This is a genomic window from Algoriphagus vanfongensis DSM 17529 (assembly GCF_000429465.1).
GTDB classification, from domain to species: Bacteria; Bacteroidota; Bacteroidia; order Cytophagales; family Cyclobacteriaceae; genus Algoriphagus; species Algoriphagus vanfongensis.
Genome location: NZ_AUBX01000001.1, coordinates 1 through 57,671 on the forward strand (window position 1 = coordinate 1; position 57,671 = coordinate 57,671).

The following is a 57,671-nucleotide window of genomic DNA, read 5'->3' on the forward strand; positions in this document are numbered from 1 at the left end:
ATCTTCCATCCAAATGGAGATGAAAGTTCATCGCGCTTTCATCTCCCCATAATGTTTCTCTTCTTTTCTGTCAATTACCCCTGTAGAAACTTCCCCACACATGAGGAATCTTATCCACAAGACTACCAATTAATTATAACTCCATCTCAGTTAAAGAGATCCATACCCTTTAATTTTTTCAATTGTTCTTCATCAGTCAGATCAAGTCTGAGGGGTGTCATAGATACCAAATTATTTCTAATCGCATAGCGGTCAGTTCCCTCTTCCGGATTTTCGAGAGGAACCACTGTAAACCAAAAATGTTTTCTCCCCATAGGATCTTCGGAAGGCTTGACCAAGCCGTCATATTGCCGGACAGACTGCCTTGTCCATACGATACCTTTGGGTTCATACGGCAAATTTACATTGACCAATTTAGGTCCCTTCTCAGAGATCAGATAGTCTATAGCTTTCCATATATATGGTCTCATTTTAGAAAAATCATATTCTCCTGATTGGGTCGGCGTACTAAAAGCTATTCCTTTGATTCCCAATAATGCAGCTTGCTTGGCGCCTGCCAAGGTTCCAGAGTGCCACATCGAATTCCCAAGGTTTGGTCCGAGATTGATACCGGACAATACAACATCAACTTTTTCCCAGTGAAAACTCCCCAAAGAAACACAATCCGCAGGAGTGCCATTTACACGGTATGCATCAAAATCTCCGATATGAGTTTTCTTATAGGAAAGTGGTCGAGTTGCAGTTACAGCATGCCCCATGGATGATTGCTCCACGTCTGGAGCCACAATTCTAACATCGCCAAATTCTGACGCTACTTCTGCCAATTCCAAAATACCTGGGCTATAAACCCCGTCATCATTAGTAATCAAAATCTTCATAGTTCTATCGTTTAGTCACCCTTTTTGTATGCAAATAGCACGCAGGACTTTTATTACATATGAAAATGAAGATTATCTTATTTTACAATCCTTCGGCGGGCGATGAAGATTTCCCATTAGAAAAAGTAACTACATCCTTGGAAATGCAGGGCGCTTGTGTGATCTCACAGAATATTAAAGAAGCTGGATTTGAAAAGGCACTAAATCTTATTTTTGATCTGATCATCATCGCAGGAGGAGATGGCACAGTAGAGACTATTCTCCCTGCACTTCGAACCACTGACATCCCAATAGTAATTTTACCCTGGGGTACTGCCAATAATATCGCCGGAAGTCTTAGTACAACTTCTGAATACAAAAGCCTTGTCAAAAATTTTAAACAACAGAACTTCCAAAAGTTAACTATTGGAAAATATGAGTACTCCAACAAAGAAGGTTTGTTTATAGAAGGTATCGGTTGGGGATTATTTACTGAACTGCTTTTACAAAAAGCCCGGAATGATAAAAACCTAGATGAATCCTTTTCCAAAGTAGATTTCGGGATAAACAATCTTATAAAACTTCCCGATGAAATCGCGGAAAACGAATACAAAATAGAATTGGACGGTAAGGATAAATCTGGCAAATACCTGTGGGTTGAAATACTGAATATTAAACGCTTGGGACCAAAACTTATTCTAGCACCAGATGCAGATCACAGTGATCTATACTTGGATGTAATGTTGGTGGATAAAAGTCAAAAAGCTGAATTGCGAAAATATCTCCAGGATCAAAAAAAAGAACGTTTTCCCAGCCCTTTCAAGACAGTAAAGGCCAAAATCATAAAAATCCAATCATCACAGCCATTCCATGTCGATGACACACTGCACAATTACAAGGAGTTAAAAGGAGTGACTCATCAGATCAAGATAAGTCTTACTCAACTACGACTCAAAATCCTCAAAAACTAGCTAGTCGAGTAAAATACGGATAACGAATTCAACCACATTAACAAGCATTTAAAAAGGTCAAATGAAAAATCACTCACTTTCTAACTTCTAGTTTACGTGACACAGACACTAATCAAGGGGTAGTAGTAAGCTACCTATTATGCTTGCAATTCTTGTAGGAACACATATATCAATTCCGTAGGAGAACATGATATCATTAGCAGTTTATAAAAACTGAATGTATTAAGCCATTTGAACATCTATGGATTGCTTCAAAACTTTAACATTCACTGCTCCAGTCATGCATATTAATACTCTCTGTCGTTGATAAGAAATTTCCCTAGAACATATTGAACAACCGCATAGCTTATCTTTTTTAAACAAACCTTTCAGCAAGAATAGTCAAACAAAATTAATAGCACGTGCCAATGGCATTTAGATTGCCTACACATAGTAAATAAAAACCACAACAAGATGACTATTCAAAAAATTAAGCGAGCTGACCTCATAGGAAAATCGATAGTAGATACGCAAGAGTCGATTGAGAATTTTGATTCAATAAGCCCCAATGAGCCTAATCTAAGAAACAGCAATGAAGATGTGGATCAAATTCAACTCATCAAGGAAAAACTAGATTTTAGAGAAGAAGAATCGGATATATGAGGAATCGAATAAAATGATCAGGACAATATGGCCTTTGGGTTAGAGAAAATAATACCGATAGCCATTTTAAAGAAGTAGAAGACAAAGAAAAATGATCAATAAAACCACAAAGAAAGCCATCTTGAAGGCCTTGGAGACAGGGGAAAGTCTAAAAATGCGTTTGGGAAAAAAAACCCGCTTCAAAATCGAACGTAGGCTTCCATTTTTATTGGTTTATAGGTACAAAGCCAAAGAATCATCCCCTATCACCACATTGGTAGCTAGCGAGAGTTCCTATCTCATCACCGACAGAAATACCGATTACAACAGCGACGCCGCTATTCTGGTCAAGGAATTCGCCAAAAAAATATCATCCGAATATCGAAGCGTAATGGTGATGGAAGTCTGGATGGGTAAAGCTGAAAGCAAAAACTTTGTTATTAAAGCTCCAAAAGACAAGGCTCCGAATACTGTAAAATCTCTAAAGAAAGGATTAAAAGACATTGCCGCCAGCTATTCGCTTTCTGTTAAACTGGAAGAGACAAAAATAAGGCATCCTGAGGACATCAATGATTTTCTTACCCTTAAGCAATGCCAAGAGTCCGGTATATATCTTATAGGATTAGAAATCCCACCATTTTTTAGGAATGAAAACACAAATGAATTCTATTACCTCCTCTACAAAGAGTTTAAACGTGCATTTTCTGGAGTTCTGAGAAAATCCATATTTGAATTTCTGCGGGTTCAGACGTCTTTTGATATAGAAAATTACCAAAAATTGGGGAGTTTTTCCATTGATAAGGCTGTCTGGGAAGTTGATAAACAACTTTCAGATATCGAGAAAAAATTCCAGTTCCTGCTTCTTATCTCTCCCATCAATACCCTAGAGGCAAAGGAAGAATTTATTAAAAAGAAACATCAAATCAATCCTAAATTTCTGTACCGGCACCTGCCTGTTGATCCAGACCGATTAAAAGAAGCTCTTTTTAGCGTTAAGATTCACGAGATTGAAGATCCTACATTGGCTTTCCTATACACTGAAAAGCGGGAAGAGTTGGAAAAGCAAATTACCATGTTAAAAGAAAGAGGAAGTAAAAACTTCATGTACAGCAGTATCCGCTTATACAGTTCACCAGGAATTAATCTCTATGAAACAGCTAAATATCTGCTAAAGTCATTACCTGCTGATAATTATGAAGATATGGAATGGTTTGACTGCTATGATTTAGCCAAGATTTGTCAAATGGAAATCGGAAAGTATAAAGAACTCTATCCTGGAGTTAACGCGACGGTTTCTGTGAAACATGATATTGTAGGCATGCTTGTTTCTAAAGGCCAGTTATATATCGGAGAGAGTTTCAAGGTTCCAAAACGCCGGGTTCAAGCCTTGGTTCATCACGAAGTTAGCACCCATATTTTAACTTTCTATAATGGCAAAATGCAACCCTTTGGTCAGATGAGCAGTGGTTTCGCCGATTACGATGAACTACAGGAAGGCTTGGCTGTTTTGTCAGAATATTTAGTTGGAGGCCTTACATATAACAGATTGAGAATATTAGCAGCAAGAGTTATTGCAGGTAGGGCTTTGATAGAAGGGCAAACTTTCTCCGAGACTTACAGGGTGCTCACAGTTGAGTACAATGTCCCTCCTGAAACTTCCTTTCAGATTACCGCAAGGACATATCAGGGAGGAGGGTGCACAAAGGATATTATTTATCTAAGAGGTCTAATAAAACTCCTCGACTATTTAAAAGGAGGTGGAGAATTAGAACCACTTTATGTGGGAAAAATCGGATTTAAACACATCCCCTTGATCCGGGAATTAAAAATCAGAGGTATCATCCATCCCTCTCCTCTAGTCCCCTCTTTTTTGAAAACAAGTATAGCCCAGGAAAGGCTGGAAAAATTAAAAAATGGTCTTGACCTCCCACAATTAGTGAACTAAAACCAACATAACTTATGAAAATTGGATTTATTGTCAATCAAATAGAAACAGAAACTGCGGGGTATAGTACAACCCTCCTGTCTTCCACAGCAATTCATAGAGGTCATGAAGCATATATTATAGGCATAGGGCAATTATGCTATCTCAAAGATGGCAAAATGGGCGCTAAAGCAGTTAAGGCTCCTGAAAGAAAATTTCGCAGTCTGCAGAAATATATTGAGGCCATCAAAAGCGCAGAAGCAGAGAAAGTTTTCATCACATCGGACGACTTGGATGTACTTTTCCTGAGAAACGATCCCTGCGAAGAAATTGGCGATCGCGCATGGGCACAAACAGCCGGAATGGTCTTTGGGCAGATTGCAGTGGCAAATGGTGTACTTGTACTAAACGACCCATATTCTTTGATGACTTCATTCAACAAAATGTATTTCCAGCATTTTCCAGAAAAGGTAAGACCAAGAACCATAATCAGTAGAGATGCAAATGAGATAAAGGAGTTTTATGTACAAGAGAAAAAGAAAATCATCTTAAAACCACTTCAAGGATCAGGAGGTAAAGACGTATTTTTAGTTGATGACGATAAAAATCTAAACCAAATCGTTGAAACAATTAACCGCAATGGATTTGTAATTGCCCAAGAATATCTCCCCGCTGCGAAAAACGGCGATATAAGAGTAATATTAATGAATGGAAAAGTACTTACAGTAAAGGGAAAGCATGCTGCAATAAATCGGGTTAATGAAAATGATATCCGTAGCAACTTGCACACAGGCGGCCAAGCACTTCATACAGAATTTAATGAAGATGTAAGGAGACTTTGTGAAATTGTTGGTCCAAAGTTGGTTCAGGACGGAATGTTTCTAGTAGGCATTGATATCGTAGGTGATAAAATCATGGAAATAAACTTGGATAGTCCCGGAGGAATAGTTGCTATGCATAAGTTAGAAGGAGTAGATTTCTGCGGTGAAATCATTGCTGCAATAGAACGAAAAGTAAATTTCCAAAAACATTATCAAGGAACCCTCCCTAACGCATTTTTATCGACCTTAGACATTTAATAGCTATTGGAATATAGCTTATTACAAATAGAAAATTCCTTACGTTCATGCTAAAGATTCATGTGGATTTCACAATGAAAAAACCATCGGATCCCTGCTTTTGGTATAAGGGCAAAAACACCCTAAATTCATCATCTGCAATAATTTTCTCTCCATCTAACTTTGCCAATAGCTGCCCTGGCTTTACATGTGAAAAATTTTCAAATCCAGGTTCCATAGTGAACTCTTGATCGCTCTTCAAATCTAGTCGATAGATAACTTCAAATTCTTCCTGTATCGGTGAAGATTTTTTCAGTAAATGATAGTAGTAATCGTAATCTATGTCAGTTCTTTTCAGCATTCCAGTATGTATTAACGCTATCCATATAGCAGCTTCATGAAAATCCACAGATTTAGAATCATCATGCTGACCTGCTTCCATTGTAAAGCCTATGTGCCCCCTCTGTGTTAGAAAATGGTCAAAATGACCAGGGATAAATTGTTCAATCCCTTTTACAAGTGGAAGGGGAATTTCTTTAGCAAATTCAAAATTCGCTTCTTTTTTATTAACACTAACGTAAGGGATTGTGACAGAAGAAGTAGTATGTAGATCCATAAAGAAGATTTCTTTCTGAATGGAATCTTTCTCTAATTTCTCGATGATTAAAACCAGTTCATGAAACTCTATCCCCTCCTGAAAATCAATATTTTCTTCTTTTTTCAATACCTCTGCTAACTCAGGGGTGCATACCCGGTTGAGATCCTGATCAATCATACGGACGTTATGAGCGAGTGCAGTTAAGTTACCGACAACTCCTAAAATTTTACCTTTCATTTTTGGCTTTTCTTTGATGAGCTTTGAAATAACTCGCTCAACTGCTAGTACCCCACTTGGTTCATTTCCATGAACAGCGCCACTCACCAGAAAAAAAGGACCTGAAGTTTGATCCAGTTGGTCTTCTGGGTACTCTCCGATGATTCTTTTCAATCTACTAGGATCTATTTTTTGATAATTCGTCATAAGTTTCAGCTTTGTTTTCAACTAAGAATTCAAAACTCGTTCCCACTACCAATTTCTTGTTGAATTGTTTCATTCGGCTAATGCCCGAGTTGTTCATCAAAAATTCAATGCTATAGTGGGTAACACAAAGTATCACATTGTTGTCATTTTGTTACATTTTGTGCAATGATCTTTCAATGTTAATAGAAGCGCGAGTATCCTGAATTTTAAGCTTCAAAAATTTTAATAGAGCCAAACAAGGGCAAACAATCGCTTAATATAACGTTTACCATATAGAGCATAGTTAATCATCAATCCAATGACATATCCTTTTCTACCTCTTTGACAAAATTCTACGCAATAGGTAATTTGAATGGGACTGATTTTTGATCTAGTCCTAGTAGATAACGTTTCCATATCTATTTGAAATCAGTTATACTGAAATGTTAGTAGAGCTTTCTTTTGGCCTGTCAAGCGGCGAATAAATAAGCAAGAACTTGACAGGAGTTGAGTGATGAATCTAACAAGGGGGATATTGAATGGTGAAGAGGGGGTAGTACATATCCTCATGAAACCTATACTTTCTTTAGAATTAGTGACTTAAAAATGGATAAGAACCACTCGGCGTTTAACATTGGAAACATGAATTGAAAACAAAAACTGCTAAAGTATCCATTTAGTAATGACAGTTTACAAAATGAGATAATCTAGAGAGTGATATACGACGAATACGCAAATAAAGAGAATTAAACCAACGACCTAAATAATGATGCCTCCTATGATCGACTGTCTGAATTCTTTAGAAATGAAGAATGAAGAAGTTGTAAGGAGGCACCATTATTTATGCTATTGGCAAATTCTCCACTCCTATGCCATTTGATGTGATAATTCTTCCACACATCTCCGACACGACACCATACACTTGATACTCTCGGGAGAATTGTGTTTTTCACATTCTACAGCACAAATCTTACATGCTTCTACGCAAGTAAACATCAATCGCCCCCTGTCCAACCTGACTGATTCACATGCGTCGAGACAATCAGCGCATGCGCCAATGCAAATCTCAACTAGCTCAATTGTTTTTTCCATTCCTGAAACATCCTTTATGGAAGCGACCAATTGAAAACAGTCTTTAATACATTGCTCTAATGCGTTACAGCAATCGCTTTTTATTGGGGTTGACGATGACATGGTTCTTATTGGGTTTATTAAAATTAACTACCAAATGAGAGACCATAACTAATTTAACTTTTTTATAAAGTTCCAATTTATGTTTAGAACACAAATTTATTATGGAATAGTGCCTCAACCATCTTAATAAGACAACTTTTGATTACTGCGGAAAGGCCAATAGAATATCACGTTAAGAACAAAACGAACTATCTGTATTGCTTTCCATACACAAAACGTTACGTTTATTCCACAAATTGGAAATTACCAAATGGTAATGCTGACCCATTCGCAATATTTTTGATTTAAATTATTTCAAAAAATTTCAACAGGGAGAAAAGCAGACAAGATATTCTTGAAAAATTTTTCTAACCATCTTATCATTGAAACTTTTTAGGAACTACTACTTCATCTCTCGAGATATTGATGAGAGCCAATCACATCATCAAATTTATTATAATCCCAAGCAATAACAGAACACGTTAGTTAGAGACCAATTGGCATCTGTATTGGTTATTTCAATTAGCTTTCACAAAACAGACCAAGTATGAAATCAATATGGAATGGTACGTTAAGTTTTGGATTGGTCAATATTCCCATAAAAATGTATTCCGCATCAGAGTCCCGAAGAATCGATTTGGATATGTTGGATTCAAAGGACCATGCCAGAATTCGCTACCAGCGTGTCAATGAAACCTCAGGTAAGGAGGTAGAATGGAAAGATATTGTAAAGGGCTTTAAGATAGATGACAAATATGTCGTGCTGGAGGAAGAGGATTTCGAACTGGCAAATGCAAAAAAAAGCAAGGTAGTAGAAATTGAAGCCTTCGTAAATGAAGTCGATGTTGCGGACATGCTTTTCAAAAAGCCCTATTTCCTCGAACCCCAAAAAGAAGGAGGCAAAGCTTATAACCTGCTCCGGGATGCTCTTAAAAAGACCGAAAAACTGGGATTGGCCACTTTTGTCATGCGGCAGAAAGAAAACCTGTGCCTAATCGGAGTCTATAAAAATGCCTTGGTACTTCACGTGATCCGTTTTGCAGATGAAGTCAGGAATCCAAGCGAGCTGAAAATATCCACCTCCAAAGTAACCAAAAAAGAAGTGGAGATGGCCGAATCACTCATCGAACAATATACGGAGCCATTTGATCTGGGTAAATACAAAGATCAATACAATGAACAGCTGATGAAAGTGATTAAGGCAAAATCAAAAGGCAAAAAAGCAAAAGTGAAGAAGTTTGAACCGGAAAACACAGCAGCTAAGGATTTGATGGCCCAACTCAAGGCCAGTTTGGAAAAACGTAAAAAAGCATCCTGATGTCCCTCAAAGACTACAATAAAAAGCGGGATTTTTCCCGGACAAGTGAGCCTCACGGAGAAGTAGCCTCAGAAATCGGAAAGCTGCGCTTTGTAGTGCAGCGCCATGATGCCAGCCATTTACACTTTGATCTGAGATTGGAAATGGATGGGGTATTGAAAAGCTGGGCTGTGCCAAAGGGTCCCTCAATGAATGCAAAAGACAAACGCCTGGCTGTGGAAACAGAGGATCATCCTCTAAAATATCTGGATTTTCAGGGCAGTATACCCAAAGGAAACTATGGAGCAGGTGAAATGACTATCTGGGATAACGGAACCTACGCCCCTATTTCAGATAAAAAGAACACTGCTTCCTCCATGTACAAGTCTGGAAACCTCAAACTTACTTTTTACGGCAGCAAACTTCGTGGGGATTTTGCCCTGGTCAAAACTAACCTGAAAGATAAGCAGCCACAATGGCTTTTGATCAAAAAAAAAGATGAGTTTGCCACTGATCTGGACTATGATGCAAACCTCCATCTGGAGGAACTAAAAACCAAACCTGAAAAGAAACCACATTCAATTTCTTTAAAAAACCAAGTTTCTCCCATGCTGGCCTCCACCAGTAAGGAACTGAAATTTCCCAGCTCAAAGAATTGGCTGTATGAAATCAAATGGGATGGATATCGAATGATCTGCAATCATTCTTCCAAGAGTACCATCCTTTATTCCCGTAGTGGCGTGGACTATACTTCCTCCTATCCGGCTTTGGTAACCAGCCTTTCCCAACTTCCCCATAGTGCAATTTTAGACGGGGAAGTGGTCAGTTTGGATAAAGACGGTACTTCCCGGTTTCAGTGGCTACAGCATTATGCTGAGGAACCAAAAGGAGAGCTGACCTATATGGTCTTTGATCTGCTTTTTCTGGATGGCCACAGTATTTTGCACCTGAAATTACAGGAACGTAAAGAATTGCTGAAAGAATTGGTACATGATCTACCTGGCGTTAAGTTCAGTGAACATGTCATCGGAAACGGAAAGGCATTTTTTGAAAAAGTGCGTGAAAAAGGCTTGGAAGGCATTATGGGTAAAAAAATGGATTCTTTCTATTATCCTGGCTTACGCTCAGAAGATTGGGTAAAATTTAAAACGCAGGAAAGTCTGGAATGCATCATCTGTGGATATACCCATTCGGAAAACAGACCTTTCGGCTCACTGATTTTAGGCCTTCAAGTCAACGGAGAACTTACTTATGTGGGTAATTGCGGTACAGGGTTTTCCATTGCCGAGCAAAAAAAACTGGAGCAACAGTTCAAAAAAATCACAGTGTCCAAATCCCCATTTCCATCTAAAATACACCTTGGAGGCAGAAAGGCCAAATGGCTAAAACCAGTGATGGTCGCTGAAGTCTCTTTTGCCGAGTGGACTGAACAGAAAAGACTCCGACAGCCCGTCTTTAAAGGACTAAGATACGATAAAATTCCCCAATCACTGAGTGTGGATTCACCATCCAATCCGGAATTAAAAAACAGTGATCCTGAAAACTCCCTGGATCTTGACGGGATTCAAGTGCAGCTCAGTAATCTGGAAAAACCGCTTTGGTCCAAGGAGGGCATAACAAAATATGATCTGATAGATTACTATCTCAACATCGCAGCATACATCTTACCTTATCTCAAAGATCGTCCACAGAATCTCCACCGCCACCCAAACGGAATAGATCAAGATGGCTTTTATCAAAAAGATACTCCGGATGGATACCCGGATTGGATCAAAACCACTTCCATTTACTCGGAATCCAGTGAAAGGGATATTGATTATATGCTCTGCCAAAATGAGGCTACTCTGATCTATATGGCAAACCTTGGCTGCATAGAGCTCAATCCTTGGAACGCAAGGACTGATTCTCTGGACAAGCCGGATTACATCGTGATAGACCTGGATCCTTCAGACAAAAACGAATTCAAAGAAGTCGTAGAAGTTGCCCAGGCATTTCATGAGCTATTCGAGGAGTTGAAAATTGAAGGCTACTGTAAAACTTCAGGAGCCAGTGGGTTGCATATTTACGTGCCCCTAGAATCCAAATATCTCTTTCAAGAAGGACGTGACTTTTGTAAACTCCTATGTACAATCATACAGGAGAAACTACCAAAGCTTACCACTATGGAGCGTTCTCTCAAAGCCAGAAAAGGGAGAATCTATTTGGATTATTTACAAAACAGGCCTGGTCAGACTTTAGCCTCTGTTTATTCGGTGAGGCCAAAGCCAGGAGCTCCTGTCTCCACTCCCTTGCTTTGGAAAGAAGTCAATGGAAACTTGGATAAAAACGATTTTACCATTTTTACGGTTCGCGAGCGGCTAAAAACACACAAGGATCTCTTTAGCCCTATTTTAGGTAAGGGAATTAGAATAGAAAAGGTATTGGAGCAATTAGATAGTTAATTCACATCTGTGCTTTTCAAGGCTTTCTCTTCCCTGTTTTCACCCATATTCAAATTAAGCTTCATCCCATTTTCATTTCTCAGATATAAAGTCCGTGTAGGAAAGGCAATGGATATATCCAGCTCGTCAAATTTCTGATAGATCTGAAAGTTGAAATCCTGCTGTATATCAATGTAGGTGTTAAAATCTGCATCATTGATAATATAGACTATTTCAAAATCAAGGCTAGAATCCCCAAATGCCTTGAAGTGCGCCCGGTCAAAGTCAACACGCTTTTCAGACTGCACAATATCTTTAAGAATTTTCGGGATCTTTTTTACCAGATCCACCGGTGTTTCATAGGTCACTCCTACCGAGAAAACTATCCTACGGCGCTGCATTTTCTTGTAGTTATGGATTCGGGAACTGGTCATATCGCTATTTGCCATCACCAATTGCTCTCCCGAAAGCGTCTTAATTCTGGTAGTTTTGATCCCGATTTTGTCAACTATCCCATTTTTGTCCCCTATCACCAAGAAGTCCCCGACTTCGAAGGGTCTGTCAAAAAAGATAACGAAATAGTTAAACAGATCTCCGATGATATTCTGTGCCGCCAGAGCAATGGCGATTCCACCTATTCCCATTCCAGCTATGATTGCGGACACATCATAGCCCAGGTTTCCCAGCATAAAGATGAGGCCTGTAATCCATATCAATACATTGATAATCAGGATCACGCCACCCATCTGTTTTACTTTCTCTTCTCCTCCCTCCTGCCTTCTTATATAAGTCTGCAGCAGCATGAGTATGATACTGGACACCAGCCGGATCGCATAGTACGTGATGATCACCACATACACTACTTCCAATATAGACAGAATTTTATCCGGCCATGCAAGTGTCTTCAGTCCGGCATATATAATGGTAAAATAGACCACAGGCAGGACATAATTCCCTATACTTTCTACTATGAAATCGTCTATGATAGTTGATGATTTGGAAACCAGCTTACTGATTCGCTTCAAGATGAGGCGTTTGAAAAGTTTTACGAGTAAAAGTCCCAAGACAATTACTCCAAGCATAATCAGGTATTCTTTACCTGTATTTCCATAAAATTCCTGGGTAAGTAAATCTTGCATGATAAATAATAGGTTTAGTTGTGAAAAGAGAGACTGCTAGTGTCGTGTCAACGTTTAAATGAGGGACTATACGGCAGTGGGGTTAGCAGGAGATCAAGGCACAAAACAAAGAGCATAGCCGAAGCTATTTGAGCTCTTCTGTAACGCATTGACACCGTAAAAGACACCCCGTATACATTGTCGGTTTAGGCTTTCCACGTCACTAGAAACAGCAGAGCCTGGTTTTTGGCTCCATAGGCTATGTAGGCTAGCAATGGAATCAACCATTTATCATTTAAGGTATTCTCTACCAAAATTGTTCCGATAGGTACTGACGGCGTCACACAGAATAGTATTAGCTTCCATTCAACAGGGAAACCACACATTGCCAGGCCTAAATCACATACTAACCGCACAAAAGTTGGGTAGCTTAAACCACGGTAATGGGAATATTTGTTCTCATCCAATAATGATGATTTCACTTAAAAGCCCATCTTGATTGCAAAACAACTCATATAAATCCACAGAGTTTATTTCTTGAATTTGGCTTAAGGATTGAACTTGATGTTAAGAACTTAACTGCAATAACATCATGAATCTTCAATCTAAATCACATTTATTACTTGCGATAGTTGTTACGCTATTATGCTCATGCAAAGAGAGAGTATCCAAGGAAGAAAAGGAGAAACTTTCAATACAAAGCGCTGATACTGTTCAAACGGCTATAGGTGAACTGATCCTCCCCTCACCTTATTCATCAGAGGTAACTACCAACCGCAGTAATGTAATAGGTTGGCCAGAGGATAAAAAGCCACTTGTGCCTGAAGGCTTTACAGTGACGGCATTTGCCAAGGACTTGGATAATCCCAGAGCCACATACATTGGTCCCAATAACGATATTTTTGTAGTAGAGAGTAACAGTAACAAGAGTGCAGACCGCATTACTGTTTTTCAGGATAAGAATCAAGACGGGGAATATGAGGTCCGCGAAATTTTCAAAGAGGGGTTGAATAAGCCCTATGGAATGCTCATCATCAATAATACGTTTTATATAGCCAATACCGACGGGCTATACAAATATCCCTATAAAGCAGGACAGGTAAAATTAGAGGGAGAAGGTGAAAAAATCGTTGAGCTGCCAGCAGGTGGTTATAACAATCACTGGACGAGAAACCTGATTGCGAATGAGGACAATTCAAAAATTTACATTTCAGTAGGTTCTGCCAGCAACAATGCAGAGCATGGAATGGAGGAAGAATTCCGCCGGGCGGGAATCCTCGAAATTAATCCGGATGGTTCGGGTGAGATAATCTATGCCAGTGGCTTAAGAAATCCAGTTGGAATGTCATGGAACCCCGTCACTGGTGAACTCTGGACTGCGGTAAACGAGCGAGATGCACTAGGGAATGATCTGGTGCCGGATTATATCACCAGTGTACAAAAAGACGGATTCTACGGCTGGCCTTATTCCTACTTTGGAAAGATAACAGATCCTAGAATGGAGGGAAAAGGAATGGATAAAGTGGAAAAGGCAATTATCCCCGATGTTCCAGTAGGTAGTCATACAGCCTCACTTGGATTAACCTTTTATATGGGAGAGACTTTTCCTCAAAAATATAGAAACGGTGCCTTTGTGGGCCAACATGGCTCTTGGAACAGAAAAGAACTGTCCGGTTACAAAGTTCTGTTTGTCCCGTTTAACAATGGAAAGCCAGCCGGAAAACCTGAGGACTTCATGACCGGATTTATAGCAGATGAACAAAAAGCCGATGTCTACGGAAGACCTGTAGATGTTACGGTCATGCCCGATGGTTCACTACTTGTAAATGATGACAGCGGAAATATCCTCTGGCAAGTAAAGGCCGACTAAAATAAACTGGGTTTCTAAATCGTGAAATTTCTAAGATTAAAAAAGCTAGTTATTACGCAACTAGAGCAACACATACCACTCGATATAATTATTCATTAAATTAACTACAAGGCGTTCTTCTCGATAGTACAATTAGAAATAAATCCCTAAAATCAAAAGACACTAATACTTACAATTATTTTGATGAAACGCTAGCACATGAACCAAGCACAAATGATATATCAGATGTGAAAATCCTCACATTCATTAAACATCAACCACTTTCAAGCGTTGATGGAACACAATTTGAATAATATTCTATATAAAACTAACAACTAACCAATAACACCATGAACACCACATTAAATCCACAAAACAGAGTCTCAAAAATAGTAGACTGCAAAGTAAAAACAGCTAGAGACGAAAACGTAGGATCCATCAAAGATCTTATGATCAATACTTCATCCAAGAAAATCGATTATGTCATTCTCAAAGTAGACGAAGGCTTTCTAAATTTAGGATCTAAACTCTTGGCCATGCCTTTTGAATCGTTTGATTTTCATCCAAATCAAGATGATGTAATCATCGTGAAAGAATCGAAAGAAACATTGGAAGACTCCCCCGGATTCGACGAAGACGATTGGCCATCGGGACCCCAAGCTGAATTTCTTCATACCCTTAGGAGTTACTATAGCCAAGAACCTAGAAGTCTTTATGGAAGATATGACGACCAAAATAGGACTTTCTACACTGAAGAGGAAGTTTTTCACGAAAATGCCAATCGAATAAAGGATGCTTCATATGGAGATGGATTTCTAGAGAAAGATCGTAGAAGCAATCGATAATCAGATTTCAGAACAGGTGGAGATCCGATATTAAAAAAATAATCAACTAAAATTAAGAAGCTAACCTCCGCAGGTTAGCTTTTTTTATAGAAAAAATAATTCATCAATAATTTATTGACATAATGGAATCAACAAGGGAAAACAACTAGTCACAATTTTCTCACCCAATTTAAGTCAAAATAATATCAAGCCAATGACTTACCGGTCCAATAATACTACGACAAAGAGGCAAATCTGGATATCCCGACAGCTATTTAAAATGTGTAACCCTAACGCCACGATTTGGAACAAAACATATCCAATGATTTTATTTAATTTAGAAAGTTAACCATTGAAATCAGAAACCTAAAATAAGAAAAAGTCTTATGATTATCCCAGGAACTTCATGCTCATTTCAACCCTATTTTTGATTGATTCGAATTCATCTCAGGCTGTCGATTGTCTAAAACATGCAGAAAAAATCAACTACTCCATTGTAAACTTGAAGGATCAATATTTTCTTTCCGCGCAGCCACTAATGAATATAATACATCTCATTCTGCTAAATTAAATTTCAAGAAACCTCTACAGATTCCTTCACAAATGTAAAGAAACCGATGAGCAACTTTTATTTCGACTTATCAAAACTATCTCGGGCTATATGATAAATAGCCCCGTACTCTTTAAGATTTTGAGAACCCAACTCAAAAGGCATTAATTTTTCATAGTTTATATAAGCTTTGTAATTCAGCAGGGTAAAATATCATCTAAAATAGATCTCCAAAAATAAATAATGCATTTATGAAATTAATCAGCCCTAGAATACACGCCTACTTAGACTATGTAATAGCCACAATCTTGATATTATTCCATTGGATTTTTGGATATGAATTGAAGGAGGTGGACTCCTGGGTTCCGATGATTTCAGGTCTATTCTATATAACTTACAGTATTCTTACTAGGTTTAGAAATGAACACTTTGGGATTATAAGCTTACAGACGCACTTGATCTTAGATTTACTTTTGGGTATTTTCCTTATAGTTACACCTTGGCTTGGAGAGTTTTCAGAAAATCCTCCATTTATACAATCAATTTTAGGAGTAATTATAATGATCATTGCTGGAATGACTAAGGAAAAAAAGTACAAAGAAGCTGGAAATGAAATATTAGAGTGAATCGTACTTGTACTTTTGCTCCAATTATTAGTTAGAAGCTCAGGACACATTACGAAGTGTTACTTTTTTATCACAGTCAATTAGATAGAAAAAAGTACTTGTATGATTTGAAGAAATTATGCCTGTCATAGAAACGACCTTATTCTGTTCCCCAACCAGAGTTCTTATAAAATTTCTTTGTAACACTCCATTTTCTTGAATATGGAATCCTCATTGTTCTTACTAAGTAAGCAAAATGGTCAAGCTCCATTTATTCTAACAAAAAAATATAGCTATGGATAACCAAACTTCAACTACAGCAGACATTCTAATTAAAAAGTTAATAGACTGGAAAGTCAAATTCATTTTTGGAATAATCGGGGATCGGATTAATCCAATAGTGGAAGCTCTGAGAAAAAACCAAGATAAAATACGTTTTATAACTGTCCGCCATGAGGAATCTGCATCATTGATGGCCAGTGGATATGCGAAATATACAGGAAAGCTTGGGGTCTGTATGGCTACTTCAGGCCCAGGAGCTATTCATTTAATGAATGGGCTTTACGATGCTTACAAAGATCATGTACCTGTATTAGCAATAACAGGGTCTCCAGTTTCTGAATTAGAGGGAACAGACTATATCCAAGAAATAAATATCCATTCACTGATGCAAGAGGTAACGGTATATGATCAAGAAGTCACAAGCCCCCAACAAGCAGAAACATTGGTTGATCTTGCTATAAGATCTGCCCTCAATACTCGTGGTGTCGCCCATCTTAATTTTGCAAAAGACAATCAGGAAGAGAAAGTACATGATGATGAAAATGCTACTGAACAGGGTGAAAAAACTTATAGAACCATGGAGTTTACTCCCGCAATGCAAATACCTTCAGACAAAGATTTGGAAAAAGCTTCGCTATTAATCAACAACTCTGAAAAAATAGGAATCCTGGCGGGTATGGGCGCTTTAGACGCCAGAAAAGAAGTTCTAGAGCTTGCAGCCAAAATTGGCGCTCCAGTGACCAAAGCCTTACTAGGCAAGGCTGTGATCCCAGATGAATCTCCATTTTGCACTGGCGGAATAGGCCATTTAGGTACACTTCCATCTAAAGAATGGATGCAGGAATGTGAGCTTTTGTTGATATTGGGCAGTAACATGCCATACCTTGACTATTATCCAAAAACTGCAAGCGCTATCCAGATTGACCACAACCCTAAAAGAATAGGATTACGATATCCAGCCTCGCTAGGATTAGTAGGAGATGTTAAGTCCACTCTAAAAATTTTACTTCCTGCAATTTCTGAAAAAAAAGACAGGAGTTTTCTAGAAAAATTTCAAAAGGAGATGGATAAGTGGAATCGCTCGCTGAAAGAAGTGGAAGAAGGTCAAAGTGTTTTAATTCGCCCCCAATTCTTGGTAGCTGAAGTAAGCCGACTTTTGGAGCCTGATGCAATTGTATCGATTGACACAGGAGCTCATACAATTTTCACAGCGCGACACTGGAACATCAAAGAAAATCAAAAAATGGCAGTTTCCGGAAATTTGGCCACAATGGCTCCAGGCTTGCCCTATGTCATTGCAGCCAAACTTGCTTTCCCAAACAGACAAACTGTAGCTTTTGTAGGTGACGGCGGATTTTCTATGCTCATGGCAGAGATAGTTACCGCTGTTCGCTATAACCTGGCTATTAAAGTAATTATATTCAAAAATAACGAGCTTAGTCAAGATGTATATGAACAAAGGGCTTCAGGTACAGAAATTTACGGAGGGGATCTAACTCCTATAGACTTTGCCAAAGTTTCTGAAGCCTGTGGAGCAGAAGGTTATAGTTGTCGTGATAAATCAGAATTACGAACTGTTTTAAAAAAAGCACTTGTTACCAATAGGCCTGCTGTTATCGAAGTATTAATTGACCCCGATCAAGCCCCTTCTGCTCCACATCATTTACTGCAGAACATTTTCTAATATCTTTAGAAAGGATAGGGTAAAAAAACATTAGAAAAAAAATTCCCTATAGAACAATAGATGCCAAAGTCCATAAGGGTTATCAGAATAAACTCGTTTTTTTAATGGTCTATACCTAACCCAATACAATTCATAAAATCTGCAAGAGACAAAGCTCATTAAACAAATGTGTCTATACCCTCCATTTCGACATCCAACAAGTCATCAAAGAAAAAGATTAAAATCAGAGGGAATATTTAAATTGAATACGAATAGAGCATCCCAAAATTATTTTCACATACAACAATAGCGTTATAAAACGCAAAGAATTATCCATAAACTATGAAGAACGCTGAGGTAAAAATATACTCAATTAACTTAAATCACTGATTATGTAATAGACATTGCCCCGCCTCTTAAAAAGAACTTCGTAACTAATATAACTGAAAAATTGAAGACACTCTTAATCGAACGATAAAACCTTCTACATATAAAAAGTTTTGTTGAAAAGAGAAAAATAAAAGGGGAAGATTCAATGAGTACTTATCAATTTCACTTTACTTGTACTTAATTTCATAACCAAGCATATTTTCAAGCAATCTTGAATTCATTCTCAACGTCACTTCCCCAGTTTCAAATTGTAGTAGTTTTTTCTAAATTAAGTTTTTCCCTCTAGTCTGAAAGACACTTTGCAGTTTACCCCATAAGACGTTATACCCTGATCATTAACATGAGCTTTGATATTACTCACATTGACAGAATCAATATTCATCAGTGTTTTTGAAGCCTCTTGAACTGCCTTATGAATAGCATCTTCAATACTCTCTTCGGAAATAGAAATAAGCTCAATTACTTTCACTATTGACATAAGAATAAATTTTAGTGATTTAGTATAATACTACATTTGTATTTACCAACTACATGCCAAAGATGAAAACCAGCCAGTTGCACATGTAAACCTACAAAACAAAACAAATCCTGTCACAATCGTGTAACGCAATGTAACAACTAAGTAACCACCTAGCAATAGTCACCATTATAAAAATTCTAATTACAGCCTTCATGCACACTCAAAAGCTTATGATTAACATACCATTTTGATCATTTCTAGCGCAAAAATTTATTAAACCTAGAATTAACAAACTTCTTGACAGCTCATTAAATTAGTTTACCACCTCAATGTATTTCAAATCTTTTATTATAAACATCAACACACCGATAACCAAGGAATGGCATGTAATTTGGATTTATACCTATATATCAAAAAATTACTAAAATGGGCATTGAAGTTATAATTGGAGTAATCATAATGGGACTTGTTTTCATTTTGTTGGTCGGATACATTTCAAAAAAAAATAATAGAAAATAAGAATCTCCTTACAGCTATTGGGAGGACACCATTTCGATTGCCATTAGCAATAATATTATCAGAGTTGATGTTGGAGCAGCTAAAAGCTCCTAATGTTTAAAACCGTAAGATGGATTTTTCGGATAAGCAAATTAATCTTGAGGCATACTCCTGTTGAATTCCCAATTGACTATTAGCCTGGGGAATTAAGTATTCAGAAAAAATAATTTTCCCCTTAAAGCAAAGAGATGCATAAGCAAAGAGTTTTTCTATTCCTTTTTCGGGGATGGGAGAAGCAAATCCCGTAATACTTAGACCAATATCACTACTAAATTTCTTACAAATTTGGAAAGCCATTTCTTCAGATATACTCTTAGAAACTCCGTTAGTTTCAATACAAGCGTCATATGAAATCCCCAACTGTTTAAACTTTTGCTCGCAGGAATAAACACTGGCCCCCCCCGCAAAAAACAACCCAGCATTAGAGCACGTACTCAGCATCAGTTGTACAAAGCCAGAAGTCACACTTTCGGCTACTGCTATTTTATAATGATTTTCTAAACAATGCTCGCAAATTCTTTCCAAAGCATATAGCGTATTTTCATCATTAAAAATCTCCATCTCTACATTTGAATTTAGATCCTAGAAAAGCGTATCAATTTTTAGTAGTTGACTTTGTTGACTTTTGTTGAATGAACTCTTCCTGGGGCTCTGAATCAGGTATGTTTTTCCTATTTCGATTTGTTCCAAGAGGGGTGACTTTAAGGTTTTCCTTATCATCCTTCTTTTGCGAACCTGTTTTTTTTGTTTCTGCCATAGCTATTATTGGTTTTGTCAATCCGCTCTTCATTGAGCAACCAGTTATTTCTCCTGTTGAGAATTCACAAAGCTTAATCTTGCTTTTTTTTCATAAAGACTAGCTGAATGCTTTATGAGGTGTCGAATAATAAATACAACCCAAATTTAAAAACCACTAGCATCCTAAGACTTACATAATTTCATTTTGATGTTCTAAAATTTTAGAATCCCCATCCATCTACTACTTTTTCTTGGAGGACAGGGAATAGGATAGTAAACCTTGCTCCCTTTCCAACCGCCCCTTCGGCGTAAATCATTCCCCCGTGATGTTCCATGATTTTTTTGCAAATCGCTAAGCCAACTCCAGAGCCAGGAAAGCGCTGCTTATCATGCAATCTATTAAATGGCAAAAAAATAGAATCACTAAACTCTCCATCAAAACCAACTCCATTATCTGTTACAGAAATCTTGACGAGAGAAGTCTTATCAGAAAGCGGAAACATGGTCAGATCCATCTCTGTAATATCCTCCTTTCTAATATGAATAAGTAAATCCCTTTGCAGATCCCTGTATTTTAGCGCATTATCAAGCAAGTTGGTAAAAAGCTGTTCAAATTGACTTGGTATGATCATAGCACTTGGCAGATCATCTACTAAAACAGTTGTATTTGAGTCATTAATATTAAAATCAAAGTCTTCCACCACATTGCTAATGATTTCCTCTAAGTTACATTTCTTAAAAACCCTCTTTTCTTTAGAAGTCCTTGAAAACTCCAATAGATCCAAAATCAGTGATTTCATCCGGTCAGCTGTACGATTAATTCTTGTAAAATAACCCTTAACCTCACCTGGAAGATTTAATTCCGGATACCGAAGCACCATAGAGAGCAATGTCTGTATTTTCCTAATAGGTTCCCTAAGATCATGACTTGCTATATGGTTGAATGAATCCAATTCGAGGTTTTTTTGTAATAAGTCTTTGGTTTTCTTCTCTAGATCTCTGATAATTTTAGTTTCATCAGTGATGTCATGAAAGGTTATTAGCAAGCAACTCCCCTTCTCAATCACTCTCCTGCTCATGGTGATAAATCTCAACTCATTTTTCCTGATTTTTACCTCTAGCTTAACTTCCTCTGAATTATTGTTGTCGTTAGTATGATCCAACAATCTACTTGCTGCCTCTTTATTTTCTCCAGTGAAATGAAACAAAAACAATTCTTTTGAGGCAGTTACTTCCGAGGGCTCATACCCGAACATTCGAATCAAATTAACTGAGAAATTCCATTTTCCAGATTTGAACTCATAAGTTGAACAGCCTATGTTAGAAACAAGCTCTACTTGTTGAAAAATTCTGTTACCATAGATTAAAGAGGAACTGGCTTTACTATTTTCCAACATACCCTATTAACATTTAATCCTAAATATTCTTTCAACTTCATGTCCGTAATGCAGACGATTTCATGATAAGTACTCCTGCAATACCAATAGCTGAGAAGTAATTGGGCAAAAGCTATGGTTAAAGGAGTAGCTGATTACATGAAACATTTTTAGATCTCTTTATAACTCTCCAACCTCCAAACTGTTTGGGTGGGGTGGCGTCTTTTATATACGAAGCAAACAACCTTCCAGATCAATGACCTAAAACCGAACTTTTATGCGATGGCCGGCGGTCATCACAGTAGAATTATGTAACAAACTGTATATTTTTTGTAACAGATCAAGTACTTCAAATAGATAGCTTTATCCAATAACTACTACTACCACAAAAAAGACACCCTATGAAAAATGTACTTGTAGTGGACAATCAGATCTCAAATTGCAATCTATTGTCCAAATTTTTGATAAAAAAGCACTATGAAGTCGAAACTACAACTCAAGGCAAAATGGCTCTGGAAATGTTCGGGAGGACTAAGTTCGATTTAGTTATAGCTGATTACAATCTACCCGATATGACCAGTGAAAAACTGTTTGACGAACTACAGAAATGTACTCCTGGAACTAGAATGATATTCATGGGCAAGGAAGTAAATTTAAAAAATGCAGTATCTATGATCAGACGAGGAGCAAATAATTTTATCTCAAAGCCTCTAAATCCGGATGAATTACTAGAAGCAATGGTTGAAGCTTCACTATCAGAAACAAGTCCTATTTCCCGTAAACAAAATAAGGTAGGCTCAAATTCAAACCTGATGTCTGCTCATTGTCCTAAAGTAAAGGCTTTGATGAGGCAAGCTGAGCGTGTAGCCCAGACCGACTATTCCGTGATCATTCATGGAGAAACTGGGACGGGAAAAGAGTCTTTCGCCAGACACATTCATCATCACAGTAATAGAAAAGAAGGGCCATTTGTAGCAGTCGATTGCGGATGCCTATCCAAAGAAATAGCCGCCAGTGAATTTTTTGGCCACGAAAAGGGGGCATTTACCGGCGCAATTTCACAAAAGACCGGTTTTTTTGAGCAAGCGGATGGAGGGACACTATTCCTGGACGAAATTGCCAATCTATCTTTGGATATACAAACTGCTCTATTGAGAGCATTACAGGAAAAAGTGATTCGAAAAATCGGTGGATCCAAAGTAATACCTATTGACATTAGAATAATCGTTGCTACAAATGAGGATTTACAGGAAAAATCCACAGCAACTACTTTCAGAGAAGATCTGTATTTCAGATTGTGTGAATACACATTGGAAATCCCCCCCCTAAGAGACAGAAAACAAGATTTACCGTATTTTGTTGATTTTTTCTTAGAACAAACAGCAATTGAATTAAAAATAGATAAGCCTGCTCTAAACGAGGAAATATCTGCTTTTCTAATGGAGTATGAATGGCCTGGTAATATTAGAGAAATGAGAAACGTTATTAGAAGATTGTGTCTTTTCATTGATGAAAATAACAACCTACAGTGTACAGCTCTTCCACAGAGGATAAAAAACTTTTTTCATGAACGGGACCTTAAAAACAAATTCTCATTAACTCAGACTGAACAAACCACTGTGTCAAAAGAAGACGATACTGCTTTAAAAGCAACAGTCATGGAAGCCGAATCACAAAGAATTTTAGAGGTACTTGAGAAAGTTCAGTATAATAAAACAAAAGCAGCTAAACTACTGGATATTCATCGTAAGACTCTCTACATGAAACTCAAACAGATGAATATCCAATAATACAGCTATCTATCATAAAAGATTGGGTTTCTCTTGTGGAGACTCAGGCTCTGTCTTTGGAGGAAACTGTTGCTTGCGGCGGGGATCATTACGTTCTTCGATTTCTTTCCTTTTACGAGTTTCTTCATCGATTTCCTCTTCATCCGGAAGATACTCTTCTTCTTCTGGTAATTTTGGATTAGGAGTGATTTCTTCTCTTTTTTCCGGCAAAGGAAATTCCTTTGCCGGAGGCCCCGTAGTTAACCCAAGCATTTCTACGAACAAGAATCCTAAATGATATCTGTCAGAAAAATGCTCATTTAAGCCAAGTGATTGAGGTTTCATATGTGTATAGTCCATAGTTTAGTTATTTGTCCTTTTCAGATTTATCAGAACCTTCAACTTTTACAAGCTTATTGTAGACACCTAATAACAATATAGATTCTGCCCATTGACCTATATACAAAGCCATGCGATCTTTTTTGTAGAGTTTAAAACATAATGATACTCCCATGGTAGCAATAGATGACCAGAGAAAAATATCTGATGGTGCTTTAGCAGTCTGCTTCTCGATTGATTTAGCAATTTTTCCTTCTTTATGTTTGCTTTCCATAATAATAAGATAGTTAAGAGTTTATACTTACCATGTATTCAATTTCCATTCCCTAAAATAGAAACTTAATTCAAAAAATAATCAAACGTACAAGAATGAAGTATTGAAGCACTCTTTGTTTAGTTTCACATTCCTGTACAGCAGAAGAAAAAAAAACTAAAATAATGTAAATAGTGAACTATTATATACAAAATGTTACAAAAATGCAACATTTATAAAATTTAAAACAAGCATAGAACATGTTGTAAAAAACAGGGAAGTATGCAAGAATAAATTTAGAGAGGGACAGGAAGAGATTTTTCTACCACTACTCTTTGAGTCAATAAATTGCATACTCTATCAAAGAACTTGTCTGCCAGTGAAAAAAAGAAAAATAAATACATTATATTATCTGCTATTATATCAAATTCAGAAAATCAATTTACGACTGTATGACAAACCTGTTCTTTGAAGGTTTAATAAATTCATATCATTACAATGAAAAATACGTTGGTATCGGGGAAAGATCTAGTGAGATATTCTTCTAGAACCCATTGTTGTCCAAAACATATCAACACAACACTACTCACTGCCCTTGAACATCAACTTATTCAGAACAACTATAAAAGAAGTCAAGAACCACATAATGTAATGACACAAAATTATAATAGCGTGATTAATAATTAAAGAAAGAAGCTTGCATATCCATTATTTCTTCAAATTTCAAAATACAATCCAAATTTAACAATAAAACACACTAATTAAACACCTATACCATTAGTCAATAAATTCCACACAACCTGGTTACCAGATAATTGGAAGACGAAATATAAGCACAAGTTTATAGAGCAATTCAACAATTAAAAATTCCGAAAAAAGTCATAGTCCGAAAATATATACCAACTAAAAAAAATGCTTATATCAAGAAAATAAAATATAACATTTATCAGAGAATCTCCTAGTCTCATATGGGCAACTCTACACCTTTTTTAATTATTTGATGGTGATAATGAAAAACTATGAATACGCTTAGAGTCATTCAAGGAAGGAGAATCTAAATATAAAATTTGATAAAGAAACATCATAAAAGCAAAATGGAAAATTAAATTTTCGAAGTAAACACATACAATCAAAAAAAAGCAGGCAGGAAACCTACCTACTTTAATAAAAAAAACCCTTCTTCAAATCAAATTATTCTTTTAAAGCTTTATAATTAATTTCGGATTTTGCCAGTTTATTTAAATGTTTATCCGCATTTTTCTCCTCATCTAGAGTCTGAGCGAGAATATCAGCGCATTCCTCATGGTTCATTTTCTTGGCCATTTCAACAAGTGAACCATAAGAGGCAATTTCGTAATGTTCAACTTTTTGACATGCGATAATAATTCCTGCATCTCTTACTGAAGTTTCCACTTTGCTATCCTCAAGAATATCTTTTGCCTCTTCGAGCAACCCTTCCATTGCATCACATTTTATCGCCTGCGGTTTTTCGTCCAGTAACTCAAAAACTCGTTCCAGCCGTGAAACATGCTCTTTTGTTTCATTTAGGTGATTAGAGATCGCATCTGCTAGTTTTGAAGATGTTGCTGCTTTTGACATTTTGGGAAGTGATTTTACTAAGTGTTTTTCAGCCCAAAAGATATCTTTCAGTTCTTTAAGAAATAATTGATGAAATTCCGAATTACGCATCTCTTCAGAGATTCCTGTTTTTGATTGAGTTGCCATAGTTGTTTTAGTTTTTAAAATTGTTAAATTGAATGGTTCTTCACATACAACTCTAACATCTTGCCAAAGGTCTAAATCTATCCGTAATGGACAATCTCAATATAAATAGTAAAAAAGTGTTACAAATATGTAACTAAAAGTACAAAATATTGCACACCTCAAATTAAGATCACCACAAAAAGCATAATAAAGCTCGACACACTGAAACACACTATTAGAACTATACTGAATCTCTCAAATCATGTATTAAAATTAACAACATGAGAACTTTGGGAAACAAATTTTACAAGTTGTGGATAAAATACACAACAACCCAAGCATACAATCCTTAAAATTATGTCTTTAAAAAAAATAAACTCTAATTATTTAAAAAAAAATCTAATTTTTCTCTACAAACCCAGAATATCGGTGCGGACTTCCAGTTTCATGTATTATTTAACATAGAGCAAAGGACAAAACACAAGCATATAACACACAAATCGCTCATTAAAGAACACTTTACTATAAATGAAATATATCCAGAAATTACATGTAGACATCAGAAATCATAGAAAAACATCTATGTTCCTATGACTTAGAAGCTAAAAAACTAAGCCAATAACTTCGGAAACATCAAAAAAGCGGATTCAGCTAGCAACAGAATTCGCCAATGGCATGATTCAGGAGAATCTTAGTCTTCAACTTAACTGCCATTGATTAACAATATTTATAAAAGAACAAAACGCTATTTCTCCCGCCTTCAAACACATAACAAAATATAAAAAATGAAATTCGCACTTGATTTCCATAGCCACACCGTTGTAAAAAAACTAATAGAAAGTGAGTTAGACAAAATAGATGTGCGTTATTCATTTCATAACTCCTCTTACCTTGAAATCATAGGGAACATCTCATCTTCAAAATTTAACCAAATAAAATCAAACTTTGAAAAGTACGGGATTCAGATAAAAGAAACACCTAATGATGAATTCATTCAAAAGGTTAAAGATATTATTACCGAATTAATACATAACCATAAGTATCACTCCTATACATCTTCCAACATTATTTCCGAAAAACTAAAGTTAAGTTATGGACATATATCAAATATATTCTCGAACCACACATTAGACACACTTGAAAACTATATAATATTACAACGGATTGAAAGAGTAAAATCCTTAATACTAAGCAATGAATATACACTCACAGAAATTGCTTTCGCCCTTAACTACAGTAGTGTCGGCCACTTATCCAATCAGTTCAAAAAGATAACTGGGCTTACATCAACTTCCTTTGCCAAGATTGTTAAAAAGAGAAATGAATTGCAGCTAAACCAAAGTTTGAGTTAAATAATTAAAACTAGCCATGGACACCAAGAAAGAAATTTATATTTACTTGGCTGATGATGACGAAGATGACCGCATCAATTTTAAAAACGCCATCGCTGAACTTAATTTAAACACAGAACTGAAAATCGTCAAAAACGGAAAAGAACTGATGTCAAATCTTAATAATATTGAAGTAAGACTACCTGATATTATTTTTCTGGATTTACATATGCCTGTGATGGGAGGACTTGAATGCCTTGGTCAAATTAGAAAAAGCAATCGCTTACATAATATAGCAGTTGTCATTTATTCTACTTCAACCTTAGAATGTGACATCGAAGAAAGCTTGACTCGTGGCGCAAACGTCTACTTGAGAAAACCTACAGATTTCGACCAACTTAAGACCCTGATATACAAAGCTATAATTACAAACCACCATTACACCGTTTCAAAGCAAAGCAGAGAGAATTTCGTCATGGTCATATAAATCTACGTAGCTGATTCATACGTCAAGTGACATTACATTTTTAGCATCTCTACTAGGAGATTAAACCATTATATTTTGCAGTTACTTTTTTGTTTCAGACTGTTTCTCTGCTTGATTCTTAGCCCCTACTACTAATCTTAGATCTCTAACACTCACTGACCTAATGGTCATCTCTTCATCAATACGGAATACTTGAATGGATGGTGACAAAACAGCAAATCCATGATAATCATTTAGTCAATTCGATGTGGTTAGAAATCCAATTTTAAACCTTATTTAGCCCCGCTTTATTAATTAGTCTATTTCTGGAATACATAGGTCTCATCACCCTCTTGCTTGAAATCAGATTCTCTACACTAAGGCACCGCAAGCTCGCTACTTATAAAGTTCATTTCCTTCCTACGATAGGGCTATTGCAGCAACTTTTAAATCTCAAGCGTACTTATTTCATAGCTTAATATCTAGTCGTTACAAAAAGGTTACAGATTGGTAAATTTTTATCACGATTAAAGGAGCAGGACTGAAACAACAGATATTTTATCAGCTTCAAAGAGTAAATAACTGCCATAAAAGGATATCCCATATCAGATTATTGAATAAAAACCGGAAATGGCAGCCGCTTTGTAAAATATGAAGTAGCACTCACCAATGGAAATCTAATATGAAAGCAGCAGTATTTCACAAACCAGGACTCATCCAAGTTGACACGGTCGACGACCCTTCTATTCTTGATCCAAGGGATGTAATTCTCAAAGTAACTGCCACTGCTATCTGCGGGTCGGATTTACACATCCTCAGCGGAGCAGTACCTCAAAAAAACAATATGGTCATGGGCCATGAATTTATGGGGATAGTAGAAGAAGTAGGTGCTGCTATAAAAACACTTAAAAAAGGAGACAGAGTCGTAGTACCTTTTCCCATATCATGTGGGCACTGTTTTTTTTGCAACAACGGAGCTTCGCCTCATTGTGAAAACTCAAACTATGAGCATTATGGCCCAAACGGAGACCTTTTAGATGAAAAAGGTGGAGCACTTTTCGGATATACAGACTTATACGGAGGATATTCCGGTGGTCAAGCGGAATATGTGCGAGTTCCCTATGCTGACGTTAGTCCAAGAGTTATATCTGATGACCTGAGTGACGAGCAGGTACTTTTTCTTACGGATATCTTTCCAACAGGATGGTCCTCTATTGACTGGGCACAATTGAAAGGAGGAGAAACGGTGGCTATCTTCGGCTCAGGTCCCGTAGGATTAATGGCCCAAAAAGCAGCATGGATTAATGGAGCTGCCCGTGTAATTGCTATTGACCCCTTGGAATACCGATTAACTAAAGCTCGAGAAGTAAATAAAGTAGAGACTCTCAATCCGCATAAGGTGGATGTAATAGAGGCCCTTCGTGAAATAACCGACGGAAGGGGTGCAGATGTATGTGTTGATGCCGTAGGATTCGAGCCAGAGCGAAATATTATGGACAGGCTAAAAGCAACTGTCAATATTGAAAAAGGAAGTATGAAAGTCCTTGATGCAGTATTCAAAGCAGTTAGAAGGGGCGGCACAGTTAGTATAATGGGAGTCTATGGTTCAACTTACGATAACTTTCCCTTGCATAGAATATTCGACAAAGCTATTACCATCAAACAAGGGCAAACCCCTGTACTAAATTATATTGATAAGCTCATTGATCTAGTCAAGCAAAATAAAGTACAACTAGATGATATCATTTCCCACACTATCCCGCTAAGTGAAGCTGCCAGAGGGTATGAAATATTTGACAAGAAAGAAGATGACTGCGTCAAGGTGGTCCTAAAACCATAAACTGAACAGATGTTATGAAGAATCCATCCCATTATGCTCTTATTACTGGAGCAACAAGCGGTATTGGCTACGAACTTGCCCTTCTGTTTGCCAAACAAAACTATAATCTAATCATCGTCTCCAGAGACTTAGACGAGATGCAAGAAAAAGCAGTGGAATTTAAAGATTTCGGAATAGATGTCAGAACAATTCAGGCAGATTTATTTGATCCAAAGTCAGCTTTCTTTGTTTGCGAAAATACTGAGGAAATGGGCATCTCGGTCGAAGTTCTTATAAATGATGCTGGCCAGGGCTTATATGGTGAATTTAAAGACACCGACATCTTAAGAGAGCTGGACATAGTCAACCTTAACATCAGCTCCTTGATAATACTTACGAAATATTTTATAAAGAAAATGATTTTAAATAAAAATGGTAAAATTCTGAATGTAGCATCTGTGGCGAGCAAAGCACCAGGGCCCTGGCAATCAGTTTATCATGGTACCAAAGCATTTGTGCTTTCATTTACAGAAGGTATACGACAAGAAGTCAAAGATCATAATGTTACAGTTAGTGCTTTGCTCCCAGGATTTACAAACACAGATTTCATTCGGAAAGCAGATATGGAAAAGAGCAAAATCTTTCAGGATAAAGATGCGATGGCTGATCCAAAAAAAGTAGCAAAAGATGGTTTCGAAGCCCTTATGAGCAATGAAGACAAAGTCATATCCGGGCTGAAAAACAAAATAAATATAGCGTTGGGAAACTTGACGCCCGACGATGTACTTGCAAAACAAATGGAAAAAAAACAAAGACCTGCAGAAGAGGGATAGTACAATTCGTTGGACATACACATTTCAAAACCAAAAAACATGGATATCAAACACTTTCTTATCACCCTTCTTTCAGGAGTTGCCGGAACCTTAGCCATGACTTTGATTATGTATTTGTATGCATATATTTTTTAAAAAAAAACCAAAGTCATACACATTTTAGGAAGTATGATATCCGGCGAGGCTAACTACACATCTCCAGAAAAACAAACTTTAGTACTGGGGACTTTAGCTCATTTCGGTGTAGGGATAATATTTTCCTTCTCCTATTTCCTATTATGGAACTGGGGGATATTCAGAATCAATTTTGAAGATTCAGTTTTAATTGGCGCAATCAGTGGAGTAGTAGCTATAATTGTATGGAAAACATATATCAGCCTCCATTTTAGACCTCCAGTGCCCCCTCATACGCACTATTTTTTCGCACTATTTCTGGCACATATCGTATTTGGAATAGTAAGTGTAAATGTTTTTCAACTTATCACTGACAATCCAGAGATGTGGTATGAGCTTCAAGATCAGGCCAAAATCATTTCTTTTTAGAAAGAAACGTAGACTTGGAATCTCTTATGGATTAAAAAATCAACAAACAAAAGAAGCGCCCCCCCCTTCCTCATCACATCTCAATGCTACTAAGTCATTCGTAGACATTTAACAAAGAACTTGATTTATTGCAGTAAAGTCTTCAAACCATTTATGTCACCAACTAATTTACATCCAAACTCGAATCAAGATTAAGCCTTGAACCTACTATCAAATATCAGTTTTTATTTCAGAGAACTATTTATAGATTGACTTCACATATTCCGGTACATTTTAGTCAAATAGCATGAAAGAGATAAAGTCCATACTCGTAGTAGATGATGATTTAGATGACCGCAGTTTTTTCGTAGAAGCCATAGGAGAATCAAGTCCGCATACCAAAATAATGCAAGCGGAGGATGGAGAGATTGCTTTAAAACTCCTAGACACTATATTATTAAACCTACCTGATTTTATATTTCTAGACCTGAACATGCCAAAAAAAAATGGAAAATCCGTCCTTAAAGAAATTAAGGGGAATCAATTTCTTCAACATATCCCCGTTTATATATTTTCTACAACATCTGACCCTAAGGATATCCGAGAAAGTATGGAGTTGGGAGCAAAATCTTTTATCACTAAACCCTTTGCACTTTGTGATTGGATTAAACAAATAAAGTCAATTTTATCACTAAAACACAATAAATATCCTGAAGAAAACTAGCATATAATTTCCTGAAGAATCCACAAACTATTTTTCTTAAAAGAAGCACTTCTATTTTTAAAACAGCACTCATATCCTGCAAAAAAGTCAGAAACTCTGGCCATTTCTCTGGCATTATAGTTGATTTTTATCCATGTACTGTAACAATCTTAAACTCAAAAAAAATGGACCTGCTTACTATAGTACTCATCTCATGTGGCATTATATCTCTCTTCTTTTTGTTCTTTCTTGCCGAATCAAAAACTACCCATAATATCGAAAAGAAAGGAAGTAAACTTACTCTATGGCACCCACTGAAGAAAGAAGTAATTGACTTGAACACCGACATTATAGACTGGAATGTGCAACGCATTCACTTGTTGTGGTGGGGTAAACTATATGCCATCAATATTCAACTCAAATCAGGAAAATGGAAAACGATATATTCCAAGTCACGTCGAGGTAAATTCAACAAACTTACTTCTCATCTCAAAAAAATCGATCAGACAAAGCAATCTCAATCATTAGCTTAAGGATTAATAAATTCCCACCGCATACCATTCTCCCAATCTGTTGCGGAATTACCATATTTAGGAAACCCGTTATTTACCTTAAGTATACTGGCTAGATGTAATAGATTATAGGTCATAAATGTAATATTCCTATTTGTAAAATCAGAATTATAGCCCATCGGAGGATCTATGGCTTTACCCTGATAAGTCGTATCACCATAGCTTGGACCAGGCCCCACTTCACCAATCCATCCACAATCTGCTTGAGGAGGAATTGTAAAGCCAAGATGTTGAAAAGAATATAGAATTCCACGAGAACAGTGTTTGATTCCATCTTCGTTACCGGTAATAATGCATCCGCCTACTTTTCCGTAAAAAATAAATTGACCTTTTGAATTGGTTTTACCACTCATAGAATCAAGCCGTTCAATCAGTTTTTTGGCGATTGAAGAAATATCACCTAGCCATATCGGTGAAGTAAGTACTACTATATCCGCTAATAGGATGCGTTCAAACAAACTTGGCCATTCATCTTTCTCCCAACCATGATCAGTCATGTCAGGATACATACCTGGAGGCACATCGTGGTCTACTAGGCGAATTTCATCAACCTCAACCCCTTCTCTTTTCATGATACCTTTAGATAGATCAGCTAATGTTGAGGTATGGCTCAGTCGAGGAGACTTTTTCAATGTACAGTTAATGAATACTGCTCTTATATCTTTGAATTCATGTAATTTCATCTTATGACTGTTTAAAATATCTACATTAATAAACAAAATAACCTAGTTCGTTTTTTCCTTTGAATTCAAAAGTGTGGTTACAGCATCCACTTCACCTTTCCGATAATTTTCAATAATTGAGAGATCACCTGTGCTTTCTAGTACTATAAGGGACACCTGGTCCAAAGACGAGAACCCCTTGAGTCTACACACGTTAAAAACCTCCTCTTTAGAAAGCCTTTGCTTATCCATTTCCTGATCCAAAAATTTTCCCCGGTAAAAAACAATTACAGGTTTATCAGCAATAATAGATCTAAAGCCTTTTATTCTTACCGAAAGAAATGTAAATAAAAACTGCATAAAAATAAAAAGGGAAAAGGCTACCACACCATCCACAAGTGTTATGTTTTTATTTAATGATATTGAAGCCAAACATGATCCTAGAGCGATAGTAACAACGAAGTCAAATGCGTTCATTTTAGACAATGTGCGCTTACCGGATATTCTTAGCAAAAAAACCATTACTAGGTATCCTAACACAGTTAATACCACAGTTCGGAATGTACTTTCCCAATTTTCAAATATTATTTTCTCCATTTTCAAAATAGGTTTAGAACAATATACTAATCAACATCTCTGCCAAAACCAGATCAGAGTACAGTTAAGTGAAATCAATAATTTCATCTTCTATTCTATAGTTGTAATCAATTTCCAAGTAAGCGTATATTAAATTCATGAACGACCAATACTATAATAAGAGTACCTGACCGACATCTCAAAGTAAGAAGTAAGGTTACTCATTCGACTAAGATTTTCCACCTTTCATTTTGATTCCCGAGATATGGTTTGAATTTCAATTTTGTAACCAATGCTAGCACTTTCATCCAACTCATTTTCTAAATAGGCCAGTTTCGGAGAGATAGCTTAGGTTTAGCCAAAAGTTTCAACAACCAAAAAATAACAAGACCATGGCAAACTCAACACTTCAATTAATTCATGAAACTCTGCTTGCTGTTCCTGGAATGAATGACCCTGTCAAGATTGATTTCAAAATCCCTCGGAAGACTGTCCTTCTATTGGCGGAGGTCATCTCCAGAGGAATGAATCAAAAAACCGATTTGGAAAACGGACTTCTCCAAATTTCAAAAGAATCTGCAGAAGAGCTAAGCACCATTATCCAAGACAGCTTAGAAAAGGCTGGTCTCACAGAGCTTAATCAAAGACTTAAGAAACTACAAACCAACTAACCACAATTTTTTCATGACTGCCACATTTCCTCAAATTTCCGGATGAATGAAAGAGATTTTGGGGAGATGGCAGTTTTTATACTTCAAAGCTCCTCAGTCTCACAAGAAAGAAAAAAGGGCTCAGAAGCTCAAACTGTGCATTCAATCCTAAAAACTATCACCCAATCTATCAAACAATTCAGTTTGGTAACCAAAACAAAAAGCCCAAATCAGTAAAACTGTCTAATAACAGCTTCAAATTCCACCTTGTCCTGAATCCATTCATCGACACATGATTACCATTCGTCTATAGGTTAATTCTGCTGAGCTTAAAAACCAATTTTTTTCCCTTTTTAAAAATGACATTTGGTTGTAGAGGCAAAAGGTCAATTATTGAAGTTTTTTTGCCAGGTAGTTTGCAGTAATAATACAGACTAAGCAATCTATACAAAGCATTAGTCACTGAGGCGAGGAGCAGAGAAAGTTGTTAAATCACCCCAGGCTTGCCCCATCAAATCAACAACTCAAAAGTTCATCGTATGCCTAAGCCAACAGATCTGATCATCACCAAGTATGAGGCTCATGAACTAGATCAAATAATTGACAGCTATGATTTGATCAAAGGGATTATTGATGGGTTTGAGGGGCAGGCCAATTTTAAACTTGACAATACCCTACCCTTGATCAAAGGCGATTCACAGGAGCTCAGGCAAATTTTCCATGATTTCATCAGGCGAATATTCGATTTCCCCAAAGCGTCAAATCAAGAGATCCATATAGTTCACATTAAAAATCCAAAATCCTGGACTTTTGCACTTATACTAAAGAGTGCACTCCAAGGAAAGCTGGGAAACACACCGGATAACTTGATTGAGACAATAAGTGAATTGACTCTAGTCATTTCAAAAAAACCAATTTATAATCCCAAAGACCTAATAGTTCCTGTTTGAAAATTCAATTATGGAGACTCCTTCATTAAGATATCTAAAAGAATTGTCTAGTGGCAATAAAAATTTCGAATTAAAAATCTTTAAACTCTTACTCGATGAGCTCCAGAAAGAATATACCGAATATCAAACTGCTATAAGTGATAAAAAATATTATTTGGCATCAGAGATTGTTCACAAGATGATGCACAAAATTGCATTTTTTCAGATGAGGAAGTCCCTACTTTTAGCAGAGAAACATGAATTAGCACTGATGTCCGGCACCCTAAAATATCAATCGGAATTTCAGGAGACCATATGCAATATTCTTAAACTCACTCCTGAACAGGATGATTAGATTTGAATGGCATTTAATCAATGTCGACAAAAGTCAGTCAAGAGCAGTTTTATATAACTAAGAGAAAGAACTCTAAATTAAAGTTCAGGTGTGCAATTAACACATTATATATTTTTAGCAAGCACACCAAAAATCAACACAGTGTATAAAGTTAAAAATCTAGTTGTTTTTAAATTGTTAATCAGCATTCCGACAAAGAACGATATATATTCCTGAAAGCGATCATTGATTTTTGCAAGGGGCAGATTACCGGTTGGTCAATATCAATCCGCCGTAGGATGGACTAGTTCTCTTTGAGCAGTTAGCAGACTATCCTTGGTTAAAGTGTGGTATGAAGTAGAATTTACATCCATCTCCTGAAGTGTGAAGACATGGATTCTGAGCTAGCCCTATACTCTTAAAAATTAAAGAAAATCTATCCTAGCAATTGGGGGATTCTCAAAAATCCCCGTCACACTAACAAACATATAACCTTCATGCCTAGGCCCTTACGGCTATGCTTATTTTCCAATCCTATTGGAGGTGATCAAAAAAAAAGTTACTTTTCTTGCCGGATCAGAAAATGACATTCATTTTTCAAAATCATTTTCAAAGTTCTGCTCTTACCGGAATCCCGCAATTCCTTTCAAATCTAAGTCAGAACTGCTCTTTAAGCTTTCATCATTTTTATTAGATGAAGGAACTTAGAAATTGAATCGTTTTCATCCGACAGATACTGCTTTTGTGTTAAGCAGTGCTTAAATGCGATTTTCTTTTAACCTAAATTCTTTCATATGCCAGGACCCGCCGTTCATTATTTAATTGGGCAACTGTTGTCAAACTCAAGCAAAGTTTATCAGCCGTATGCCGGATTTAACCCATCCTATTACTTAGATGAGTCTACAAGGTCAATTCTAAAAGAGTTTCCAGATTATTTATCTGTAGGAACTCTGGGACCGGATTTCCTTTTCTTCAATACCAAAGATTGGCCCGGAGGAGAACATCTCCCCGTAAGGTTGATGGTCAAAGCAGCCAAAACACTGGCTTCTCTTGAACATGAAATCGAAAAAAGCTACCCTCTTCTTGTTGAAATTCACGAATTAAAAAAAGAGCTTGAAGAGGAAGTGGGAGAAGCTGTTGACGACATCGTCGAAAGTTCGCCTACACTTTCAGCAATTAGATTACTATTTCGGGATCTCAATGCGATCATGGAGCTGATCAGTGCCATCATCAGTAACGGGATGAAAGATTTAGTAACCTCAAACATTGACATATTTGGTCTTTTGACGCATCCTATTCAAGATTGTGACCCCAAAGAAGATTGGTGGTGGTTTGATATTCTCCACTATCGCAAAAGCGGCGAGTTTGCTAAATTCCTGATTGACCAAAGCAAAAGCAACCCCAGTCATTTGGCATATTCGATTGGATATATGAGCCATTTAACTGCAGATACAGTTGGACACCCCTATGTCAACACCTTGGTCAGAGGCCCATATCGTAATCATAGCCAGCGACACAAAGTCGTCGAGAATTTTCAGGATGTATCTGCTTATGCGCGTTTTAAAAGCTCTTTGGGATTGGGAGATAAAGAGTTTGTCTCAGGAGATTTACATGAAAAATTTCTTTTCAGGGACGGGAGAAGATCAGTCTTTACCGGAGAAGTTTTAAAAGAAACAGAATCATTGATTGACGGCCTGACCCCTGGCTTTGCAGATATTGGTATGCCAGAAGAGTTGGCAGCCTTATTCTCAAGGGCAACTGAAGAAGTGTACACTACCTCGGGAAAACATTTGTTCGGAGGAGGAATGAAGCCCGAAGAAGTAGATTCTGCCTACAGACTATGGTATGCCTGGTTTAAAAGTACTACTTCTGAAACGGTTCTGCCAAAGCAACTACCGGAGCTTCCTCCCCTATCAGAAGAATTACGGGAAGCCTGGAACCGATTTAGAGATAGGGTAAATAATGCATTGAATGAACTTGGCAATGCTATAGAAGATTTGTTTACCGGCAATCCAGGAAGCAGCTTCAGCTGGGAAAATGTAATCAACTTCTTCAAAAAAATCGGTCGCGTTATCAAAGCCGCAGTGGCAGCTGCAGTAGCTATGGGCTCAGTAGCCGAAGAAATAATAGCTACAATCACATCGCATACAGCACATTTTATCCTCGACCAGATATACCAGGCACTATATACAGCCTATGATTATTTCAGATTGTCTGTCGCTCTGAATGGATTTGCATTTCCATTTGAAAGTCACCTCAATGATTATAAAGTTCAGCATATGCTAAACCCAATATTGAGTGATAGTAACAATAACCGGGTAAGCCCAAGCTGGCCATATCCTGTTCAGAAGTTAAAAGTGAGTGATGGTATTTTTCGGTTTGCACCTCAAGAAGCTCATCTGGTTTACCCTGTGACCGACCCGGAGTTCAATCAAGTACCTGTGGGCCCTGACTCATATACTAATCAGAGTCATGACTATTTCATCAACAAGCCTATCCACATGGACAACTCTGTAGCGTCCAACTTGGGCAATGCCAGCTATATGGCTGCAAACCCGGACATAATGAAACAAGAAACGCTCGGAAATGCATTGGATCTAACTGCATTTTATTGGAATGCAGTGAAAAGTGGACAAAAGCTACCAGACTTAAATCTTGATGGCGACAGAGGCATGGCTCATCCTAGTTGGGAAATAGAGAATTGCCAACCAGAAATGGGTACCACCGCATCAAAACCAATCATCGAATCTTACACTGATTGATCATTTTTAGAATTCAAATACAATGAAAAAAATACTTGAAGAACTCAACAAAGACATTGCTGAATACACTCGAGACATCAAGGAACGAGAAGCCTTTTTCAAAGAAAATATCAAAAAAGAGCGCACCGCCTTTCGACAAAAATACGGACAAAAAGAATTTGACCTTGGGCTAGACTTATATGAAGGTAAAAGCTTCTTGATGATCCCACATTTTCCCAATGACAAAGGAAATCTTCGTTTGAGGGCCAACACCTTGAATTCGGCAGGTGTTGTAGTCAAAAAATCAAATATTCCGGTAAATGATCTTGGCCCCTCTCAATCCTACCAAATTGAGTGCACGGTAGAAAACCATGGGGATTTAGCTGTCCCGCTAGCAAATGTTGAATTTTTTGTAAGTCCGAAATTCAAGCCCCACGAATTGGAAATGGAAATTACCGGCACTAGCTATTTCCTGGGGACTACCATCAAAGGAACTATTAAAAAAGGCTCAATTCAGCTTCTGGATCATGTTCGAATTCTCTGCGAAGACCATGTAATCCAAGCTAGAGTAAATGGAATAGTAGTCCATCCCCCAAGTGGCCCCACACAAACTAGTACAGAGGCAACTGCAGGTCAAAAAGTAACTTTATATGTTGGACTTAGCAAAACACTTGCACAGACATTGGTATTTCCAGGATCACTTTTAGTTGAAGGGCTTTCCAGTCCTCCCCTCAATCAACTTGCCTTTAGATTTAGAGTCAAAGATGTTTTCAAAATTTCTGGAAGAGGATTAGTGGTCACCGGGATAGTAGAACAAGGTACTCTTAAACCTGGCGAAAGAATTAATGTATTCAAAGGAGATAGCGGAAGAGGAAACATACTTAATATTACAGTCTCCAAAATTGAACGCATGAGACGATCGCTCACCCTGATTACTCCAGGCATGGAAGTTGGGCTTTTGTTAGGAAATCATCGCGGTACTATTCAAAGGGGCGATTTGATAGTCAAATCAAATCGTGAGGAATTTACGGGCATTGCAGAACCTATTCCAGAACCCGACAAAGTAGCTGACTATGAGTTCTTGGGAAGAAAGACTATTGCTATTCCTGCAATGGAATCTCAATCCATCAGTATGCCTTTTCAGACCACAAATTCAAAGGACAGGAATGAGTTTATATTCGTTTGCAGAGTATTTGCAACTCTGCCTGTTGACATGCCCGATAATTTCAATGTATTGATACCAAAACTTGAAAGAAGAGTGGGCGCCAAAAAAATCCCGTGGAAATCATCCTGATAATTCAAAAAAAAGCCAAAGGAGATAGAAAGTACCTTTGGCTTTTTTTGCTTTTGTATCAGAGTATTTTTCAATCATTAATTAAAGACTCACTTTATGAGGTCAATAATTAAAACTCAATTTCAAATTCCAACGCCGTATACATTTCTAAACATATTAGCCTAAATCGTCCTGAACTTTAACTCATCTCTACAAAGAGATTTTTGTGGGTATGATCAATTTTCCACACTTAGGAGATTTCTATTGATTTTCTTCTCCAAACTAGCATAAACTCGCTCTATCTCTTTCCTCAATTTCGAAGATATGACCAACAGCTTCATCAACCTGTTCTTCAATCTGCACAGCTTCCTCTTTTTCTTCATCCGAACTAAAAAAAGTAACGACTAACATCAAGATCCCGAAAGCCAGCAGCAAAGTCCCTATAAAATTCAGAAAAGTTTCAAAGGCTCCTACTGCCAGCCCTTTGCCGTAGCTGGAATAATGCTGCAATCCTCCTACTCCTCTTCTCTTAAAGCGTTCCTGCCCCACATGGTAGCGAAGCAATAATCCCAGCCCAACCAATACACCACCGAGTATATAGAAATCATTCATGATAGATTTGTTTTAGTTGAAAATAGATTAGTCCCTCATATCCGTATCATCCATCCGCTTCTCTAAGCTATCCTTGAGACTGTCCAGAAATATGGTTCTGTTTTTCTTTCTGATCCGCATACTCTGAAATGTCCGGTAGAAATTACCTACCCTTACATTGAAGGATGATTCCATGATGGAAATAATCATTTTGACATCGCTTTTCCCATGATTGATAGCCCCTCTGGATTGCAGTGCATAAGCCAACTCAATCAAAGCTGACTTGGTATCAGTCCATTTGTGCTTGGACTTTTCCACAGCTTTCAGATCAGTACCAAATTCCAGCTGGATCAACTTATTCCGGATATAGTCTATCAAATTTTCATAAGCCATGATTTTGGCCAATTTGCTGCTGTTGGGAGTGGAAAAACTAGGATCAAAATCCAATGAATAATCCGGAATAAGACTCAAGGGTCTTGACTCCTTCAGAAAAAACTGATGATCCAGATCTTCCCGCTCCAATTGATGATAGATGAAGAGCTGATGGTTTCTGCCAAAAAAATCCTGGTATTGATCCACTACCTGATGGTAAAACTGCTTGACCTTGCTCTTTTCTCCTACAGGTTTTTTGGAAGCGAGGTAGGTAAGTTCAGAGAAGTATATCAACTCCTTTGAAAACATAGGATTGTAATACTTAAAGAATTTAATCTCTTCCTCCCTACTCTGAAATTTATAGCTCAGCATAAATTCCTTCAGTTTGAGTAAAATCGAATTGACAGCCCTGCCACTTCGTTCTGCTTTTTGTAATTCATTGGAAGTTCCCTCTGCCACTTGATTTAGCGACTGTTCCATCTCTTCCAAAAGCTTTTCTGCAAATGCTTTCATATCCTTTTTAGTTTAGATGTAGGGAATTGGCTAACTACCATTACTCCCTATAGACTTTCTTTCATAAATAGCTTGATGTTTTTCTTGATTGAGTATAACCCTCAAATCGACCTGATACAAATATTTGAACACCTCTAAGCTGAAAGGAATAGTCTAAAAATCAAAACCTTAGTGAAATATATGGACTCTTAGGATTCTTAGGAAAATATGGACTTTTTGGAAAATTGGTAAAACAATTTTCATTGATCCTAGGCAGAAAGCAAATGCTCCTAAGCACACTGCTCTTTCTCATAAAACTTTGGTCAAAAAATCAATCTAATGTATCCTGTTTTCAAAAACATGGACTTCATTTACCGTATTCCACTTCTTGATTTTGACCCCAATAATGAAGATGAAATAGTACTTAACTGGAGAAAAATTCTGAACCTAATCAAAGGCTCTTCAGAAAGTCTATTTCTACAGCTTCATGATAAAAAATATCCTGAGCTCACTCCAGTCTTAAAACAAAAGGTTCGCAAGTACCTTCTAAGAGGCAGATTTCGTGCGACACCATTTGGAGGATGGTCAGGTGTAGGGTTAGGAAAGTGGGGATCAGCCACTGACGACCTTATACAGATCCAGACCAAAACCATTCTCATTCAACTTGCAAAACCCATTTCAGATCAGAAAACTTCAACTTTAGCTCCAGCAGTAAACTACTCATTTGGAGTTTATCATTTCTACCGATTTGATGAAGAAGATGAAAAATGGATCTATTGCTTAGTTGCTAGGAACAAACTCCTTGACAAGCTATACTCTCATTTCAAATCCAATCAAAAGTTGAGCTATTCTGAATTCGAAGGATGGTTCAACCAGATAGACAGCGGCATTCGCAAAAAACTCTGGCAGAGAGTTCAAGAAACCGGGATCTTGCATACCTCACCAAATCCACCCCACATTGAATTTTCTAGACAATTCAATACCAAATCTCAATTTTCAATCACGCTCAACCGAGAAATCAAAAAGCAACTGGACCAATTCACCTCAGAATCAGGAGCCCTTTTTATCCCTCAAAAAAGAGCAATACTTGAGCGGTTTAAATTACTTTTCCAACAATGCTATGATGACCGTTTTGTCCCGCTCACACATATCATGAATGATTACCACTTGATCCATGAATCATTACATGTCAATGACTCTCAAATACAGCACTCCAACCAAGGATTCAATCTATTTACAGGAAACAAGTCAATAGACCTGAAAGAATCTATGGAAGCCAGGTCCATTCCAAACAAGCTACAGGACATCCAATATCTTTTCCACTTGGGAAAAAGTGACCAACTTATTTTAGATAATGTGGTATGTAATAGGCCATTTGCATTCTCAGGAAGATTCACATCCGATGAGGAGGTCTTCAACCTTTGTAAATCATTGTTTAATAATTCAGAACAACTTGAAAAAACCATCTACTGCGATATTGATGTCTATGAAAACCCAACGATCAATTTCCTCACATCCCATCAGAGTATATTTCGATACTCAATCAATCCTTTTGGAGTCACACATCCAGACTCCATTCCGCTAAATGAGTTATATCTGGGCGTTCGAGATGATTGTCTTTTCATTCATTGGAAAAGGAAAAAAGTATTTATCAAATCTGTTTTTCAGCACCCCCTAAATGGCAATCAGATCACGCATCCTCTTTTGAGACTTTTATGGGAAATCAGCAACCAAGATACTTTCAAATTTCTACCATATACATTTGACTCCTCCATTAGTCATACTTATTTCCCCCGTTTTACCTGGGGCAACATCATACTTCAGGAAAAGAAATGGGTACTCACAGCGGATCATTTAAAAAACAAAAATGAACTTAGGAAACAGTGCGAAAAGCTAGACATTCCGAATAACATCCTTGCTGGACGAATGGACCAAGAACTCCTTCTGAACTGGAAGAATTCATCAGACTATGAGATACTTTGGCAGGAACTTCAAAAGAAGCAATCCCTGAACATTTATGATGCTGAATCCTTACTTTCAACGCCCTTTCAGTCTCAAAAAGGGAATAAAATGTATCCTCAATTTGTTTATCAGAAACACCATGGATCGAGGAATCTCAACTACCCTAACTTCATCAACTATCTAGATCAAAAAAGTAATAATTCACTCTACCTAAGGGTGCCCATCAACCCCAATTTGCTAATTCCATTTTTAAAGAACTTTCTATCAGTCTTTATTTCTGATCTGAAATCAGAAAACCTAAATTTCACATGGTACTTTCTTCTTTACTCCTCCCCGGTCTTAGAAGTAAGGCTAAGGTTCATATCCACACAAAAGCTTGTTTTATCCCAAATCCTAGAGAGATTCCACCAGAAACTTCAATCCTCTCTGAAAACGATCACTTATCAGATCGATACGTATTATCCAGAATTTGAAAAGTATAGTCGATCAGATTTATCCATTTCAGAAAACCTGTTTCAGAAAGAATCTGAAATGGTTCTATTCGGTGATTTTAAGATCCGCCAACCCTTTGTGTGTTCAGATCAGCCATTCATAGCTCAGATTGTGAGTGAGATATGGTCTGATATTTTCCAAGCCACTGGCCATCCCAAAAGATATCTAGATAAACTCAAATCAAAACTGAGAGAATTAAGTCTTGCAGATATCCAACAGGTAAGAAAAACCTGTGAAGAATCAATCGAACAAACAACACTCAGTCAACAGGAGATTGCTTACCTCCATCAGTTACAAAAACATTCCTTTTTCCAGAATCCCAAAAAACAACAAGCATTATTACTAAATCACTTTCATATGATGTGTAACCGTTTCTTTCTTCTGAATAATCATGATTTTGAGCAAATATCCATGTACCTCACCCATAAAAAACTAAGCAAGAAGATATTCCTCAAATCAACTTAAACAGAGCCTCTGCTAAAGAAGATTACCTCCAAGTAGATTTTTGAGTTTTTCACGATAAACCCTTCCAATCGGAATCTTTATCCCACTGTAAAGAACCAACTCGGTAAACTGAATTTCTTTTACCTTCGACAAGTTCACAGCATAGGACTTATGAATTTGAACCAAGTCTATAAAGTCAAGATTTTTCAGAGTTCTGGAAAGGCTTGACACAATGATTTTTCTTGATTTCCCTAAATGTATCTCGGTATAGTTCCCATCTTGTTTGAGATAGTCTATTTCAGGAAGAACTATAAATTCACCGGTGACGCCACCTTTCGAATTGATGATTCTAAAATTCCAACGTTGTCCAGTTCGAGCACCTTCTCTTTTCCCCAATATTTCACTGGCCTTCCTCAATCCCTTTGAGAGTTGATCAAACCTAATCGGCTTTAGGATAAAGTATGCAGCGTCTTGCTCATACCCAGAAACCGCGAACTCATTATAGGCAGAGCAAAATATGATAGGTATTCCTGTAGGCTTCAATCGCTCTGTGATTTCCAAGCCTCCCATACCGGGCATCATAATATCCGTGATCAGAATATTGACTTCATTGTTCATAGCTCGTACCAACCCCTCATGCGCATCACTGGTAGCATAGCCTACCTCAAAATCATCGAATTGAGCAATCAAATCAATCAGCTTGTTCAATGCAGACTGCTCATCATCAATAAGACCAATTTTTAATTTATCATCCATACTCAATCGTTAATAGCAATGAAAACTCATCTTCTGTAGAAGTATAAACCAATCTAAAATCCTCTCCGAAATAGAAATGCAAAACACGTATGACTGCCTTTATCCCAAATCCTGAATTTTGCAATTCAAAATGAGACCCTTTAAGATTACTGATACTAAAACAAAGCAGCTCACTCCCGTCATTTTCTATTTCTTTAAATTCAAACCTCACCTGACAGGGAAATTTGTCATTGACATAGTCACCGTGCTTAAAAACATCAAACAACAAGGTGAGTAAAAGCATTTTTGGAAATGGAACCTCTGCTATCCTACTCTCCGATACATCCTCACCAAAATGAAATTGCATTTTATCACCAAACCTGCATCGTTGACAATAAATGAATGCACGGATAGCCTGCAACTCATCCAATAAGCTGTTTTCAAGTTTGGTATCTTTATAGCTATAGGACAGCACCATCGAAAACTGTTCGATCTCATTGAAAAGTGAACCGGGTCCCACTTTGGATTTTGACAAAATTTCATTCATCATATTCAGTACAAAGTGCGGCCCTAGTTGAATTGATTTATGCAGAACATTCATTTGCTCCAAATCCACTTCCATTTTTCTAGTATAGCTAAGCAGGATATGGTAAGCCATAGGTATCCAAATCATCAAGGTTAGGCCCTGAAATTGGAAAACCCTCAACAGCTCCATCCAAACCACTCTAAAAGAAACCATCCCGAGATCCCCTGAAAAAATGATCAAGAACTTAATGAGAGTGATTCCAGCTACCAAAAAAAGAATCCACAAAACATCTCTCACCTTCCCCTTCATCAGAATTCTGGGAAGCAGGAAATAATACATGATGTAAGAAAGTGCAAATCCTAAGACCAGATTGACTAAGGCGTATGTCAGGTCAAAATGAATACTGGCAATAATGACTGTCAGAAAATCCAGGATCGCATACAGAAGCCAAACAGTCAACAAGACTCTATCTGGATACTTGAAAATCCTATCCAACATGCCATTAAACAAACTCATACTGTTGTTTGTAATGGAATTTTGAATCCTTTCCTTTAATCCGATAGCTTTCATAAAATCAAACCTTTCAGAACATGATAGAAAAAAAAGATCTTGAGCATTTATGCTTCAAAACCGAACAAGTAAAAACGAAGCGCTTGTTGTCCACCAAAGACAACACTAAAAACAAGACAGCAAGCATTTTCAGGGAATGCTATACTACAATCACTACACTTTCAGAGACGTGTTGATCAGATTGATGAAGCATCCATTCAGCAGGAATTAATCTTCCAGCGCCCTTACTCTGGCAATTCTAAAGCTAAATTCCGGATCGACATTCCGGAGGGAAAACCCCAATTTGAAGCGGACTTATCTCCTCAGAAAGTCCGCTTTTTGATTGATTAGGATTTTTCTTCCAGAGAAGTCTTCACCTCATTGACAGGAATCCCGTGGAAGTCAGCATACTCTTGGATAGTCACAAGCTGATGCTTTGTTTTTCCGTAATGCTCCTTCACTTGCTTAATTACACTATAAGCATACGATCTACTCCTTCCGGTAAAAACCATGATATCCTGAGCATAAATCACAAAGCGATTTTTAGGCTTCATTTTATGTTCAGCTTTAAATTCAGGGCACTTTAACTTTGTACAGCAATTGCCCATTTTTAGAAATCAGGTTACTATTTTGCCTTTATTAACCCTCACCTAATATAATAATTAAGACTGTATATCAATGATTTACACCTAATCAATCATTAGTTATTTGACAAATATCAAATTCTAAAAAAGGTAGATTTCCTCAAAAAAATCTTTTCAAAAACAGTCCTCATATCACTACCGCTGTTGTTCACAATTACCCTGTCGATGATCATTTAATTTTGGAAAAAAGATCAATTGTTCCTGACATTGGCTTAAGATAAATGTGATGGAGATATGCAGGGACTCGACCGAGTAATTTCAACAATTCTAATCGTACTATTTGCCTACACAGGCTTAGACAAGCTCATTGATTTCGAAGAGAGCCGAAAGGCATTTCATAACCAGACTTTTCCTGCAGAACTGGCAGAGGCACTCGCCTATGCTGTCCCCATTACTGAGTTATTCATCGCTTTGCTCCTACTCTTTTCAGTCACTAGATGGTGGGGATTTCTCTCAAGCATCCTCCTTCTCACTGTCTTTACTACTTATGTAGGATTGATTTGGGTGGGAGCTTTCCCCAGAGTTCCTTGTAACTGTGCCGGTATCCTGGAAAGTCTTGGCTGGTCAGCACATTTCATTCTCAATTCAGTATGTATTCTCCTAGCAATTGGCGGCTTGATAGTGACAGACCCATCTCAGAATAAACAAAAAAGGGGCGGTACCCCTCTACGAGACCGCCCACCTGCTTAATCCTGCAATTACCAGTTGCATTAAAAAGTGTGTAAAGAATTTTAAAGTCTATAAATCAACCAAATAACGCTTCTCAAATTCTTCTTTAATCAAATTTAAGTCAATCCCATGAGACTTCATTGAAAAAGTCTAACAGATTAACCAAGAGGAAAAAACAGGAAGAAAAAATGTGAAAACTGGGGCAGAGAAAGGCAAAACTCCGCCCCAAAAAATGAACATTAAAAAATGCTTTAGATCATCATTAGCAACATCAACAAATTTCGTCGCTCCACAGGACAGTAGATTTTGGAGCACTATCCTGATCTGGCGAATACAGGGAGAAGCCGAAAACCCTTGACAGAGTAGGCAAACAACCACAAACGGTTTTCCTGTTTTTGATCGGTTAAAAAACAGGGCAATACAATGAACAAACTATTTAAAATACTCCCAGCACTTGGAATGGTGCTGGCCGCAACTATGGCCATGGCCATGAATTTCGCAGACAATCCTACCGAGCGGTATGCAGAAGATCCAGCTCCGGGAACTGAAGTCTGGTACGATCTGACCGACATCACCCCTGGGCCATCCACCTACCAGTGTGATGAAGAAGTGGATCAAACCTGCTCCCACATGGATCCCAATTTCTCTAGCAGTGAAGTAGAAGAAGGAGAATTCATCAAGAATGGATCACTTCCTTTGGCAACGCTGTAAGTTAATTGGCTTAATATTCGGGGCTCCCTTTTCGGGAACCCCGTTTGTCTTGATCAAGGCAGCCTCCCCGACTAGCATTCATCGCACATTCTGCTGCATGGGGTTCAGATTGATTTCTGCAGGAGGAATCAGAAAGGTATATCTTGTGTCCCCTGGAGGTAAGGTAGGTTTCTGATTGTTGTACTTTCTTTCCAGCGTCATTGCAAATTCCTCTTCCTGATTCAGCCTTTTCAGATCGAGCCATCGGAGTCCTCTATAGACCAATTCCTTTCTCCTCTCTTCTAAAATCCTTTCCAATAGATTTCTCCCTGTTAAATTCTCCCCCCAACTGAAATTGACATCCAATCTATTTTCCAAAAGGTACCTCAACCCATCATTTGCCAGATCTTCCTTCCCTATTCTAGCTGCTGATTCAGCCATATTCAACCAAACCTCATCTACGGCAATACCTCCAAAGTGATAAAAATCTCCTGTGTAGTTTCCTCTGAAATTATATAACCCTTCTTCATTTGCAGGAAGTAAAAAATACTCTCTTCGAAGGTCCGTGCTATCATAGAGTGATACCAAATCAGGATTGACAAAACAATCCCCATTGCCAGTAAACCGGCTACTCAAATGTTTCTGGTAAAAAATCACCTCTGGATGAAATACCTCAAAAGAATATGGAAGATCTGAGTCCAATGACTTGAAATCCATCAATTCACCTCCTAATTCAAGCGCTTTTTCGCTGTATTCAAAAGCTAGCTCATACTCCTGCATCATCAGGTAAACCCTTCCCAACATCGCCAAAGCTGCCCATTGAGAAGGCCGCGTAGGTATTTCTGATTGAATAGGTAACAACTCCGCTCCTATTTCTAAATCAGAGATAATCTGAGAAAAGGACTCCTTCATAGTAGATCTCCCCACCTTTACATTGATATCAGAGGTCAATCGAATGGGAACTCCCAATTGATCTTCTCTGGCCGGGTCATAGGCTTCACTGAAATGCATCAGTACTTCAAAATGTCCCATGCCACGAAAGAAACGGGCTGATGCTTCAAGCTCAGCTATACGGGATTTTTCAAGTTCATTGGCAGGATCATATTCCCTAAGACCATCCAATACCACATTGGCATATATTATCTTTTCATAGGCCCCTGCAAAACCAGCATCCCAAGCATCAGGCATATAGGTTTCCTTTTCCCATAAGTAATAGGCCTGCTGACTGAAACTAAGTCTGGAAAGCAGGTTTTCCCCGAAATACACATCATCCGAACTGATCAAACCCAGGTTTAGGTAATTATTCATGGTGCTCCCTTCGGCATCCAAGAGCTGTTGATAATCATCCAGCGTGGTCAGGATGACCAAGTTCTTATTGGGCTTACTGTCCAGAAATTCTGAACAGGACTGAAGTAGGACGAGCATTGCCAGCCCCAACAGTTTTATGTTTTTCTTAAGTATCATTTTACAAGTGTTTTTTTATTAACTGCTTATCTGCTTGTATTTCTTTATCCAATTTGCTTTGCTAATCAATACCGAGGTTCGATAAACGAAGCAGGACTAGGTTTGATCCAAATCTCACTACTGCTCTTCGGTCCTCGAATAGTCTTAAGAAGACAGAAAGCGGATAGACATATCTTATTTAGGATTGGTGAGAAAGGAAATTGAGCCATTTCAAGAGGGAAAAACTACCTCACCTTCATAGTCAATTTCCTTTCACCTTCAACATCAGAACCTGGCCCGGAAACCCATAGAAAAGGAGAACAGACTAGGTTGAACCAAATAATCAGGATCTTTGACCTCCTTGCTGCTCTTCCAGAGAATTCCCAGATTATTGAGGTATACATAGGTCTCTACATGACCTGCCCGATTCGCTTTTCCAAATGCCTTGTCCCATGACTTGGAGAGTCTCAAATCCTGAAAACGGATATGGTCCCCTTTGGACACGGTAGCAGCACTACTCAAGTAAAACTGGGAGCGATAGGCATCTACCTGCCCCGGATCTGAAGGAATATTGGTGGACTGTTCATCTCCCGGTTCTCTCCATCTGCTCTCATAGTCTGCATGTGTTATTTCCCCCCTGTTAAGGTCATCATAGTTCACTGATGGCCTTCTGAAATAATAGCCCAGTCTATAGGAGATATTGGCTGAAAGATTCCAGCCCTTATAACTGAAACTATTTCTTAGAGCTCCAAATCGGGTCGGTCTGCCGCTGCCATGGTATTGGATTGTTTCTTGGGTTGCCTCAGAGTAAATAGTACCATAATCCCGGCTCGGTTCTCCATCCACAATTCCCAAAGGAGCTCCATCAGCCGGATCCAGACCGGCAAATGGAAAACTGTAAATGGAATACAGAGGCCTACCAATCGCCGGGGTAGGCAGCGAAGGACTATAATTGATCAACTGCGTGGCGGAGGGATCATTTTCGACTTCTGTCACCTCCTCCTGAAGCAAACTCAAAAAGAAACTGGTATTCCATTGAAACTCCCCATTCAGGTTTCTGGAATTGATCACAAAATCCCATCCTTTGGTACGGGTAGAAGCATAATTTAAGGTAGCATCTGAAAAACCAGAAGAAATAAACAGCGGGATCGGGGCCAACAAATCCAAGCCCTGCTTTTGATAGTAGTCCAGAGATCCACCGATTCTTCCCTCCCACAGTTCAAAGTCTAATCCTGTGTTAACTATTTTGATCCGCTCCCATTTTAGTTCTGGATTAGGTGGAGTTCTCAAGCTCAAGTAGGGCAAGCGGGTCAATAGATTCTGTGCACCGGCATAGCTGGTGGCGGTAGTTACGGCAGTGACATTGGAATTGGTATTTCCGTTATAGCCATAACTCAAGCGGAGCTTTAGAAAACTGACTATCTCCGACTTTAAAAACTCCTCTTGAGAAGCAATCCAGCCCAATCCGGCTGACCAAAGCGGGACGGATTTCTGATTGGTGTTTACTCCAAACAGATTGGAGGCATCACGCCGAAGACTTCCATTGAATAGGTATTTATCCTTGTAGGAATAGCCCACATTTCCAAAGGCAGAGACAAAGCGATTGACTCCTCCCCCGAATTCTTCGGTAAAAGGGATATTCTGAAGTCGCTGGGTACCCAGATTGACAAAACGGGTCAGATAATCTACCGGAAGTGAGGTACCGTTATCTTCATCATATCCATAGGATGTATTCCCATAATTCTCCGTCTGAAAATCCTTTAACTCTCCTCCAATAAATGCATCTACTCTATGATCAGCCCAGGTCCGATTAAAATTTAGTCTGGTTCTAAAGCTATGGCTGTAAGCAGTTGAATATCTCTGATCCAGGATACTTCCCATAGGAACCGGAAAGCTCAAAGAACCGTCCTCCCCTACTTGGGTCAGGGAATTGATCAGGTTTCGGGCATTGTAAGAGGAAAGAGGATCCAAGGACCTGACTGCTCCCTGAGAATTCCAATATTGATAATTGGCAGTCCAGCTTAGACTCTCACTTATATCATAATTCAGACCCAGGTTTAATCTGAGTTCATTTCGGGTGGATTGTGTATGACTGAGCCCGATCTCATTCAAAGGGACATAACTCCAAGGCAAGGCAACTACATCAGCCATCGAATTTTTGAATCTTACTGAGAAATCCCGGTACACCTCCAAAGGATTTCCCGATTCATCAGCCAGCCCTTCATAGGGAAATAGTCCTGCCACATTTGGCGTGCCCTCAAAGGTTTCTGATTTAATTCCGTAAATCCCCGTCTGCACCTGTAGCTTCTCCTTTAAAAACTTCCATTCCTGATTCAGGGAAAGGGTAATTCTGCTAAGATCTGATGCTATTCCGGTATTCAAGTTCTTATCCCACCCCACACTCAGTTGATACGTGTTTCTCTTGGCTCCCCCGGACAATTGCAAGGCATATTGCTGATGTACGGCAGTGCGTTGCAGGTACTTTTCTTGGTCCAGTCTGAGATCAGTTGTTCTGTAACGACTAATTCCGGCATCCAATTGCTCCTGACTGATATCACCTTGATCAAACGCATATAGGAGTTCTGCCAATGGCGCAACTACAGGATTTCTCCGGTTTCCGATCAGGGAATTGTAATAGCCCTCCTCATACAATTCCAATTGCTTATCCACCAAAGATGAAATAGCCATGGTGGGATAATGGAAAGGATCAGGTTTGGGCTGAAAACTCAGGTTTCCAGTCAGACTCACCTGCATCGGTCGCTCATACGCACCTCGCTTGGTGGTAATCACAATAACACCGTTTCCAGCCCTTGCTCCCCAAATAGAGGCAGCAGCTGCATCTTTCAGTACCGTAATGCTCTCCACATCATTGGGGTTGATTCCGGAGATCGGACCATCATAGGCCAGATTGTCCACTACTATCAGCGGTTGACTATCGGAAAGCAAAGTGGCTGTACCACGAATGGAAATACTTTCTCCGGGTTCTGCACCTGAAAGATCCCGGTTAAAAATCAATCCCGGGGTCACATCTTCCAATCGGTCTATCAGATTAGTGGAAACCCTTCGTTCCACCAGCTCCTGATTGATTCCCGAGAAAGAACCGGTGGTTCTGGACAGGGGAAGTTCGCTGAATCCAGTAGAAACCACCGTCACCTCCTGAAGGCTCAGATCCTCCTGTGATAGCATCACTTCCAATCGGCTCTGTCCGGCTGGGACTTTCAGCTCCAAAGATCGGTAACCAATGTAACTGATCACCAAATCCACCTCGCCTTGGGGAACCTGAAAGGAAAACCTTCCTTCTTCATCTGTGACGGTTCCATAAACCGTTCCTTTGACCAATAGATTCACTCCTGGCAAAGGATAAGAATCCAGTTGATCCATAACCATACCTTCCAGAATCCTGGAGGCATTCTGTGCCTGCACCATCCCTACTACTAGTAGCAAGGAGAACAGCAACACAATAGATTTCTTCATTTTTATCAAGTTCATGTCTTTCATTGTTGATTGAGTCGGATCAGTCCAACTCGGATTGGAACTGTGTCTTAAACTCGTGGATCAGACTCTCCTGATCCTCTCCCATGGTGCGGATATCAAATGACAGGATACGGGTATCCCTGTCCAGAAACATGACCTTGGGATAGCCATGGATTTCATAGATCTCTTTCCACCTTCTCTTGGATTCCCCTCTTAGATTCACATTCAAGAGAGAAGCATCCGAATAGGTATCAATTCTGCTTTTCCATAAATCAGGATCCTCATCCACCGAAACAGCGATCAGACGTACCCCCTGATCTTTCACTTTCTGATACAGGGGAAAGAGGTAATCTTTAAAATAAGAGGCACTGTGTGGACAGGAGGAAAAATAGAAGTATAGCAATGTGGGCTCCCCTTTGAGATCATTTTCGGTCATTTGCTTCCCGGACATATCGACCAGATTCACAGGCTCCACCAAACCACCTGGGACATGGGATCGCTTCAGACTTTCTATCCGTTCTCGATAGGGAGAAATAGAAACTTCGGCCAGGTATTTTTCCAGCACATATGGCTGATCGGGAAGCTGTGACAAATAATTGGACAGGTAGGCTGTTTTCAGCCTTTGCGCCATCTCTCCGGAATACAGAGAATCCACCACCTGCAAGAGAGATTTACCTTCAAAGAGGGCCATCAACATGCATTTTTCCAATGCATAGTTGAGGTACTCCTTGGATACCAAGCGGGTCAATTCTCCTATTTCAGATTCAGGAAAAACCTCGAAGGAATCCAAAATCAACTTTTGATAGGATGCTCGCTCTGCCTCATTAAATCTCCTCCCAAACTCAGGAAAATGAAACTTCCGAAAAGTGGTCAACACCGAGAATAGGACGGAACCATGGATCTCTGCTTTCAATAGCTCATATTCCATTTCATCCAAGCTGCTTCGATAGTTCTCCAACACAGCAAGCATTCCCAGCAAGCGTGGATGATCGGGTTTCAAACCCAACAGGAGATAGTCCAGACTTTCTTTGCCCGGAGCCATGACCAGCAACTTGCTGCCGAATTCATCTTGAAAATGTTCCAGCTTCTCCTGATTTCCAGGGGCACTGAGCATCCTGCTATCCGATTTGGCGATCAGCTGCCGGGGACCATCAAATGCGACACGCCTCCCCTCTCTGGCAATGGCATATTGCGCTTCATAAAAAGCGGCATTATCCCCACCAAACAAGACATCCAGCTCTCTCAGATCCAGTTCCACCTTCAGACTATCACCCGGCAAGACCATATAATCTGACAGGATGGTTCTCCCTCCCAATGCTATGGAGAAATAGCCCGGCCGAGCTCCCATATCCAGTGGGGAAATAAACTTTCTGACCATGGGATTCATGACCCCGTCAAAGGTTTCCCCTGGCAAAAGATCCGGCTCCAATTTCTCTACCATAAAGGATGACTTAGGATCCAGGTAGTAGGGCCGAAACTCTATCGCTAAAGGCCCCAAAGAATCCGGATTGATCAGCTCTCCATAAATCAAAGCTCCCCCAGTGGCAGAAGAAGCTAAGCTCTCCTGCCGAAGAGAAATAGAATCATCAACTAAACTAAATCCCTTAGAGAAAGTATCGGAGCGGGAATCCCCGCCCCGATGGGGCATAGACCTATGAAGAAGTAAATCCGCCCCGGGTGGATCAGCAACTTGTGCTGTCAAAGTACTTCCGGCAAGGCATACCCCTCCCAGGAAGCATATGAGTATCAATTTTTTCATGCTTTTGAATTTTAAGCTGGAAGATCCGCCACGGCGGACAGGCAGGAGACTAGAGTATGTCAGTGATCATTCGCAGTGATCAGAAGAGAAATCTGAAAGCTAAAGTCAGAAGCCTGAAAGCACCCTCACAGACGCTTGGTTCTAGGCTCTTGACTCTAGCTTCTTAGATCTAACTTCTTGATACTTGGTACAGCAAAGACATATCTACGCCACGGCGCACAGGTTTCCCACCCTGCCCTTTTCAGGCAACCAGCAATTGGTTAAGAAATAAGTAATGAGATAAGCAGAATCCCTGCAGTGGATGGCTTATCGGATTCGTCAACTCTGATTAGTAAGGATAGTCCCCTCGGAGTATACAAAGTCCTTAGGAAGCAATCAGAGTAAAAAGTCAGCCTCAGACAGGCTGTTTTGGTTTCAGAGGATACAGGCGATCTACCGCGGTGATGCCGAGTTCCTCTGGGATTAGATATTGTGTGATAGCCCCGATAGCTATCGGGGGAGAACAAGATGACCCGCTTACCAACTGAGCATACCCTCCCACCCTGTGGATCCTACAGGATACTGTCTGCAACAGAATAGAAAGTAAATTACTCATGCTCGTTTTCATTAGAAATGAAAAATGGTAAAACGAGTCTTATAGAAAAGGACAGCAAACACTTACAAAAAAAGTAAGGGTGAGCAAAACTCCAAATCCTAGTGTAACATGGCTCTGACAAGCCACCTTTAATTTCATAAAGGTCCGAACATTAGAAATAAGGAGAGAGCCCACCCTATGTACAAATATAAGGCTGTGGCTCGTCTCACTTACCCCTCGTTCGGAAAATTGTCAGATTTTGTTACGAGGCTCGTGATACGATTAAATAAACGTTAGAGAAAATTTATTCTTTTGAACTACTTTTCAAGCTCTAACTGTACGAAATATAGACATAATATTTCAATTACGGAATAGCGTAACTGTAAAAAAAATGGATTTTATTCCTTAATGTCATGGAAAAACATGACGAAAGGATAATCAGAGGGAAAATTTCACTTTTTCTTTCATCAAAAATTGAGACAGAAAATGAAATTAAAAAGCAGTTAGAAAAGAAAGGGAAAACTATACCCACAGGTCTTAACTTTGAGTATAAAGAGTTAGCCTACAATTCCGAAGTCAGAAAGGCTACTATTTCCGATATTATTCAGTGTAAAACTTCCGCAAAACTATCAACTATACTAAAGTGCTTAGAAGCACTTGACATCCCGTTTCCAAAATTTGCAAAAGAATTTGATGAAATATCGAACGAAAAAGCAATTGAGCAATACTTAAAATTACGAGGGTGAATTCAAAATAGCCTTTAATCCAGAGGCATGTGATTATCGAGGAAGGGAAGAGGGTTGTTTAAAGCTTTTTAGTCCAGTTGACTAAGGATTGGAATCGCCTAAGGTTAACTAGTCCTACTCTTAGAATACATCTTTGGCCAGTCAAGGATGAAATTCATGCTATCGTAGTGGCCATTAGTTTTACCTGAAGCCTCGATTATACCAGCATATAAACCGGCACCGATTGCAGTTTTCTCCTTATTGAGTGGATGTATAAAATCAGACTGCTGCTGATGCTGAAACACCGGAACCACTTCTCCAATTTCAAAAAAGGTATTACTATATGGCAAAGGCTGATAATAATCTTCGATATTCAGATTTAGGCTTGTAGTGAGCTCATGTTTTTCTAATACCCGTTTAAAAAAAGTTTTCAAGAACGAATTGTAAAGTTTATCCAGTTTCTCAAAAATCAGCAGTTCACTTTTGCCAATCGATACATTAGCCATCAGATCCAGCCCATTGATGACATAACGCAGCCCATAGGAAACCTCAATAAAAATTAATAATGACTGAAATACGTCTACTTGATTGCTGAAAAACGGCCGTAGTGAGAAATTAGTCTTATGGAAGTGGATCTCCTCGCCAATGTTCCTGTCATGAAAAATCTCATTTCTAAATCGCACGAATTCATTCACACGGGCGATTAACCCAGATTTTCGCATTGCTTCACCCTCAACCTCAAAAATATCAAACAAGAACCCAAGCCGTTTACCAATCGATTTCGTACTCAGTTCTTTTGTGAAATTTTGATCTTGCCGCAAACAGATAATTTTACAAATACAATTAATAAAAGATTCTAAGGCTAAAAACCACAGGGCTATAGAGACATTAGATCTGCGGCCATTGTTGACAAAGGTGTCTTGCTGTTCCAGATCTTTAATATCTTCCATCGTACTATAAAAAGCGTGGATAGCATAAATGGAATATGACATCTCAACCGCCTTATCAGGTCCATACTTCAGCCACGCTAGATGCGGTGCCAAATACTTGTTTAACCGAAAATCTTCCAGATTTTTTGTATTTCCCATGCGATCGTGAACCTAAGGTTTAAAATGCTTGACTTGACGATGAATATTGATTTTACGACAAAAGAACAGTGATTAAATCATTTTTACGCTTTTTTTATTGAATTGACTATTTTTGAGTAAACCTCCCTATTAGTGATTACAAGTCTATTGAGAAGGTTCTTTCCAATACATTTTTGGGATTTCAATTATACACATATATGATGGACGAATGGATATCCCTTGTCAATAGATACAAAACAGCTGGTGCCCGCAGTAAATTTGAAGAAATCTGTACCAGGGTATTCAAACATAAATTTAAAGGGGAATTCGTGAAATCGGTACGGGTTAACATCGGTGACGGTGGAGTCGATGTGTTTATTGGTGATATCGAAAATCAGCAGATAAAGGTAATCCAGTGCAAGTTTTTTGTTAATGGCATTGAGGGATCCCAAAAAGCACAAATAAGGAAATCTTTTAAGACTGCTATAAGTTCAGCTGACTTTCAGGTTAGCAATTGGATACTCTGTGTCCCAGGAAAGTTGAGCATCCAAGAGCACAAATGGTGGGCAAGTTGGAAAAACAAGCAAATGAAGACCTTTGGGTTGCCAAATGATTGCATCGAACTTATGGATGGGGCCGATCTTATCGATGAATTAAAAACTTCCGGTCTGTATGATGAAGTCTTTGAAATAGAAATCAAAAACGCAGTGCGGGAGATTCACAGCACTGTCGTCGGAAAAAAGTTTGACCTGAATCAGGAAGTTTTGTCTGCTTCAAACTACATTAAGAATCTCAAAAATTACTTTTCAAAGGAGAAACTAGCCCATATTGAGAGACCAGCAGTTCAGGAAATTGTAGCTTGGGTAAAAAGGGATCTTCCTGGCAGGGATGTTTTAGAAAAAGTGCTCGTTGTCAAAGGCAAAAAAGGTGTTGGTAAAACAACAGTTCTACATGATGTCTACTGTCATTTGACAAATGAACAAGAGTATGTTGTTCTCGCACTCAAATGTGACCAGTTTTATGATGTCAACTTGAACGGACTTTCCCAGCAGTTGTTCACAGATGTAACATCATTCAATGATCTTTTTAACGTATTTCGAGACAAAGGCGAAAAGTTTGTTGTAGTACTTGACCAGCTTGACGCATTGTCTCAGACCTTGTCAACAGACAGGAGATGGTTGCTGACATATATCAAGCTTATTCAGGAACTTCTGAAGCTGCCAAATTCAAGAATAATTATCTCGACTAGGAGT

The 57,671-nt window shown here is 38.4% G+C and carries 52 protein-coding genes (1 of these 52 running past the window's edge); 28 read left to right on the top strand and 24 right to left on the bottom strand.

The features are described from left to right. Positions 1–146 precede the first annotated feature (146 nt). Entirely contained in the window at positions 147–878 is a 732-nt protein-coding gene (surE, locus tag G460_RS0100005) for a 5'/3'-nucleotidase SurE (RefSeq protein ID WP_026953465.1), read from the bottom strand. Between the two features lie 59 nt (positions 879–937). Here surE and G460_RS0100010 point away from each other — a divergent pair, with 59 nt between their 5' ends. From G460_RS0100010 to G460_RS0100025, 4 genes are all read left to right on the top strand, one after another. Then, positions 938–1,828, top strand: a complete 891-nt coding sequence (locus G460_RS0100010) for a diacylglycerol/lipid kinase family protein (RefSeq protein ID WP_026953466.1) — start codon at positions 938–940, stop codon at positions 1,826–1,828. Positions 1,829–2,281: 453 nt separating this feature from the next. Continuing rightward, the gene (locus G460_RS0100015) at positions 2,282–2,470 is read left to right on the top strand and encodes a hypothetical protein (protein WP_026953467.1); all 189 of its coding nucleotides are present in this window, start codon (positions 2,282–2,284) and stop codon (positions 2,468–2,470) included. A gap of 91 nt (positions 2,471–2,561) precedes the next feature. Further along, the gene (locus G460_RS0100020) at positions 2,562–4,394 is read left to right on the top strand and encodes a peptidase MATCAP family protein (protein ID WP_026953468.1); all 1,833 of its coding nucleotides are present in this window, start codon (positions 2,562–2,564) and stop codon (positions 4,392–4,394) included. A gap of 14 nt (positions 4,395–4,408) precedes the next feature. Then, positions 4,409–5,452 (top strand): glutathione synthetase, encoded by a 1,044-nt coding sequence (locus G460_RS0100025; protein WP_026953469.1) that lies wholly within the window; start codon positions 4,409–4,411, stop codon positions 5,450–5,452. Positions 5,453–5,510: 58 nt separating this feature from the next. Here the strand turns inward: G460_RS0100025 and G460_RS0100030 are convergent, their stop codons facing one another. Together G460_RS0100030 and G460_RS23530 are read right to left on the bottom strand one after the other, a co-directional pair. Further along, the gene (locus tag G460_RS0100030; RefSeq protein WP_026953470.1) at positions 5,511–6,452 is read right to left on the bottom strand and encodes a succinylglutamate desuccinylase/aspartoacylase family protein; all 942 of its coding nucleotides are present in this window, start codon (positions 6,450–6,452) and stop codon (positions 5,511–5,513) included. Positions 6,453–7,298: 846 nt separating this feature from the next. Beyond that, positions 7,299–7,625, bottom strand: coding sequence for a four-helix bundle copper-binding protein (locus tag G460_RS23530; RefSeq protein ID WP_483756950.1), 327 nt, complete (start codon positions 7,623–7,625; stop codon positions 7,299–7,301). Positions 7,626–8,151: 526 nt separating this feature from the next. On the opposite strand from G460_RS23530, the gene ku reads away from it, so the two are divergent. Continuing rightward, the gene (ku, locus tag G460_RS0100035) at positions 8,152–8,922 is read left to right on the top strand and encodes a non-homologous end joining protein Ku (protein WP_026953471.1); all 771 of its coding nucleotides are present in this window, start codon (positions 8,152–8,154) and stop codon (positions 8,920–8,922) included. Continuing rightward, the gene (gene ligD, locus G460_RS0100040) at positions 8,922–11,342 is read left to right on the top strand and encodes a DNA ligase D (protein ID WP_026953472.1); all 2,421 of its coding nucleotides are present in this window, start codon (positions 8,922–8,924) and stop codon (positions 11,340–11,342) included. The genes ku and ligD overlap by 1 nt, the downstream gene beginning before the upstream one ends. Here ligD and G460_RS0100045 read toward each other — a convergent pair. Together G460_RS0100045 and G460_RS0100050 are read right to left on the bottom strand one after the other, a co-directional pair. Beyond that, complete coding sequence (locus G460_RS0100045) at positions 11,339–12,460, bottom strand: mechanosensitive ion channel family protein (protein WP_035463629.1); 1,122 nt, start codon at positions 12,458–12,460, stop codon at positions 11,339–11,341. The two genes, ligD and G460_RS0100045, sit on opposite strands and share 4 nt — an antisense overlap. Before the next feature lie 185 nt (positions 12,461–12,645). Beyond that, complete coding sequence (locus G460_RS0100050) at positions 12,646–12,783, bottom strand: hypothetical protein (RefSeq protein WP_157366816.1); 138 nt, start codon at positions 12,781–12,783, stop codon at positions 12,646–12,648. Between the two features lie 248 nt (positions 12,784–13,031). On the opposite strand from G460_RS0100050, the gene G460_RS0100055 reads away from it, so the two are divergent. The 4 genes from G460_RS0100055 (at position 13,032) to G460_RS21025 (ending at position 18,233) form a co-directional block, all read left to right on the top strand. Beyond that, positions 13,032–14,309 (top strand): PQQ-dependent sugar dehydrogenase, encoded by a 1,278-nt coding sequence (locus G460_RS0100055; RefSeq protein WP_035463631.1) that lies wholly within the window; start codon positions 13,032–13,034, stop codon positions 14,307–14,309. A gap of 329 nt (positions 14,310–14,638) precedes the next feature. Continuing rightward, positions 14,639–15,133 carry a PRC-barrel domain-containing protein gene (locus tag G460_RS22470; protein WP_051315828.1) on the top strand — a complete coding sequence of 165 codons (495 nt, stop codon included), beginning with the start codon at positions 14,639–14,641 and terminating at the stop codon, positions 15,131–15,133. Positions 15,134–15,913: 780 nt separating this feature from the next. After that, positions 15,914–16,288: an SPW repeat domain-containing protein gene (locus G460_RS21020; protein ID WP_051315829.1), complete on the top strand. Its 375-nt coding sequence runs from the start codon at positions 15,914–15,916 to the stop codon at positions 16,286–16,288. A gap of 274 nt (positions 16,289–16,562) precedes the next feature. Continuing rightward, complete coding sequence (locus tag G460_RS21025) at positions 16,563–18,233, top strand: thiamine pyrophosphate-binding protein (protein WP_051315830.1); 1,671 nt, start codon at positions 16,563–16,565, stop codon at positions 18,231–18,233. 637 nt (positions 18,234–18,870) lie between these two features. Here the strand turns inward: G460_RS21025 and G460_RS0100075 are convergent. From G460_RS0100075 to G460_RS0100090, 4 genes are all read right to left on the bottom strand, one after another. Further along, a complete protein-coding gene (locus G460_RS0100075) occupies positions 18,871–19,080 on the bottom strand; it encodes a dodecin family protein (protein ID WP_026953476.1) in 210 nt (69 codons plus the stop codon). Positions 19,081–19,677: 597 nt separating this feature from the next. Further along, complete coding sequence (locus G460_RS21030) at positions 19,678–20,181, bottom strand: CinA family protein (RefSeq protein ID WP_051315831.1); 504 nt, start codon at positions 20,179–20,181, stop codon at positions 19,678–19,680. Positions 20,182–20,215: 34 nt separating this feature from the next. Next, positions 20,216–20,377, bottom strand: a complete 162-nt coding sequence (locus G460_RS0100085) for a hypothetical protein (protein WP_157366817.1) — start codon at positions 20,375–20,377, stop codon at positions 20,216–20,218. 202 nt (positions 20,378–20,579) lie between these two features. Beyond that, positions 20,580–21,755 (bottom strand): sensor histidine kinase, encoded by a 1,176-nt coding sequence (locus tag G460_RS0100090; RefSeq protein ID WP_026953478.1) that lies wholly within the window; start codon positions 21,753–21,755, stop codon positions 20,580–20,582. 380 nt (positions 21,756–22,135) lie between these two features. Here G460_RS0100090 and G460_RS0100095 point away from each other — a divergent pair, with 380 nt between their 5' ends. Beyond that, positions 22,136–23,524 (top strand): sigma-54-dependent transcriptional regulator, encoded by a 1,389-nt coding sequence (locus G460_RS0100095; RefSeq protein WP_026953479.1) that lies wholly within the window; start codon positions 22,136–22,138, stop codon positions 23,522–23,524. A gap of 12 nt (positions 23,525–23,536) precedes the next feature. Here G460_RS0100095 and G460_RS0100100 read toward each other — a convergent pair whose 3' ends face one another. The 3 genes from G460_RS0100100 to G460_RS0100115 form a co-directional block, all read right to left on the bottom strand. After that, positions 23,537–23,863 carry a hypothetical protein gene (locus G460_RS0100100; protein WP_157366818.1) on the bottom strand — a complete coding sequence of 109 codons (327 nt, stop codon included), beginning with the start codon at positions 23,861–23,863 and terminating at the stop codon, positions 23,537–23,539. 7 nt (positions 23,864–23,870) lie between these two features. Then, positions 23,871–24,116 carry a hypothetical protein gene (locus G460_RS0100105; RefSeq protein ID WP_035463632.1) on the bottom strand — a complete coding sequence of 82 codons (246 nt, stop codon included), beginning with the start codon at positions 24,114–24,116 and terminating at the stop codon, positions 23,871–23,873. Positions 24,117–25,286: 1,170 nt separating this feature from the next. After that, positions 25,287–25,820 carry a YciE/YciF ferroxidase family protein gene (locus tag G460_RS0100115; RefSeq protein WP_026953482.1) on the bottom strand — a complete coding sequence of 178 codons (534 nt, stop codon included), beginning with the start codon at positions 25,818–25,820 and terminating at the stop codon, positions 25,287–25,289. Positions 25,821–26,584: 764 nt separating this feature from the next. Here G460_RS0100115 and G460_RS0100120 point away from each other — a divergent pair. From G460_RS0100120 to G460_RS0100150, 7 genes are all read left to right on the top strand, one after another. After that, entirely contained in the window at positions 26,585–27,151 is a 567-nt protein-coding gene (locus G460_RS0100120; RefSeq protein ID WP_026953483.1) for a helix-turn-helix domain-containing protein, read from the top strand. Between the two features lie 16 nt (positions 27,152–27,167). Next, a complete protein-coding gene (locus G460_RS0100125) occupies positions 27,168–27,617 on the top strand; it encodes a response regulator (RefSeq protein WP_026953484.1) in 450 nt (149 codons plus the stop codon). Between the two features lie 661 nt (positions 27,618–28,278). After that, entirely contained in the window at positions 28,279–29,436 is a 1,158-nt protein-coding gene (locus tag G460_RS0100130) for a zinc-dependent alcohol dehydrogenase (RefSeq protein ID WP_026953485.1), read from the top strand. 14 nt (positions 29,437–29,450) lie between these two features. Continuing rightward, entirely contained in the window at positions 29,451–30,248 is a 798-nt protein-coding gene (locus G460_RS0100135; protein WP_026953486.1) for an SDR family NAD(P)-dependent oxidoreductase, read from the top strand. 168 nt (positions 30,249–30,416) lie between these two features. Continuing rightward, on the top strand, positions 30,417–30,791 hold the full coding sequence (locus G460_RS0100140; RefSeq protein ID WP_026953487.1) for a hypothetical protein: 375 nt from the start codon (positions 30,417–30,419) through the stop codon (positions 30,789–30,791). 286 nt (positions 30,792–31,077) lie between these two features. Continuing rightward, on the top strand, positions 31,078–31,494 hold the full coding sequence (locus tag G460_RS0100145) for a response regulator (protein ID WP_026953488.1): 417 nt from the start codon (positions 31,078–31,080) through the stop codon (positions 31,492–31,494). Positions 31,495–31,658: 164 nt separating this feature from the next. Further along, the gene (locus G460_RS0100150) at positions 31,659–32,006 is read left to right on the top strand and encodes a hypothetical protein (RefSeq protein WP_026953489.1); all 348 of its coding nucleotides are present in this window, start codon (positions 31,659–31,661) and stop codon (positions 32,004–32,006) included. On the opposite strand, the gene G460_RS0100155 is transcribed toward G460_RS0100150, so the two are convergent. Both G460_RS0100155 and G460_RS0100160 read right to left on the bottom strand, forming a co-directional pair. Next, on the bottom strand, positions 32,003–32,728 hold the full coding sequence (locus G460_RS0100155) for a flavodoxin family protein (RefSeq protein WP_026953490.1): 726 nt from the start codon (positions 32,726–32,728) through the stop codon (positions 32,003–32,005). The genes G460_RS0100150 and G460_RS0100155 overlap by 4 nt on opposite strands. Positions 32,729–32,770: 42 nt before the next feature. After that, positions 32,771–33,304, bottom strand: a complete 534-nt coding sequence (locus G460_RS0100160) for a DUF421 domain-containing protein (protein ID WP_026953491.1) — start codon at positions 33,302–33,304, stop codon at positions 32,771–32,773. A 371-nt stretch (positions 33,305–33,675) separates the two neighbouring features. Here G460_RS0100160 and G460_RS0100165 point away from each other — a divergent pair, with 371 nt between their 5' ends. The 5 genes from G460_RS0100165 (at position 33,676) to G460_RS0100195 (ending at position 39,231) form a co-directional block, all read left to right on the top strand. Further along, positions 33,676–33,954 carry a hypothetical protein gene (locus tag G460_RS0100165; RefSeq protein ID WP_026953492.1) on the top strand — a complete coding sequence of 93 codons (279 nt, stop codon included), beginning with the start codon at positions 33,676–33,678 and terminating at the stop codon, positions 33,952–33,954. 518 nt (positions 33,955–34,472) lie between these two features. Next, positions 34,473–34,883, top strand: a complete 411-nt coding sequence (locus G460_RS0100175) for a hypothetical protein (RefSeq protein WP_026953493.1) — start codon at positions 34,473–34,475, stop codon at positions 34,881–34,883. Positions 34,884–34,893: 10 nt separating this feature from the next. Continuing rightward, positions 34,894–35,217, top strand: coding sequence for a hypothetical protein (locus G460_RS21035; RefSeq protein ID WP_051315832.1), 324 nt, complete (start codon positions 34,894–34,896; stop codon positions 35,215–35,217). A gap of 812 nt (positions 35,218–36,029) precedes the next feature. Continuing rightward, the gene (locus tag G460_RS0100190; protein WP_169817483.1) at positions 36,030–37,958 is read left to right on the top strand and encodes a zinc dependent phospholipase C family protein; all 1,929 of its coding nucleotides are present in this window, start codon (positions 36,030–36,032) and stop codon (positions 37,956–37,958) included. Positions 37,959–38,196: 238 nt separating this feature from the next. Further along, on the top strand, positions 38,197–39,231 hold the full coding sequence (locus tag G460_RS0100195) for an EF-Tu/IF-2/RF-3 family GTPase (protein ID WP_157366819.1): 1,035 nt from the start codon (positions 38,197–38,199) through the stop codon (positions 39,229–39,231). A 261-nt stretch (positions 39,232–39,492) separates the two neighbouring features. Here G460_RS0100195 and G460_RS0100205 read toward each other — a convergent pair whose 3' ends face one another. Both G460_RS0100205 and G460_RS0100210 read right to left on the bottom strand, forming a co-directional pair. Next, the gene (locus G460_RS0100205) at positions 39,493–39,822 is read right to left on the bottom strand and encodes a hypothetical protein (RefSeq protein ID WP_026953496.1); all 330 of its coding nucleotides are present in this window, start codon (positions 39,820–39,822) and stop codon (positions 39,493–39,495) included. Between the two features lie 27 nt (positions 39,823–39,849). Continuing rightward, positions 39,850–40,686, bottom strand: coding sequence for an RteC domain-containing protein (locus G460_RS0100210; RefSeq protein ID WP_026953497.1), 837 nt, complete (start codon positions 40,684–40,686; stop codon positions 39,850–39,852). A gap of 339 nt (positions 40,687–41,025) precedes the next feature. On the opposite strand from G460_RS0100210, the gene G460_RS0100215 reads away from it, so the two are divergent. Next, on the top strand, positions 41,026–43,584 hold the full coding sequence (locus G460_RS0100215; protein WP_169817484.1) for a lantibiotic dehydratase: 2,559 nt from the start codon (positions 41,026–41,028) through the stop codon (positions 43,582–43,584). Between the two features lie 12 nt (positions 43,585–43,596). Here G460_RS0100215 and G460_RS22475 read toward each other — a convergent pair whose 3' ends face one another. The 3 genes from G460_RS22475 to G460_RS0100230 form a co-directional block, all read right to left on the bottom strand. Continuing rightward, a complete protein-coding gene (locus G460_RS22475; protein WP_051315833.1) occupies positions 43,597–44,319 on the bottom strand; it encodes a LytR/AlgR family response regulator transcription factor in 723 nt (240 codons plus the stop codon). Continuing rightward, the gene (locus G460_RS0100225; RefSeq protein ID WP_169817485.1) at positions 44,312–45,340 is read right to left on the bottom strand and encodes a histidine kinase; all 1,029 of its coding nucleotides are present in this window, start codon (positions 45,338–45,340) and stop codon (positions 44,312–44,314) included. Before G460_RS0100225 ends, G460_RS22475 begins: the two co-directional genes overlap by 8 nt. A 380-nt stretch (positions 45,341–45,720) precedes the next feature. Further along, a complete protein-coding gene (locus tag G460_RS0100230) occupies positions 45,721–45,927 on the bottom strand; it encodes a hypothetical protein (protein ID WP_026953500.1) in 207 nt (68 codons plus the stop codon). A 324-nt stretch (positions 45,928–46,251) separates the two neighbouring features. Here G460_RS0100230 and G460_RS21045 point away from each other — a divergent pair, with 324 nt between their 5' ends. After that, positions 46,252–46,707 (top strand): MauE/DoxX family redox-associated membrane protein, encoded by a 456-nt coding sequence (locus tag G460_RS21045; protein WP_051315834.1) that lies wholly within the window; start codon positions 46,252–46,254, stop codon positions 46,705–46,707. A 402-nt stretch (positions 46,708–47,109) separates the two neighbouring features. After that, positions 47,110–47,397 (top strand): DUF6520 family protein, encoded by a 288-nt coding sequence (locus G460_RS0100240; protein WP_026953501.1) that lies wholly within the window; start codon positions 47,110–47,112, stop codon positions 47,395–47,397. Between the two features lie 78 nt (positions 47,398–47,475). Here G460_RS0100240 and G460_RS0100245 read toward each other — a convergent pair whose 3' ends face one another. The 4 genes from G460_RS0100245 to G460_RS23120 form a co-directional block, all read right to left on the bottom strand. Then, positions 47,476–48,840: a RagB/SusD family nutrient uptake outer membrane protein gene (locus tag G460_RS0100245; RefSeq protein ID WP_026953502.1), complete on the bottom strand. Its 1,365-nt coding sequence runs from the start codon at positions 48,838–48,840 to the stop codon at positions 47,476–47,478. A gap of 264 nt (positions 48,841–49,104) precedes the next feature. After that, the gene (locus tag G460_RS0100250; RefSeq protein WP_026953503.1) at positions 49,105–52,293 is read right to left on the bottom strand and encodes a SusC/RagA family TonB-linked outer membrane protein; all 3,189 of its coding nucleotides are present in this window, start codon (positions 52,291–52,293) and stop codon (positions 49,105–49,107) included. A gap of 40 nt (positions 52,294–52,333) precedes the next feature. Next, entirely contained in the window at positions 52,334–54,052 is a 1,719-nt protein-coding gene (locus G460_RS0100255) for a TlpA family protein disulfide reductase (RefSeq protein WP_026953504.1), read from the bottom strand. A 394-nt stretch (positions 54,053–54,446) separates the two neighbouring features. Continuing rightward, on the bottom strand, positions 54,447–54,647 hold the full coding sequence (locus G460_RS23120; RefSeq protein WP_157366820.1) for a hypothetical protein: 201 nt from the start codon (positions 54,645–54,647) through the stop codon (positions 54,447–54,449). 392 nt (positions 54,648–55,039) lie between these two features. On the opposite strand from G460_RS23120, the gene G460_RS0100260 reads away from it, so the two are divergent. Then, entirely contained in the window at positions 55,040–55,372 is a 333-nt protein-coding gene (locus tag G460_RS0100260) for a helix-turn-helix domain-containing protein (RefSeq protein ID WP_026953505.1), read from the top strand. Positions 55,373–55,476: 104 nt separating this feature from the next. Here G460_RS0100260 and G460_RS0100265 read toward each other — a convergent pair whose 3' ends face one another. Continuing rightward, positions 55,477–56,439, bottom strand: coding sequence for a hypothetical protein (locus tag G460_RS0100265; protein ID WP_026953506.1), 963 nt, complete (start codon positions 56,437–56,439; stop codon positions 55,477–55,479). Between the two features lie 197 nt (positions 56,440–56,636). Between G460_RS0100265 and G460_RS22480 the strand changes: the two genes are divergently transcribed. Further along, positions 56,637–57,671, top strand: the beginning of a protein-coding gene (locus tag G460_RS22480; protein ID WP_051315835.1) for an NACHT domain-containing protein. It continues 3,246 nt past the right edge of the window; 1,035 of the gene's 4,281 nt are visible here — the first part of the coding sequence; it begins with the start codon at positions 56,637–56,639; the stop codon falls past the right edge of the window.

Coding starts and splice junctions, on each gene's coding strand:
- surE (WP_026953465.1), bottom strand. CDS start 878: ATGAAGATTTTGATTACTAATGATGACGGGGTTTATAGCCCAGGTATT.
- G460_RS0100010 (WP_026953466.1), top strand. CDS start 938: ATGAAAATGAAGATTATCTTATTTTACAATCCTTCGGCGGGCGATGAA.
- G460_RS0100015 (WP_026953467.1), top strand. CDS start 2,282: ATGACTATTCAAAAAATTAAGCGAGCTGACCTCATAGGAAAATCGATA.
- G460_RS0100020 (WP_026953468.1), top strand. CDS start 2,562: ATGATCAATAAAACCACAAAGAAAGCCATCTTGAAGGCCTTGGAGACA.
- G460_RS0100025 (WP_026953469.1), top strand. CDS start 4,409: ATGAAAATTGGATTTATTGTCAATCAAATAGAAACAGAAACTGCGGGG.
- G460_RS0100030 (WP_026953470.1), bottom strand. CDS start 6,452: ATGACGAATTATCAAAAAATAGATCCTAGTAGATTGAAAAGAATCATC.
- G460_RS23530 (WP_483756950.1), bottom strand. CDS start 7,625: ATGTCATCGTCAACCCCAATAAAAAGCGATTGCTGTAACGCATTAGAG.
- ku (WP_026953471.1), top strand. CDS start 8,152: ATGAAATCAATATGGAATGGTACGTTAAGTTTTGGATTGGTCAATATT.
- ligD (WP_026953472.1), top strand. CDS start 8,922: ATGTCCCTCAAAGACTACAATAAAAAGCGGGATTTTTCCCGGACAAGT.
- G460_RS0100045 (WP_035463629.1), bottom strand. CDS start 12,460: ATGCAAGATTTACTTACCCAGGAATTTTATGGAAATACAGGTAAAGAA.
- G460_RS0100055 (WP_035463631.1), top strand. CDS start 13,032: ATGAATCTTCAATCTAAATCACATTTATTACTTGCGATAGTTGTTACG.
- G460_RS22470 (WP_051315828.1), top strand. CDS start 14,639: ATGAACACCACATTAAATCCACAAAACAGAGTCTCAAAAATAGTAGAC.
- G460_RS21020 (WP_051315829.1), top strand. CDS start 15,914: ATGAAATTAATCAGCCCTAGAATACACGCCTACTTAGACTATGTAATA.
- G460_RS21025 (WP_051315830.1), top strand. CDS start 16,563: ATGGATAACCAAACTTCAACTACAGCAGACATTCTAATTAAAAAGTTA.
- G460_RS0100075 (WP_026953476.1), bottom strand. CDS start 19,080: ATGTCAATAGTGAAAGTAATTGAGCTTATTTCTATTTCCGAAGAGAGT.
- G460_RS21030 (WP_051315831.1), bottom strand. CDS start 20,181: ATGGAGATTTTTAATGATGAAAATACGCTATATGCTTTGGAAAGAATT.
- G460_RS0100085 (WP_157366817.1), bottom strand. CDS start 20,377: ATGGCAGAAACAAAAAAAACAGGTTCGCAAAAGAAGGATGATAAGGAA.
- G460_RS0100090 (WP_026953478.1), bottom strand. CDS start 21,755: ATGTTGGAAAATAGTAAAGCCAGTTCCTCTTTAATCTATGGTAACAGA.
- G460_RS0100095 (WP_026953479.1), top strand. CDS start 22,136: ATGAAAAATGTACTTGTAGTGGACAATCAGATCTCAAATTGCAATCTA.
- G460_RS0100100 (WP_157366818.1), bottom strand. CDS start 23,863: ATGGACTATACACATATGAAACCTCAATCACTTGGCTTAAATGAGCAT.
- G460_RS0100105 (WP_035463632.1), bottom strand. CDS start 24,116: ATGGAAAGCAAACATAAAGAAGGAAAAATTGCTAAATCAATCGAGAAG.
- G460_RS0100115 (WP_026953482.1), bottom strand. CDS start 25,820: ATGGCAACTCAATCAAAAACAGGAATCTCTGAAGAGATGCGTAATTCG.
- G460_RS0100120 (WP_026953483.1), top strand. CDS start 26,585: ATGAAATTCGCACTTGATTTCCATAGCCACACCGTTGTAAAAAAACTA.
- G460_RS0100125 (WP_026953484.1), top strand. CDS start 27,168: ATGGACACCAAGAAAGAAATTTATATTTACTTGGCTGATGATGACGAA.
- G460_RS0100130 (WP_026953485.1), top strand. CDS start 28,279: ATGAAAGCAGCAGTATTTCACAAACCAGGACTCATCCAAGTTGACACG.
- G460_RS0100135 (WP_026953486.1), top strand. CDS start 29,451: ATGAAGAATCCATCCCATTATGCTCTTATTACTGGAGCAACAAGCGGT.
- G460_RS0100140 (WP_026953487.1), top strand. CDS start 30,417: ATGATATCCGGCGAGGCTAACTACACATCTCCAGAAAAACAAACTTTA.
- G460_RS0100145 (WP_026953488.1), top strand. CDS start 31,078: ATGAAAGAGATAAAGTCCATACTCGTAGTAGATGATGATTTAGATGAC.
- G460_RS0100150 (WP_026953489.1), top strand. CDS start 31,659: ATGGACCTGCTTACTATAGTACTCATCTCATGTGGCATTATATCTCTC.
- G460_RS0100155 (WP_026953490.1), bottom strand. CDS start 32,728: ATGAAATTACATGAATTCAAAGATATAAGAGCAGTATTCATTAACTGT.
- G460_RS0100160 (WP_026953491.1), bottom strand. CDS start 33,304: ATGGAGAAAATAATATTTGAAAATTGGGAAAGTACATTCCGAACTGTG.
- G460_RS0100165 (WP_026953492.1), top strand. CDS start 33,676: ATGGCAAACTCAACACTTCAATTAATTCATGAAACTCTGCTTGCTGTT.
- G460_RS0100175 (WP_026953493.1), top strand. CDS start 34,473: ATGCCTAAGCCAACAGATCTGATCATCACCAAGTATGAGGCTCATGAA.
- G460_RS21035 (WP_051315832.1), top strand. CDS start 34,894: ATGGAGACTCCTTCATTAAGATATCTAAAAGAATTGTCTAGTGGCAAT.
- G460_RS0100205 (WP_026953496.1), bottom strand. CDS start 39,822: ATGAATGATTTCTATATACTCGGTGGTGTATTGGTTGGGCTGGGATTA.
- G460_RS0100210 (WP_026953497.1), bottom strand. CDS start 40,686: ATGAAAGCATTTGCAGAAAAGCTTTTGGAAGAGATGGAACAGTCGCTA.
- G460_RS0100215 (WP_169817484.1), top strand. CDS start 41,026: ATGGACTTCATTTACCGTATTCCACTTCTTGATTTTGACCCCAATAAT.
- G460_RS22475 (WP_051315833.1), bottom strand. CDS start 44,319: ATGGATGATAAATTAAAAATTGGTCTTATTGATGATGAGCAGTCTGCA.
- G460_RS0100225 (WP_169817485.1), bottom strand. CDS start 45,340: ATGAGTTTGTTTAATGGCATGTTGGATAGGATTTTCAAGTATCCAGAT.
- G460_RS0100230 (WP_026953500.1), bottom strand. CDS start 45,927: ATGAAGCCTAAAAATCGCTTTGTGATTTATGCTCAGGATATCATGGTT.
- G460_RS21045 (WP_051315834.1), top strand. CDS start 46,252: ATGCAGGGACTCGACCGAGTAATTTCAACAATTCTAATCGTACTATTT.
- G460_RS0100240 (WP_026953501.1), top strand. CDS start 47,110: ATGAACAAACTATTTAAAATACTCCCAGCACTTGGAATGGTGCTGGCC.
- G460_RS0100245 (WP_026953502.1), bottom strand. CDS start 48,840: ATGATACTTAAGAAAAACATAAAACTGTTGGGGCTGGCAATGCTCGTC.
- G460_RS0100250 (WP_026953503.1), bottom strand. CDS start 52,293: ATGAAGAAATCTATTGTGTTGCTGTTCTCCTTGCTACTAGTAGTAGGG.
- G460_RS0100255 (WP_026953504.1), bottom strand. CDS start 54,052: ATGAAAAAATTGATACTCATATGCTTCCTGGGAGGGGTATGCCTTGCC.
- G460_RS23120 (WP_157366820.1), bottom strand. CDS start 54,647: ATGAGTAATTTACTTTCTATTCTGTTGCAGACAGTATCCTGTAGGATC.
- G460_RS0100260 (WP_026953505.1), top strand. CDS start 55,040: ATGGAAAAACATGACGAAAGGATAATCAGAGGGAAAATTTCACTTTTT.
- G460_RS0100265 (WP_026953506.1), bottom strand. CDS start 56,439: ATGGGAAATACAAAAAATCTGGAAGATTTTCGGTTAAACAAGTATTTG.